This window comes from Thalassobacter sp. 16PALIMAR09, assembly GCF_000765485.1.
GTDB classification, from domain to species: Bacteria; Pseudomonadota; Alphaproteobacteria; order Rhodobacterales; family Rhodobacteraceae; genus Thalassobacter; species Thalassobacter stenotrophicus.
This window is the reverse complement of sequence record NZ_JHAK01000012.1, coordinates 1-41,866: the sequence shown is the minus strand read 5'-3', so window position 1 is coordinate 41,866 and position 41,866 is coordinate 1. Positions and strand designations below refer to the sequence as shown.

The 41,866-nt window shown below is 59.3% G+C and carries 45 protein-coding genes and 1 pseudogene; 41 read left to right on the top strand and 5 right to left on the bottom strand.

Features of this window, described 5'->3' with window-relative positions; all coding sequences use genetic code 11:
- Window positions 1-1,178 (bottom strand): tyrosine-type recombinase/integrase (locus tag PM04_RS17515; RefSeq protein WP_161785921.1); only part of this gene is annotated, 1,178 nt, incomplete at its 3' end.
- Between the two features lie 886 nt (window positions 1,179-2,064).
- Between PM04_RS17515 and PM04_RS16040 the strand changes: the two genes are divergently transcribed.
- The 5 genes from PM04_RS16040 to PM04_RS16020 are packed head-to-tail and all read left to right on the top strand — an operon-like array spanning window position 2,065 to window position 8,296.
- Window positions 2,065-3,108, top strand: a complete 1,044-nt coding sequence (locus PM04_RS16040; protein WP_038008730.1) for a DNA adenine methylase — start codon at window positions 2,065-2,067, stop codon at window positions 3,106-3,108.
- Complete coding sequence (locus tag PM04_RS16035; protein WP_038008727.1) at window positions 3,105-5,327, top strand: N-6 DNA methylase; 2,223 nt, start codon at window positions 3,105-3,107, stop codon at window positions 5,325-5,327. Before PM04_RS16040 ends, PM04_RS16035 begins: the two co-directional genes overlap by 4 nt.
- Window positions 5,324-5,890: a hypothetical protein gene (locus PM04_RS17510; RefSeq protein WP_052077321.1), complete on the top strand. Its 567-nt coding sequence runs from the start codon at window positions 5,324-5,326 to the stop codon at window positions 5,888-5,890. Before PM04_RS16035 ends, PM04_RS17510 begins: the two co-directional genes overlap by 4 nt.
- Window positions 5,883-7,001: an AAA family ATPase gene (locus PM04_RS16025; protein ID WP_052077320.1), complete on the top strand. Its 1,119-nt coding sequence runs from the start codon at window positions 5,883-5,885 to the stop codon at window positions 6,999-7,001. The genes PM04_RS17510 and PM04_RS16025 overlap by 8 nt, the downstream gene beginning before the upstream one ends.
- 5 nt (window positions 7,002-7,006) lie before the next feature.
- Entirely contained in the window at window positions 7,007-8,296 is a 1,290-nt protein-coding gene (locus PM04_RS16020; protein ID WP_052077319.1) for a hypothetical protein, read from the top strand.
- 89 nt (window positions 8,297-8,385) lie between these two features.
- Here the strand turns inward: PM04_RS16020 and PM04_RS16015 are convergent, their stop codons facing one another.
- The 3 genes from PM04_RS16015 to PM04_RS16005 are packed head-to-tail and all read right to left on the bottom strand — an operon-like array spanning window position 8,386 to window position 10,537.
- Window positions 8,386-8,781, bottom strand: coding sequence for a hypothetical protein (locus PM04_RS16015; protein ID WP_038008726.1), 396 nt, complete (start codon window positions 8,779-8,781; stop codon window positions 8,386-8,388).
- On the bottom strand, window positions 8,778-10,088 hold the full coding sequence (locus PM04_RS16010; RefSeq protein ID WP_038008724.1) for a recombinase family protein: 1,311 nt from the start codon (window positions 10,086-10,088) through the stop codon (window positions 8,778-8,780). Before PM04_RS16010 ends, PM04_RS16015 begins: the two co-directional genes overlap by 4 nt.
- The gene (locus PM04_RS16005; protein ID WP_038008722.1) at window positions 10,085-10,537 is read right to left on the bottom strand and encodes a DUF2924 domain-containing protein; all 453 of its coding nucleotides are present in this window, start codon (window positions 10,535-10,537) and stop codon (window positions 10,085-10,087) included. The genes PM04_RS16010 and PM04_RS16005 overlap by 4 nt, the downstream gene beginning before the upstream one ends.
- 395 nt (window positions 10,538-10,932) lie before the next feature.
- Between PM04_RS16005 and PM04_RS16000 the strand changes: the two genes are divergently transcribed.
- From PM04_RS16000 to PM04_RS15905, 19 genes and pseudogenes are all read left to right on the top strand, one after another.
- Entirely contained in the window at window positions 10,933-13,182 is a 2,250-nt protein-coding gene (locus PM04_RS16000) for a hypothetical protein (protein ID WP_038008720.1), read from the top strand.
- Between the two features lie 465 nt (window positions 13,183-13,647).
- On the top strand, window positions 13,648-14,334 hold the full coding sequence (locus PM04_RS15990) for an RNA polymerase sigma factor (RefSeq protein WP_235281464.1): 687 nt from the start codon (window positions 13,648-13,650) through the stop codon (window positions 14,332-14,334).
- Window positions 14,335-14,696: 362 nt separating this feature from the next.
- Window positions 14,697-15,035 carry a hypothetical protein gene (locus PM04_RS15985; RefSeq protein ID WP_052077318.1) on the top strand — a complete coding sequence of 113 codons (339 nt, stop codon included), beginning with the start codon at window positions 14,697-14,699 and terminating at the stop codon, window positions 15,033-15,035.
- Window positions 15,036-15,061: 26 nt separating this feature from the next.
- The gene (locus PM04_RS15980) at window positions 15,062-15,547 is read left to right on the top strand and encodes a hypothetical protein (protein ID WP_038008714.1); all 486 of its coding nucleotides are present in this window, start codon (window positions 15,062-15,064) and stop codon (window positions 15,545-15,547) included.
- A complete protein-coding gene (locus tag PM04_RS15975) occupies window positions 15,544-16,392 on the top strand; it encodes an ATP-binding protein (RefSeq protein ID WP_038008712.1) in 849 nt (282 codons plus the stop codon). Before PM04_RS15980 ends, PM04_RS15975 begins: the two co-directional genes overlap by 4 nt.
- A 5-nt stretch (window positions 16,393-16,397) precedes the next feature.
- Window positions 16,398-17,126: a hypothetical protein gene (locus tag PM04_RS15970; RefSeq protein ID WP_038008709.1), complete on the top strand. Its 729-nt coding sequence runs from the start codon at window positions 16,398-16,400 to the stop codon at window positions 17,124-17,126.
- Complete coding sequence (locus PM04_RS15965; RefSeq protein ID WP_235281463.1) at window positions 17,111-17,356, top strand: hypothetical protein; 246 nt, start codon at window positions 17,111-17,113, stop codon at window positions 17,354-17,356. The genes PM04_RS15970 and PM04_RS15965 overlap by 16 nt, the downstream gene beginning before the upstream one ends.
- A 164-nt stretch (window positions 17,357-17,520) precedes the next feature.
- A complete protein-coding gene (locus PM04_RS15960) occupies window positions 17,521-17,721 on the top strand; it encodes a DUF6511 domain-containing protein (RefSeq protein ID WP_235281461.1) in 201 nt (66 codons plus the stop codon).
- A gap of 14 nt (window positions 17,722-17,735) precedes the next feature.
- On the top strand, window positions 17,736-18,506 hold the full coding sequence (locus PM04_RS15955) for an isoleucyl-tRNA synthetase (RefSeq protein ID WP_038008707.1): 771 nt from the start codon (window positions 17,736-17,738) through the stop codon (window positions 18,504-18,506).
- Window positions 18,506-19,789 carry an ATP-dependent RecD-like DNA helicase gene (locus PM04_RS15950; RefSeq protein ID WP_038008704.1) on the top strand — a complete coding sequence of 428 codons (1,284 nt, stop codon included), beginning with the start codon at window positions 18,506-18,508 and terminating at the stop codon, window positions 19,787-19,789. The genes PM04_RS15955 and PM04_RS15950 overlap by 1 nt, the downstream gene beginning before the upstream one ends.
- A gap of 12 nt (window positions 19,790-19,801) precedes the next feature.
- A complete protein-coding gene (locus tag PM04_RS17505) occupies window positions 19,802-22,744 on the top strand; it encodes a toprim domain-containing protein (protein WP_200880370.1) in 2,943 nt (980 codons plus the stop codon).
- Between the two features lie 108 nt (window positions 22,745-22,852).
- Complete coding sequence (locus PM04_RS15940; RefSeq protein ID WP_038008702.1) at window positions 22,853-23,392, top strand: crossover junction endodeoxyribonuclease RuvC; 540 nt, start codon at window positions 22,853-22,855, stop codon at window positions 23,390-23,392.
- A gap of 5 nt (window positions 23,393-23,397) precedes the next feature.
- Entirely contained in the window at window positions 23,398-23,601 is a 204-nt protein-coding gene (locus PM04_RS15935; RefSeq protein ID WP_038008742.1) for a hypothetical protein, read from the top strand.
- Window positions 23,591-24,016: a DUF6362 family protein gene (locus PM04_RS15930; protein ID WP_038008701.1), complete on the top strand. Its 426-nt coding sequence runs from the start codon at window positions 23,591-23,593 to the stop codon at window positions 24,014-24,016. The genes PM04_RS15935 and PM04_RS15930 overlap by 11 nt, the downstream gene beginning before the upstream one ends.
- A gap of 297 nt (window positions 24,017-24,313) precedes the next feature.
- Window positions 24,314-25,027: a hypothetical protein gene (locus tag PM04_RS17940; RefSeq protein WP_152600863.1), complete on the top strand. Its 714-nt coding sequence runs from the start codon at window positions 24,314-24,316 to the stop codon at window positions 25,025-25,027.
- Window positions 25,028-25,068: 41 nt separating this feature from the next.
- Window positions 25,069-25,386, top strand: a pseudogene (locus PM04_RS18275) (DUF6362 family protein).
- Window positions 25,387-25,464: 78 nt separating this feature from the next.
- On the top strand, window positions 25,465-25,746 hold the full coding sequence (locus PM04_RS15915) for an HU family DNA-binding protein (RefSeq protein ID WP_038008696.1): 282 nt from the start codon (window positions 25,465-25,467) through the stop codon (window positions 25,744-25,746).
- 431 nt (window positions 25,747-26,177) lie between these two features.
- The gene (locus tag PM04_RS15910; RefSeq protein ID WP_052077317.1) at window positions 26,178-27,410 is read left to right on the top strand and encodes a DNA modification methylase; all 1,233 of its coding nucleotides are present in this window, start codon (window positions 26,178-26,180) and stop codon (window positions 27,408-27,410) included.
- Window positions 27,407-27,634, top strand: coding sequence for a hypothetical protein (locus tag PM04_RS15905; protein WP_038008692.1), 228 nt, complete (start codon window positions 27,407-27,409; stop codon window positions 27,632-27,634). The genes PM04_RS15910 and PM04_RS15905 overlap by 4 nt, the downstream gene beginning before the upstream one ends.
- Here the strand turns inward: PM04_RS15905 and PM04_RS15900 are convergent.
- Window positions 27,631-27,849: a hypothetical protein gene (locus tag PM04_RS15900; RefSeq protein WP_038008688.1), complete on the bottom strand. Its 219-nt coding sequence runs from the start codon at window positions 27,847-27,849 to the stop codon at window positions 27,631-27,633. The two genes, PM04_RS15905 and PM04_RS15900, sit on opposite strands and share 4 nt — an antisense overlap.
- 111 nt (window positions 27,850-27,960) lie before the next feature.
- On the opposite strand from PM04_RS15900, the gene PM04_RS15895 reads away from it, so the two are divergent.
- From PM04_RS15895 to PM04_RS15815, 17 genes are all read left to right on the top strand, one after another.
- Complete coding sequence (locus PM04_RS15895) at window positions 27,961-28,536, top strand: terminase small subunit, Nu1 (RefSeq protein ID WP_038008686.1); 576 nt, start codon at window positions 27,961-27,963, stop codon at window positions 28,534-28,536.
- Window positions 28,475-30,370 carry a phage terminase large subunit family protein gene (locus PM04_RS15890; RefSeq protein ID WP_235281459.1) on the top strand — a complete coding sequence of 632 codons (1,896 nt, stop codon included), beginning with the start codon at window positions 28,475-28,477 and terminating at the stop codon, window positions 30,368-30,370. The genes PM04_RS15895 and PM04_RS15890 overlap by 62 nt, the downstream gene beginning before the upstream one ends.
- 8 nt (window positions 30,371-30,378) lie before the next feature.
- Window positions 30,379-30,594 carry a phage head-tail joining protein gene (locus tag PM04_RS15885; protein ID WP_038008738.1) on the top strand — a complete coding sequence of 72 codons (216 nt, stop codon included), beginning with the start codon at window positions 30,379-30,381 and terminating at the stop codon, window positions 30,592-30,594.
- Window positions 30,595-30,605: 11 nt separating this feature from the next.
- The gene (locus PM04_RS15880; RefSeq protein WP_038008735.1) at window positions 30,606-32,105 is read left to right on the top strand and encodes a phage portal protein; all 1,500 of its coding nucleotides are present in this window, start codon (window positions 30,606-30,608) and stop codon (window positions 32,103-32,105) included.
- Between the two features lie 4 nt (window positions 32,106-32,109).
- Window positions 32,110-33,090 carry a head maturation protease, ClpP-related gene (locus tag PM04_RS17500; protein ID WP_052077315.1) on the top strand — a complete coding sequence of 327 codons (981 nt, stop codon included), beginning with the start codon at window positions 32,110-32,112 and terminating at the stop codon, window positions 33,088-33,090.
- 6 nt (window positions 33,091-33,096) lie between these two features.
- Window positions 33,097-33,468 carry a head decoration protein gene (locus PM04_RS15870; RefSeq protein ID WP_038008685.1) on the top strand — a complete coding sequence of 124 codons (372 nt, stop codon included), beginning with the start codon at window positions 33,097-33,099 and terminating at the stop codon, window positions 33,466-33,468.
- Window positions 33,469-33,492: 24 nt separating this feature from the next.
- Window positions 33,493-34,506, top strand: coding sequence for a major capsid protein (locus tag PM04_RS15865; RefSeq protein WP_038008682.1), 1,014 nt, complete (start codon window positions 33,493-33,495; stop codon window positions 34,504-34,506).
- The gene (locus tag PM04_RS15860; protein ID WP_038008681.1) at window positions 34,506-34,817 is read left to right on the top strand and encodes a hypothetical protein; all 312 of its coding nucleotides are present in this window, start codon (window positions 34,506-34,508) and stop codon (window positions 34,815-34,817) included. Before PM04_RS15865 ends, PM04_RS15860 begins: the two co-directional genes overlap by 1 nt.
- Window positions 34,814-35,443, top strand: a complete 630-nt coding sequence (locus PM04_RS15855) for a DUF6441 family protein (protein ID WP_038008678.1) — start codon at window positions 34,814-34,816, stop codon at window positions 35,441-35,443. Before PM04_RS15860 ends, PM04_RS15855 begins: the two co-directional genes overlap by 4 nt.
- Window positions 35,391-35,993, top strand: coding sequence for a GFA family protein (locus tag PM04_RS18430; RefSeq protein ID WP_369793325.1), 603 nt, complete (start codon window positions 35,391-35,393; stop codon window positions 35,991-35,993). Before PM04_RS15855 ends, PM04_RS18430 begins: the two co-directional genes overlap by 53 nt.
- 120 nt (window positions 35,994-36,113) lie before the next feature.
- On the top strand, window positions 36,114-36,533 hold the full coding sequence (locus PM04_RS15845; RefSeq protein ID WP_038008676.1) for a hypothetical protein: 420 nt from the start codon (window positions 36,114-36,116) through the stop codon (window positions 36,531-36,533).
- Window positions 36,534-36,558: 25 nt separating this feature from the next.
- Window positions 36,559-37,500: a phage tail tube protein gene (locus PM04_RS15840; RefSeq protein WP_038008674.1), complete on the top strand. Its 942-nt coding sequence runs from the start codon at window positions 36,559-36,561 to the stop codon at window positions 37,498-37,500.
- Window positions 37,500-37,865 carry a hypothetical protein gene (locus PM04_RS15835; RefSeq protein ID WP_038008673.1) on the top strand — a complete coding sequence of 122 codons (366 nt, stop codon included), beginning with the start codon at window positions 37,500-37,502 and terminating at the stop codon, window positions 37,863-37,865. The genes PM04_RS15840 and PM04_RS15835 overlap by 1 nt, the downstream gene beginning before the upstream one ends.
- A gap of 158 nt (window positions 37,866-38,023) precedes the next feature.
- Window positions 38,024-38,197 carry a hypothetical protein gene (locus PM04_RS18115; protein WP_200880376.1) on the top strand — a complete coding sequence of 58 codons (174 nt, stop codon included), beginning with the start codon at window positions 38,024-38,026 and terminating at the stop codon, window positions 38,195-38,197.
- Between the two features lie 48 nt (window positions 38,198-38,245).
- On the top strand, window positions 38,246-40,708 hold the full coding sequence (locus tag PM04_RS15825; RefSeq protein WP_038008669.1) for a phage tail tape measure C-terminal domain-containing protein: 2,463 nt from the start codon (window positions 38,246-38,248) through the stop codon (window positions 40,706-40,708).
- Between the two features lies 1 nt (window position 40,709).
- Complete coding sequence (locus tag PM04_RS15820; protein WP_038008667.1) at window positions 40,710-41,297, top strand: hypothetical protein; 588 nt, start codon at window positions 40,710-40,712, stop codon at window positions 41,295-41,297.
- The gene (locus PM04_RS15815) at window positions 41,297-41,857 is read left to right on the top strand and encodes a hypothetical protein (RefSeq protein ID WP_038008666.1); all 561 of its coding nucleotides are present in this window, start codon (window positions 41,297-41,299) and stop codon (window positions 41,855-41,857) included. The genes PM04_RS15820 and PM04_RS15815 overlap by 1 nt, the downstream gene beginning before the upstream one ends.
- The last annotated feature ends 9 nt before the right edge of the window (window positions 41,858-41,866 follow it).

Genomic DNA, 41,866 nt, shown 5'->3' with positions numbered 1-41,866 from the left:
TCTAACGCCAAGCCATCAGAGTAGTTTCCGAAGCTCTGACCTTCGACCTCATGCCCCATAAGCCTAGCTACGACAGTTACAGGTACGTTTGCGTTCTCAAGCTGTGTAGCAAAACCCTTTCTGAGCGAATGAAACACGTAGTCTGGTCCGTATCCGAGTGAGACCTTCAACCGTCCAAACCTCTTACCAATAGCATCAGACCTTGCCCCATACTTATTTAGCGTAAGACCCGGCAACAGATATCCGTCTGTACTGGTATTCACCAACCTTGCGACAGTTTGGGCTATGTGTGGATGTATCGGCACCGTCCTCCAACCCGCTTCTGTTTTGGCATCCACTATCTCAGTCTTATTGCTGTATACGTTCACCAATTTAAGGGAACACAACTCGTGAATACGACAGCCCGTATAGGCCCCCAACTTGATTAGGTCGCAAAGAGTGTCTTCCTCACACGCCCCAATTAAGCGGTGATAATCCCCCACCCTAAACGCTTTCCGCTGAGCCTGTATCGCCGCCTTGGTTCGCTTCTTTGGCTTAGGTGGAAGTACCTTTACGAAAGGGGATGGAAGATTAAGGCCTTTGTTGTTCTCTAGGTAATCCCAATAGACACTCGCTGGCGAGATCATCCGCCGTCTTGTCGCCAAAGACAGCCCCTGCTCCGTACCAAGCACCACATTCACCCACTCCCGAACCTTAGGCTTTGTCGCATCGTGGGCATACTGAAACTGGTTGACGAACAACATCAGGTCTCGCCGCTGCATGTCAGCAGTCTTGGGGGCTACATCCCTTGTCGAGAGAAACTCATCAACATGCTCTCTCAAAAGCAGGGTCTTTCCGTGTGCAACATTCACAGCATCAAGAAGCGTGGTGCCACCGCTACCGTCGTTCTCCTCACCCAGATATTCAGCGATAGCGACACCTTCTTGCACCGCCCGTATCACACCATCGGCTGTGCCTTCTTGATGCTGCCGTTGAAAGTCTTGCCTAACGAGAGCAATAGAAGCCAAGACCTCATCATCGCTGCCAATATCTAACCCTTTGGCAATGTCGACCTGCTTTTTCCACTCAACGATGATCGGCAGGACCTTCCTCTCAGCGACACTCAGAGACTCTGTTTGCAACGAGACCACAAACCTCGGCTTGCCAAAGTGATCCCGTAGCTTTTTGGGGATTTCCATCACCGCATACCACTGTCGTCTTCGCTTCTGAAGATACCTCGGCATTTCGCTTCTCACACGCCATTACCACACACGTTAACCACACACGTCAGGAAAAATTAGTCATTATATATATAATGAAACAAGGGGTGCAAGCGTTCGAGGGTTCGAATCCCTTCATCTCCGCCACTTGCCCCCGCGAAAGCGTTCTCCCGATCCGGCCGCGGCCGGATTTTTCCGTTGTTTTCGAGGGTTATGCACGAGGGGCTGTTCACCGGCCCCGGTGACGGGTAGCCCGGAAGCATTCTCTCGGGGCCGATATTCTCTTGACCTGATGACTGTGCCGTTTTGGTGCAGCGCTTGTAATGCGTTGACCATTAACGGATTTTCCGTGTGTCGAAATTGCACTTCGACGCCGGTCTCATTCAGTCAGATGGACCTGAAATCGGAACTCGTCGCGGCATTGCCTAAGGTGTTGCCCACGTGCGGAGATAGGACGCCCCCACGACCATTTATGGAAACCAGCAAGGGACTGCATCAAGATTACATTTGCCCTGGAAACATCCAGCTGACCGAGGGGACTTTCCCAACCCACTGGATCCTTGAGCAATCGCCTACTGTTTCGATGCTGCCTGCGCATCAGCAGGCAAGTTCAGGCTGGTTCTCTGCACTAGAAGCAGCATTGCATGTTCCATGCGCCTACAAGATATTGCTACAGCCCGCCTTTTCGTGCCATCTTGTCGGAGATTCACACGTCACTCCGCGAGGACTACGCAACCGTATTTTTTCAACCATTCGACCAAACCTTAATGCCTGAAAAGTTTGCAGGGGTTATACGCCAGACTTACTACCTCCGTTCATGCCCGGCATGACAATTAAAACGAACAAGGCAGGGAGAAACGCACACATGTCATTTCGGTATATTGGCTCCAAGGCGCGCATCGTGGAAGCCATCATTGAACATGTTGGTCAACCTGACGGAGGCGTGTTCGTGGATGCCTTCTCCGGAACTGGTGCCGTTGCGCAAGCCGCTTCTCGTGCTGGCTGGAAGGTGCACGTAAATGATCACTTGACGTCGTCGGCCATCATGTCATTCGCGCGGCTAAGTTCTCAAGCAGATATACCGTTTGTGGGTCTTTCCAGCTACCAAAACGCAATTGCAGCTCTTAATGATGCACCGCCCCGTCAGGGCTTTATTTGGGCTCAGTATAGCCCTGCCTCTTCTGATCATTGCGCAGTATCGCGGATGTATTTCACGGAAGAGAACGCGCAGAAGATCGATGGCATAAGGCATCAAATACGCCAATGGCATGAGCAAGGCGTCATTACCCTACATGAGCAGCAAGTTCTTATTGCTGATTTGATGCGCGCTGCAAATCGTATTGCCAATACGGCTGGAACCTACGGATGTTTCTTATCAAAATGGCAAAGACAATCCCTTGATCCTTTAATTGTTGAGCCAGCGAGTTTTCCCAAAAGCGCTCCAAGCGCAACTTTGGGTTCTCAGGACGTGGGTGAGCTACAATGCAAGCCAGAAGACACTGTCTATCTCGATCCGCCGTACACCAAACGTCAGTACGCGGCCTATTATCACATCCTTGAAACCATCGCCCTTGGAGATGAGCCCGAGGTCGAGGGTGTTTGTGGCATTCGGCCATGGCGCGAAAAAGCATCTGATTTTTGCTACAAAGGCAGAGCTGCCAAAGCCATTGAGCGCCTTGTCTCCAACCTTCCGGCGCGACGCATCTTTCTGTCCTACAGCACTGAAGGCCACGTTCCAATCGAGACACTCTCTGATAGCCTAGCATGTATCGGAGACGTCAGCCTTCACGCGCTCCAAAATATCGGTCGTTATCGCCCCAACAAGGCAGCAAGCAAGGCCGCCTCTGATGTTGGCGAACTGCTTTTCTGCATCGAAAAGACCAAACAAGCAAAGCGCGTGGCAGCATGAAACCATCAAGCACAGTTGAAGGTAAGCGCCTTGCCAAGGTTGATGCCTACATCACCAAATGGATCGCACACCATTCGGGAAATGACGATGAGCTGCGTTTCCAGCTGCTGGAAGCTGCATCGTCCCGGCTTGGTGGCTTCGCATTCGAAGGGTTTTGCGCACAATTCGGGATTAAGCCCTTGGTTGCGCCAGAGCGATTGCTCGATGACGCCAAAGGCCTTGTTCAGCTTTTGGATGATACGGGCATCCATCCATCCCTATGTTTAAGTGCGCTTGCGCGTGAGGCGCTAGACCATACCGAACAACGCAACAGCGGCGCATATCACACCGATTTTCGCCTTGCTTTGCATCTTGCCTACAGCGTGGAGACGCACCTCAAAGAAGGGGCCAAGGTTATTGATCCTGCCTGCGGCGCTGGAATACTGCTCACAGCCGTGTCCATTGCTGCTTGCGGGCCGGACCGAATTTTGGCGAGCGAATGGCTCAGGCACTCAGTTTATGCCGCTGATCTATCGCCGATGGCTTTGCGCGGCACGCGGCTTTCACTTGCATCGCTGACAGACGATCTGGACGCTATTTTTGCCATGTACGCACATTGGCGCGCGCAAGATAGCCTGCTTGCCCCAGACGCCGAATGGCTTGGACTAAGCCCCGACGGCTTTGACATTGTGATCGCAAACCCGCCTTGGGAAAAGGTCAAACTTACACGGCACGAATACATCAAAGCGAGCGGAGAAACCCGTGATTACGGCACCAGTTATAGTCTTCAGTCTCTTGCCGGGTACGATGCTGCCAAATCTCAGCGGGCTGCGATGGCCGGTTCCCTCATTGAGCGCTACCCCGTTTTGGCGAAAGGTGAACCTGATCTGTATGTCGCTTTCACTGAGCTTTTATATAAGCTCACACGAACTGGTGGGCACGGCACACTCCTTGTTCCAGCAGGATTGATACGCTCACTCAACACAGAAACACTCAGGCGCGCACTCGTAGAAGGCTGTGAGGATCTCACCTTCACGGTTTTAGAGAACCGGGCTCGGCATTTTGCTATCGACACCAGGTTTAAATTCTTGGTCGTGAATTACCGCCGCCGGACCGTCTCCAGCAAACCGCTGGCGGCCATTAGGGTCGGTCATGGCATCGCCGACAACGACCGCGTTATGGCTGCAGCACCAGTCCGCCTGCCTATCAAAGAACTTGACCGCCTGCGCTCCGATCTCACTGTTCCCGAGGTGCGCTCAGCCGCAGAATGGCGACTATTCAAAAAAATGCAGATGAAGGGATCGCTTCCATCGAAAGCAAATTCGCCATGGTATCCTGAATTTTGCCGCGAAATCGATATGACCCATGGCCGTCGTCACTTCGTCAAGCAACCACAAGATGGATGCTTGCCTGTCATAGAGGGCCGCATGGTGCAGCCGCACCGTTTGGGTTGTAAGGCATATTTCTCGGGTGAAGGACGCAGCGCTGTTTGGCACAACCTCGCTTTGGGCGAGAGCCGGATTGCTCCTCAATTCTGGCTGCCAATGAGCGCGGCTTCGGCACAAGCTACGGAGCGCTCACAGCGCATGCGCGCCGGTTTTTGCGACATTACTGGCCAAACCAACGAGCGCTCCATGATGGCAGCGTTAATCCCGCCGGGCGTTGTTTGTGGAAATAAGGTCCCGACGCTCACCTTCCCCAACGATCCATCTGAAGAACGGCTATTTCTGTGGCTTGCCATTGTAAACTCAATACCCTTCGACTGGCTTCTACGGCGGATTGTAACAACAACAGTGAATTACTTCGTTCTTCGCTCACTGCGCCTGCCAAACATTGACATCAAGTCTCTTCCTGCGCAGCGTCTCATTGGTATTGCACGCAAATTGCAGCAGCTCGATCAGACCGGAAATTCGAACGAAGAAACGCTCTGGCGCATGGGTGAGCTTCGCGCCGAGGCTGATGTTCTGGTCGCAAGAGCCTATAATTGTTCAGAGGACGATTTGCGGCTCATGCTCGACGATTTCCCCTTGTTAGATCGTGGTCAGACAGCTTTGCTAGGCGAGCTTTCCTCCACGATGACCAAAGATTTCTTGCTGTCAACTTGGCTAACAAAAGCCCGTGGAGACGACCAGCATAACGCCGAGCGCGTGAAGTCCGCTCGCCAGCTTGGAGCGATACCTTATGTCAGCTCCGAGTTTGCCAATAGTATCAAAGAAAAGTTCAATGAGGCGGTCAAGTGAGTAGTAGTGCGCAAGCCATTGAGCGGGTCCTTCTTCAAAATATCGAGGATGGCGACCGGCGCAAGTTTATAGCCAAGTCAAACGACGCTGCCAGCGGCGGCGGTGCTCGTGATCTCCGCTTCCGGCCAGAAACAGAGTTTTTTCCATTTTTTCGGCGTATGTTCCCGAACAAAACATTCAAAACACGAAAAGCAAAGGGTGTCGCGTCTCAAATAGAAGTACTGAGCGGCACAGTGATTTGGCAGGAACCGACCGGTGACAAAAGCGCCATGATGGAAATCTGGCCCTCGACCGATGCGCGCCCCAATGAATGCAGAATCGCGCGAATTTCCGAGTTCGCTCTTGATGGGTTGATACAAACAGACCCCAATGGCGGGCGCTCGGTGTTCATGATGTTTCAACAAGCCAATGGGGATATCCGCCTCTATTTCACAACAGAAACCAGCCTGCGCACGCAGAATTGGGACCCTAGAATCAAGAAATTTGCCCAAGATTGGTTTGCAGATGGGTGCAAATCTGCATTCCTCGATTTGATAACCAAAGGGCAGTACCCCCATGGCTGATGCGAACAACATTCTGGCGCTGCTAGAAGCCCGCCGCAACGTATTGCTTGCCGGACCGCCAGGTACGGGGAAGTCTATGCTGCTCAGCGAGGTTGCCAGTCTTTTTGAAGCAAAAGGCAATGCCAGCACGCCCACCTACCAGCCAAACGCACCGGTCCCCATCCCGCCGACACCGACGAGCACACTTCCGGGTAGCATTGGCAAGGCAACCAACCGAAAAGTCTTTCGCTGTGTTCTACACCAGTCCAGCAAATATCGTGATTTCCTGACTGGCATGATGCCCGATGTCAGAAGCGGCAAAGCGCCCGGTTCGTTCAGGATCACAGAAGGCATCCTCTACAAGGCAAGCGAATACGCCAAGCAAAAGGACAGCGCTGCACTGCTTATAATCGATGAAATTAACCGAGGCCCGACCGTTCAGGTCTTCGGCGGAGCCATCGTCGCCATAGAAGCAGACAAACGCCTTGCCGCCGACGGTAAAACAACACCAGCCACGCAGTTCTTTGATATAATTAATCCCGTTGATGGTGATCTGATCGAGTACGCGTTCCCGCCAACACTCTATATCCTCGGGGCTATGAATCAGGCCGACGTCTCGGTTGAGCCACTTGACGTCGCTTTTCTGAGGCGTTGGGCTCCGGTTAATCTGGAGCCTTCTTCCTCTGTGCTGCGCGCGCATTTTGGTGCCGCCTCTAGCCCCGTATCAACATTACCGCCGACGCCTGGCTCCGCAGGCGACGTGATAGAGGCAGCAATTCAGGCATTTGATGCCGTAAATACCAGGATTGCGCTTGGCCGTGGCCCGGAATTCAGGATTGGTCATGGCGTTCTGATGGGCAATAGTGCCAAGCTTTCAAGCGTATCCGAAGCCCTTCAGCATTTTCAGGCCGCTTGGGGGACAATCAAGAACCACATAGATGAATCATTTTTCGGGGATGTGCGCGGCACCGCAATCATCCTGAATGCAGACCGGGGCATTGCTGGAAACCCATATGTCCTTGAGGAAACATCCTTTGGCGATGCCCCCCGCGCAATGATAAACGGCCCTTTGAGTGTGGAAGCCTCAAAGCTCTACGATCTGTTCGTTTCCCTGTCACAAAAGGCTGTCTGAGTGTTATGCGCCCGTGGCAGCGCTTCACAGCAATCGAATACGCCAAGCCATCCGCATTGCATGAAGAAATCGCACGACGTAGCAACGTTTCTGTTGCCACAGCGCGCGAGCTTTTGCTCCGAGCTGGAGATCGCGTTCGGGGCACGCTCGGGCTGGAAAGCGTTCCACTGTCTTTCAATGCCGACCGCCTCCAGTTTCAAAACGTGGCAGGCCTGCTTGTCTTAGCCTCAGGTATAGAACTTGAAATTGCTCCGAAATTTCTTGGCAGCGCGCCCGGATGGCGCGAGGATTTCTTTTTGTTGGCCATGCTTTCCCACCATGGCCGACTACTCGATAATGAAGGTCTCAGATCATCTGCGCAGGCGAATTCTGATCTAGCCTCCTTGATCGGTCGCTCGCTTATAGAGATGTACTGGAAAAACCAGCGCCGACCTTTGCGCACCTATCGACGTTTGCACCACGAAGATTTTGCACTCGAAGGAGATTTCGATCCGGAGGATTTATCGGTGCCATCGGAAGAGGGCTTCCCACAATCCGTGACGTCGTTCACACGGGAGAACCCTTACAACGCGATCATCAGGGCCGCAGCAGCTGGACTAGCGCCGGTCGTGCCCGAAGTTGAAACACGGTTGCGCCTTGAGCGTCTTGCACAACATCTACCCCATCAGCCAAGACCGTCCCGTCTTCAGGATCGAAGACTGCCGAGCCGCTCTAAAGCTTGGCAGCCTACATTCGATCTTTCGCTCGATATTTTGCGTGGTTTGGGAGGCGCTTATGATCCGAAAAACGCGCTTGCTCCAGGCTATATTATGCAAACGTGGCAAGTTTGGGAGCAACTGATTTCATTATCTTTACGCAATGCCTTTTCACCCAAAAACGTCCAACTCCAATCGTCAAACAAGCTGGGAACCAGAACGCAAGATGGGGTTATCAGAGCTCTAAACGTTTTTCCTGATGCTATCGTGTCCATAGTCGGTACGGCTGGAGACCGCCGGATCATCGTAGATGCTAAATACAAAGGACATGCGGATCGCTCATCCAAGTCGATCTCGAATGCAGACATCTATGAATCGCTTGCTTTTGCGCGTGCGACGGGAATTTCCGAGGTCGCTCTTGTGTATCCAAGGCCAGTGGAAGGGGCTTTATCCTCAAGTGACGAGGTTGGGTACGCCGCAGAATTTGCCCGAGCCGTTGCAGACGGCGTTCAAATCCGAGCCATCGAGCTCGGTGTTTGTGGCATTTCAGGCCGCCGTGGTTTGGGGCGCTTCTCTGAAGCGCTTGCAAAGATTCTTTAGTTTTTCGACTCACCCCTTAGATGTCTTCAGGGCTACCGCAAGAAAGAGCCTGTAGTCTCCAGCCCTGAAGCCATTCCATACCGGCATCACTATCCTTGTGCTCTAGAGCGCAGCCATGGCTGCGCCACCCATTCCACTGGAAACGGCGCCAGAAAGTCTGCCAGCTTCGCGTCTGGCGGTTGCTGCGCTTCGACGATTGCCTCGACGATGTCTGGCGCGAGCAGCGTCAACCGCATGACGCGCGTCATGTAGGACGGTGCAATCCCCTCGCGCTCCGCCAGTTCGGCAATGGTGGCGAAGTCGCCCGACTCAAGCAGCTGCTTCCAGCGAAACGCCCGCGCCAGTGCCTTGACCAAAGTGTTGTCCATCTTGCGTTGGCTTGATGCCCCATCCGGCAGCTGCATTTCCTTTCGCCCGCCGCGCTTTACGACGCGGAACGGGACGTAGAGTGTCACGGTTTCGGGGATCGGTGCGCCGCGTTTCATGCGGCCGCCTCGATGCCGCCTGTAAGCATCTCGCGCGCGAGGCCATTGAGGCCGTCGACGCGTAGCCGGACCTGTAGCCCGTCCGTGCCGATGTCGGCGCGCTCGATCAGCAGCGCCGCAATGCGTGCCTGCTCGGCAGGAAAGAGCTCGTCCCAGAGCGGATCAAGACGGGTCAGTGCGTCACGGGCATCGGCCTCGGTGATCTCGCCGTCTTTTGCGCGTGCCGCTTTCCAAGTGCCCGCTACGATTTCGGGTTGGCGGAACACGGTGCGCAGTTGATCGATAACGGCTGCTTCTATCTCGCCAGCGGGAACACGGCCGATCTCGCAGGTTCCGGCACCGTGTTTCAGAATGGTCTGGCTGACATAGTAGCGATAGAGTTTGCCGCCCTTGCGCGTGTGGGTCGGGGAGAAGGCTGCGCCGTCCGGCCCATACAGAAGCCCTTTGAGAAGCGCGGGCGTATCGGCGCGGGTGCGGGCCGCTCGCTTGCGGGGACTCTCCTGCAGAATGGCGTGGACGCGGTCCCACGTCTCGCGGTCGATGATCGCGTCGTGCTCGCCGGGGTAGCTCTCGCCCTTGTGCACCGCCTCGCCGATGTAGGCGCGGTTGTTGAGCATCCGATAGAGGTACTTCTTGTCGATCCGGTTGCCGCGCGGCGTCCGGATGCCGCGCGTACCGACCTCTCGCGCCAGTTCCGTGCAGGACCCAATCTCGAGGAAGCGTTCAAAGATCCAGCAGACGTGCGCGGCGGCTTCTTCGTCGATCACCAGCTTCCTGTTCTCGACGCAGTAGCCGTAGGGTGGCACCCCGCCCATCCACATGCCCTTTTTCCGGCTGGCGGCGACCTTGTCGCGGATGCGCTCGGCGGTCACCTCGCGTTCGAACTGGGCGAACGAGAGCAGGATGTTCAGCGTCAGCCGGCCCATGGAGGTGGTCGTGTTGAAAGACTGCGTTACCGAGACGAAGGTCACATGGTTGCGGTCGAACACCTCGACGAGCTTGGCGAAGTCGGCGAGCGAGCGGCTGAGGCGGTCGATCTTGTAGACCACGACCACGTCGACCAGCCCGTCCTCGATATCCTCCAGCAGCCGCTTCAGGCCGGGCCGGTCGAGCGTCCCGCCGGAAATGCCACCGTCGTCATATTGGTCGCGGACCAGCACCCAGCCCTCGGAACGCTGGCTGGCAATATAGGCCTCGCAGGCTTCACGCTGGGCGTGGAGCGAGTTGAACTCCTGCTCCAGCCCTTCCTCGGAGGATTTCCGGGTGTAGACAGCGCAACGCAGCTTCCTGACGATTGGTTTGGTCATGCGCCCCTCCGGTGGTTTTTCAGGCCAAAGAACACCCAACCGTTCCAGCGCGTGCCGGTGATCGCGCGGGCAATGGCCGACAGCGATTTGTAAGGGCGGCCCTGCCAGTCGAAACCGTCGGCGGTGACGGTGACGACATGCTCGACGCCCTGCCATTCGCGGATCAACCTCGTCCCGACGATGGGTGTCAGATCGGCGCGGATGCGGCTCTTTTTGCGATCACCGCCATCGAGTTGTTCGCCAAGGGCCTCCAGCCTTTTCACTGTTTCCGGCTTCAGGCCGCCATAGGCCAGCTCCTGGATACGGTACGCCAGTCGGCTTTCGAGATAGCGGCGATTGAACGGCGGCGGATCGCTGTCGAACAACTCACGCCATTGTTTCTTCAAGTCTGGCGTCGATGTCGTTTTGAGCGCGGCCAAGCGGGCGGGAATAGGATCTTGTTTGGTCATGCATTTCTCCGATGAGTTGGAGTTGCATGACGCCATTCGTCGGCCGGATAGTGTAGGCTACTTTCTCCAATTTTGTCAGATACTTCCGCCCGATCACGCATCCGCAAACGAACCAACCCGAGAGCCAGCAGGCCGCATAGCTCGGCGCGGCGTTCTGTGGGCGTCATCTGGTCGGGTGGCAGAGGGTTGGGTCGTTTCATGTTGCTTGCAACCTTGATTGATGGTTTCGTTTCCTATCAAAAGCCATCCCGAAGCCCCTTTTGGGACATGCCGTACCCTGAGCTTAGCAATGAGTGCGAACAAGTAGTGAACATACCCTATTGCGAAAGAAAGCTTCGTCAACGATGATCAAAGGCTAAAGCTGGAAGAGAGCAAGCAATCGTTGAGGTAATTTTATGGCGCGCAAATCAATTTCGATTGGTCCAGATATTCTTGCATTGATCGAAGATGCACGCATTGACCTTGCCAGAGCGGCCCTTGCCCTCCGAGAGGGTGACAATGAGCCTGATTTCGCCCTGCCGGATGCCCCTTCTGATCTGACCGATGACGAGGTCGCCGAAGCGTTTCGGCTGGATCTGACACAAACCTTGTCAAAATTTGATCACGATGAACTGCGACCGGCAGAGCAGCGATCACGTAGAATGCGGGCCCTCGCATCGGGAAAGGGCGTGGCCTCTCTCAAGACGATTATCAAGCAGCAACTCAATTATGCGCAGTCGCAGGAGTTCGACCGCCAGCCAGACCAGCTCTGCCGAAGCATCTGGACCTACCTTAATGCACGCGAAACGTTCGAGGACGCGGAAAGCTTTCATTTTGCTCGACAATTTCGTGACCACGGAAAACTTTATGACGCCTTCGAAGTCGAGCTTGAAAATCATTCGGCCCTCGATGCATGGGCCATCGACGAGGTGGCAATGGCATTCAAGATCAAGGAGTTGCTTGAACTGAAGCCCGAGATTTCCTGCACTGTGAAGGCGCTCGATCTGCCGGCAACAGAAACACACCCCGCGTCCATCATGCTGATCGTCCGGCATGGCGGGCCGCTGTCGAGCGTTTTTGACCATCGACGCGACGGACTCAGGGGAACAATCTATTATCGCCCTCCAAACGAGGCGACGCTCATTTACACGCCGTCAATCCGCCAGATTGAAGTCTGCGCAGACAGCCCCGTTGTGCGCCAGACGGTCTGCGACTCGTTCGCCGAAGTTGCCCTCGCCCACGACATCTCTCAAAAACCATTGACCTGGAAACGCTACAATCTTGCGCGGTTTCGTACCTCGCTTCGTCTTCAGCCGCCAGAAATCGATAGCTATGAATTTGCCTTTGCCCGCGTCGTGGAGGCCGAAATCCGGCTAGGGATCTGGCGGCGCAAGCTGCAACTGAAAGTCGCCGTCGATGACGATATTGAAGAGGTGGCGGACCAATATCTCGGGGCCAGAAACATATTCCGCCGTGCCGAAGCCTTCAGTCGGATTGCCATTGCTGTCGTCTACAACCGGGTCGGCGATGATAAGGTGCGGACGCTCAATCTCACGATCTCCGGCACCAAGAGTTGTAACCTGCAAAGCAAGACGGACCCCGAAGAACGGGCCCTCGGATTTGCACTTTTGAAAGAATGGGGGATTCTTAGCGCTTTCCGGCAGATCGCTCCCGATGACCTTCAGACAATTTTCCCCCAATTGGTGCAACTCCATGACCGTGTTGAAGATGAGGTCAGCGGTGGATATTTGCTGGAACTTGGGCTCGACGCCAGTCGCCTGATCGAGGGCGGGCTGCTTGAGCGCCGCGACCGTCAGGATGTCGTCCTGATCGATGACGACGATATCGACGGGGAAGGCACCGTGAAACCGTCAGCAACAGAGGGCATGGTCAACACTATGGGTCCGTTCGGCGAGGACACAGGCAGGCGACCATCATCAGATATCGAGATGTTCGCGATTAACGGCCAATGGCTTCACGAGACCCTTCATCGGCTGATAAAACCGCTCTTGAGCAAGCGAACAGCCCAGATCCTCGACCCGGACCTGACCTTGCTCGGCGCAATGCAGGTGGATGGTGTCGAGGTGCCCGTCTATTTTGCCCGGCGCCTGAATGACCCGAAAACTGCCCAAAGGCTGGACCTGGCCTTGCGTGCGCGGAACACAGCTGGCGTTGGCATCATTCTCGCGGCGAGTGAGGGAATGCCATCGCATCTCGGCTCCAACGTGGTTGTGCCACTTCTATCTCATCTGGCATCGGCGAACGAGGAGATCTTGTTCGCCCGCGACGGCATCGAACTGGCATTTCGCAACAACCTTTCGCTCGCACGCGGGGGCGTGTCACCGCGGGTTGTCCGGACAGGTGCGCAGTCTGGCACCCTGTTCATTCCGGGCAAGGAGCCGCTGCACCTCACCGGGAACGATCAACTTACAATCTTCGAACGCCTTGTTGTCGCCGCCGGGAAAGGCAGTCCCGATATTCAGGTCAAAGCGCTGATGGAAGGCTTCGAATCCAGAAGCCCCCAACAAACGTTCCGGAAGAATACATGGGACAGCATTCGGAACGTCTATATCGGCAAGGGTGCCAAGAATGGTTACTGGCGCCTATTGCTCGCCGGGCAACCGACCGAAGAGGTCTCAGATGCCCTGGTCGAAAGGCCCGTCTAACGTCAGTCTAACATGCGCCGGGAGACGGTCTAACAAACCACTGATTATTGGAAAGGCTCACTCAGTCAGAGGAGCATTCCAATGCCGACAATCACACGCACACGTTCGACTTCCCAAACGAGCCGCACTGGCGCCGCGGATACCGCCCCGAACTTTTCCAATCCTGAATGGCGCTGCACGCGCTGTGAAAAGCTGCTCGGCGTCTGCCGGGACGGCCGCATGCACCTGCGTTTTGCACGGGGCCACGAGTATTTCGTCGGCTTTCCGGTCGTGGCCACCTGTCGGGGCTGCGGCACGCTGAACCAGGCGCAATCACCTGCGGGCTAAGGCGCGCATTTCTTCACCATTTTCCTGAAATCGCAGAGACGCATGACGTCCTGACCTGGCTTTGAGAAGGCGCTGGACGCCTGGCCGCAAGGCAGGCGTCCAATGTCTATTTCGTGGCACGAGATCCGTGATCACCTCATGCATTCTTCATCTACTCTTAACTTTCAACGCAACTTCGATGCAATTCGACGCAGCAGCGGGTCGATCGGTAGCTTCAGTGATCCGGCCGCATTGCTGGACGCGTTGCACGTCGGTGGCCGTGCGCCGGACCAGAAAAACCGGTTGTTGGTCGCGCTGGTCGGGGTTGCGCAATCTGGTGGCGAGACCGCCGATTGCGCCCTGACATTGCTGCTGCTGGGACTCTGGCCTGGGCTTGATGCCATCCGCCGCCGATCAATCCGGCGTAGGATCGGATGCCCCGATGAGGTCGCGTCCGACATTCTGGCGCGCACCACCGAGGCAGTCCGCGGGCTCGATCTGGTTCGCGTCAACTGGATTGCGGCCACAGTGCTGCGCAACGTCGAGCGCGACATGATCCGCGTCCGGCAGCGTGATCTGGCGCGGGAAAGCCTCAGCTGCGTCATCGAGCCCGACGACGTTCCAGCTGAACATGGGGGGTGTTGGCCCACGGCCGAAGACGCACATTTCGGTGACGATCTGCACAAGCTGATTGGAACGGACGCAGCTTTGGTGATCCGTGTGGCCATCGACGGTTTCACACAAGCCGAAGCGGCGGCGGATCTGGGCATCCCGATGGAGGCGGCACGCAAGCGCTACCAGCGCGCCCTCCTGCGCATTCGCGAAGCTTTTCAGAAAAATGTTTGAACCCTTGTCCCATACCCGCGCCGCAGGCGGCTTTTTATCAGTAATCGGCCCGGAAGCGGGCATCTCCACCGAAAAGGACGAGCCATGCAAGATGACAATCACACAACTGAATTGGTCCGTGTACCCGGGCTCTACCGCTCTTGGGAATTGCCGCAGGTGCTTAGGCTTCATGAAGCGTTTCAGATTGAATCTGCTGGTGCGCATGAGGACGAGACACCGCTACTGGCGATCTACTCATCAGACCAGAACCAGTTTGAACGGGTTCTTGCAGAGCTTTGGTCTCCCAGTCCTGCCGATCGCCCATACCCCCTCGGGACAGTTTCGGAATCCCGAGAGCAGAAGCAAGCGAGGAGACCAGCAACATGACCACAGCAACCATCACCACAATCCAACCGAAAGGTTCGCTTACGGAAATCCAGTTTTGCGCTTGGGTGGCACAAGCCATGCCCGGCGATCGATTGGAATACCATCGCGGGTTTCTGGTGATCGATACTTTCCCGGGGCTTTCCAAGCTTGGAGACAACGAGCGAAACGAACTGCGCCTGTTGGGATCACGGGCGTTTTGGACGGAGTCCCAAGGCCTCGTCCATCTCGTCCAGGAACGATTGGCGGCGGACTGCTTTGCTTACCTTGCCATCGCGCGGCCCAAGCTCCTGTCCGGTCGGCCCGCAACCCATGTGCAGCTGCTGTCAGCTGCCTGATGCCATTCACCCCGAAAGGAGACCTAATGACTTACCCTGAAAACACCCCGAGCGTGAACGACATGCTGAACATGCCCACCGGCGAGCTAGCGCAGATGCCGGTCGAATTACTGGCGGGCTTGCAGGCTGAACTGGCGCACGCAACCACGCAGCTGAAGGCCGCCACGGCGCGGTTCAGCACCGCTCTGGATGTGCGCTACGCCACCCGCGCCGCTGAGGCCCGCCGCGCCTGCGCCAAAGACACCGGAACAGTTCGACTGGCCGATGGCGATTACACCGTGGTGGCTGATCTGCCCAAGCGCGTCGACTGGGATCAGGCAAAACTGGCGCAGATTGCAGCCAACATCGCCGATAGTGGCGAGAACGCGGCTGAGTTCATCGACACCAAGCTGACCGTCTCGGAGCGCAAATACGGTGCGCTGCCGGAAGCCTGGCGGAAGGGGTTTGAGCCCGCCCGTACGGTGAAGGTGGGCACGCTGAAGGTCTCCCTTATTAAGGGAGACGCGGCATGACCCTCCGCATTCTCTCAGCCGATGAACGTCTCGCCGAGGCAAAGGGCAAAACCACTCTTGCAATATTCGGTCAAAGTGGTGGCGGCAAAACAACCTTACTGACCACCATGCCAGAGGACAGGACTGTCTGCCTCGACTTTGAGGCGGGTCTCAAGTCAGTCCAGAATTGGCGCGGCGACAGCTTGCCTATCCGCCGCTTCGCTGATGCCGTGGATATTGCGTGCCTGATTGGTGGTGCCAACCCGGCAGCGCAGCCTGATGAGCATTTCTCAGAGGCCCATTACAACCATTTGCGTGGGCAACATCCCGAGTTGGCTGCACGGCTCGACGCAAAGAGCATCGTGTTTGTCGATAGCATCACCGATCTGACGCGACAGGCTATGGCCTGGGCCAAGACCCGGCCCGAGGCGCTGTCGGAACGGACTGGCAAGCCAGACACCCGCGGCGCTTATGGACTGCTGGCGCGCGAGGTCATTGGCTTGCTGAAGCATCTTCAACACGCGCCGGGGAAAACGGTGATCTTTGTTGGCATCCTCGAGAAGGTCGTCGACGACATGAACCGGGTGACGTTCCAGCCTCAGATGGAAGGCGGCAAGGTGGCACGAGAGCTGCCCGGCATCGTCGATCAGGTGATGACGCTCGGCCTCTTCAGCCCCGACACCGGCCCGGACGGCACCACCACATGGCGCCACGATCCCGACAAGGGGGAAGTCCGGCGTCTCGTGTGTCGTTCTGGCAATCCTTGGGGCCTGCCGGCCAAGGACCGCTCAGGCCGTCTCGACCTGAGCGAGCCCGCCGACCTCGGCGCGCTGCTCACCAAAATCAACCACATCCAGAAAGGATAATCCTCATGAGCTTTGATATGAATGATGTCGCGCCACAGCAATCTGGTGACCTAATCCCGGACGGCACCTTTGCCAAGGTGACTATGTCTATCCGCAAAGGCGGCACTGACGGCACGAGCGAGGTGGATCGCGGGCTGCTGAAACCCTCCAACCAGCCGGGCAGCGATGTGCTGATGGTCGATGCCGAGTTCACCGTGGCCGAGGGCCCGTTTGCCCGGCGCAAGTTTTGGCAAAATTTCACAGTGCAGGGCGGCAAGCTTGACGAGCAAGGCCAATCAATCGGTTGGAAAATCGCCAAAAGCCAGTTTCGGGCGATGATCGATAGCGCGTTGGGGCTAAACCCCGAGGACATGAGCGATGCTGCGAAGGCCAAGCGTGTGTTGCGCGGCCTCGCCGATCTCGATGGCATCACCTTTGTCGCCAAGATCCAGATCGAGCCAAACCGGAACCCGGCTTACAAGGACGCCAACAAGCTCGAACATGTGGTCCTGCCCACAGCGCCTGAATGGCAGAAAGTGATGGCATGTGAGATGGTCTCGGCGCAGCCCTCGAACCGTCCACGCCCGGCAGCAGCTGCGCCGGTGTCAGCGGCACCTGCCTGGGGGCAATCACAGCCGGCTTCAGCCAGCGCCACATCCGCATGGTCGTCTGGGTCAGGTCAACCCGGTGGTCAAACCGCAGAACCTGCTGACACAGCCAAAACTGCAGGTGGCCCGGCGTGGCTCAACCCATGAGCCCGGATGAATGGCAAGCGCATGTCACCACGGAATCGGCCCTTGCAATGGGGCGTTGGTTGGAAGCGCGGGGACGGCTCGACCGCCCCATCGCCAGCCTCACGCGAAAGGACCTCGAATGCATGGCGTCGAACGCGATCAGCCGGTTCATTGTTCTGGCCTCGGAGCGGCGAACACAAGCGCCCGAGCCAAAGGAACGCGCAGCACTCGACCTTCTGCTTATGGGGTGAGCCGCGGTGAGCTTGGCCGGCGCGTGCCCTGCGCGCTCTGCGGCCGGCAAGCCAGGGGCTTCGGCTACTGCCACCTGCTGAAATGGGACCGCCATCCCCATCACCGATTTTGTTCGATGGCCTGCCTCACGGTGGGCAGCGCCATCGCTCGGAGGAATTTTGGAATGATCGACAAGACTGACATGGAAACGCGCGCAATCCGCGAGGCGCGTCGCGATCTCGCCGAGGCGCTGACGGAGATAGGCTTGATGCCGGCCTTCTTTGATCGCCCGGCCGAGGACATCGACCGCCTGATCGAAGCCTGCGTGGACGGGTTCCAAGCATCCATGCAACGCCAGTCCGATGCTGGCGACGTGCCTTTTTAGGGAGGGATTTGAACATGATCGATCTCAACCACAATTCTGGGTTTGTCTACGGACGCAGTGGCAATGAAACCGCGCCGCTTGGCTCTCGGATCAACGGGCGCATCGACGCAGCACTTGTCGCCGAGCGCGACACGCAGCGCGCGCGCGACTATCTCGGTGCCAGCCGGATCGGCGAACCCTGCGCGCGGCGCCTGGTGTATGAATTCACCAAAACGCCAGTTGATCCGGGCAAGGATTTCGAGGGGCGCACGCTGCGCATCTTCGAGGCGGGTCACATATTTGAGGAACTGGCGATCCGCTGGTTGCGGGCGGCCGGGTTCGATCTGCGGACGGAAAAGCGCGATGGCGGCCAATTCGGCTTCGAGACAGCAGGCGGGCGCATCCGTGGCCATGTTGATGGGATCATCGTTGGTGGCCCCAACGTTGAAATTTCCTGGCCGGTGCTTTGGGAAAACAAGGCACTGAAGGCATCAAGCTGGAATGACACGGCCAAGAAGGGCGTGCGGGCTTCCAAGCCCGTCTATTACGGACAGCTACAGATCTACATGGCCTATATGGGCCTGGAAGCGGCGATCTTTACCGCGCTGAACAAGGATACCTGCGAACTTTATCATGAGCATGTGCCGCTTGACGCCGCTGCCGCGCAGGCGCTCTCGGACAAGGCGGTGGACGTTCTGCGCGCTGCAGATGCAGGTGATTTGCTGCCGCGCGTTGCCGCCCATGCCGATTTCTTCCTCTGCCGGTTCTGCCCCTTCGCAGCACGATGCTGGCAGGAGGAGCAGTGATGAGCATCACGATTACCGCGTCTCAATCGAAAGCCATCGCTGAAATCCGGGACTGGTATCTCAATCGCCGCCATCTGCAGCAGGTCCTGCGCATGTTCGGGTATGCCGGTACTGGAAAAACCACAATCACAAACCTCGCTATTGAGGCCCTCGGCCTTGAGCCCATGACGCCTGGGGGCTTGGGTGGCGTGCTCTTTGCCGCCTTCACTGGCAAGGCTGTTCTGGTCATGACGCGCAATGGCACATCTGCGCAAACCATTCACAGCCTGATTTATCGCAATTCTGAAGCCTCGCCCGAAGAAATCGCGCGTGTGAGCGAGGAACTGGCAGCGCTTGAGCGCGACCTCCCCCGGATGGGGTCGAGCGAACGGGCCTTTGCCCAAGCGCAGATTGCGCAGCTGAAACTCAGGCTCGACCGCATCCATGAGCCACAATTCGTGCTGAACCCGCAATCCGACCTGCGTGACGCAGATCTGCTTGTGCTCGACGAGGTGTCGATGGTCGGCAAGAAGATGGCAGAGGACCTGTTGGTCTTTGGCAAGCCGATCCTGGTGCTGGGGGATCCGGGGCAATTGCCGCCGGTCAAAGACGAGGGGTTCTTTGTCAAAGGTGAGCCAGACGTCATGCTGACGGAAATCCATCGTCAGGCGGCAAATAGCCCCATTCTGAGGCTGGCAACTATGGCACGCCGTGGCGAGTCCATTCCCTTTGGCGCCTTCGATGACAATGTCTGGAAAATGTCACGCCATGACGTAGCACCGGCGCAGCTTCTCCACGGTGGTCAGGTGATCTGCGGGAGGAACGCGACGCGGCGCAGGCTCAACACAGCTATGAAATCTGCTGCAGGCTTTTCCGCCGATTATCCCACCGGTACAGGCGAAAAGATCATCTGCCTGCGCAATCGCCACGATCTGGGTCTGATCAACGGCATGTTCATGACGCTCAGCGAAGTGCGGCCACATCCGCATAATCCGCGCGCATTCCGCGCCGTGATCAAGACCGAAGACGGTGTTGCGATTGGCGGTGCGCAGGATTTCTGGCGCGGTGAATACGATGACCACGTCGTCTTCGACCCGAACCGTAATCGCCATGAATGGGCAACGCGCCGTGGTCTCATCGAGAGCAGCTGGGGCTACGCCATAACCTGCCACAAGGCGCAAGGAAGCCAATACCCCACCGTGGTCGTTGTGGATGACGGCTTTGGTCACTCTGCCGAGGTGCGCAACCAGTGGCTCTACACATCCATTACCCGAGCCGAGCGCGGCCTCCTGATCCTTGCCTGAAGGAGGCCAAACATGACAGCCACCATGATTGATTTCAACGATGCCATACCGTTGCGGCCACAGGCAGATCGCTATGACCTGGACCTGATTGTACAGCGTCTGCGCGAGACGGCCGAGACTTGGGTTCCGCAGCTGTTCCCGAACGGCAAGCGCGTCGGCGATGAGTGGCGGTTGGCTAATATTCGCGGTGATGCGCCGCGCAACACCGGCTCCTGCGTCATCACCCTGCGCGGGCTGCATGCCGGAGACTGGATTGACTTTGACGGCAATGAGGGTGGCGGGCCGATCAGTGCCATTGAAGCGGCCACGGGTCTGACCGGGCGTGAACTTATCGTCGAAGCAGCAGACACGGCTGGCGTTCTCCCGGGGGCGCCCGCTCGTCAAGCACCCATATCCAAACCAGCGCCAAAACGGGACGCAGCGCAGGATATCACCCATATTCTGTCCCACGCGGTGCCGATCGCGCAGACGCCTGCGGCACAATATCTGCAAGGGCGTGGCTTGGCATTGCCGATGGACAGCGACCTGCTGTTCCATGACGATCTGACCCATTGGGAAACCAAGACCGGCTTTGCAGCACTTCTTGGGCAAGTGCGAGATCGCAGCGGTGACGTGATCGGGTTGCACCGTACTTACCTTGTTCAGGACGCGGACGAGGTGCGCAAGGCGGACGTGTCCAAGCCAAAGATGATGATGGGACGCATCGCAGGCGGGGCCGTGCGCCTCGCGCCGATTGGCAAAGATGGGCGGGTTGCGCTTTGCGAAGGCATCGAAACCGGTCTTGCGGTCATGACGGCCTGCCCCGACCTCCCGGTCTGGGCGACGCTCTCCACCTCGGGGCTTGAACAGTTGGAACTGCCGCCAGCGGGGCAGCGCGTGCTGATCTTGGCCGATCACGATGCATCCGGTGCGGGATTGCGTGCCGCTGAGGCCAGCGCTCGACGGCTGCGCGCCCAAGGCCGGGATGTCGCCATCGCGCTACCGCCCGTGGAGGGTGAGGACTTTAACGACATGCTGCTTCGGGCCGGTTCGTCGGCCGTGGTGTGTTTGATCGAGGCAACGGAACAGGAGGTTGATGCCGACGCTGTGCTGCAAATTGGCCAGCACCGGCCGCTCAATTATCAGGGAAGCAGCGGAGACATCCCCGTCCTGCGCGCCGATGAGGGCGATCTGAGCCGTGCGGTCTCGCAGGTCTGGAGCCTCGTCATGGCCTCGAACCGCACGCCCTGGGTCTTCCGCTTCGCTGGGCAGCCGACCTGGGTGGTGCCGGATGATGAAGGCCGACCCGTCGCCACCATCCTTAATGAAGAGCGCTTGCGCCACATGCTGGCACGCCTCGCCCGATGGGTCCGCGAAAACGCCAAGGGAGAATTGTTGCCCGCGCCGCCGCCATTGGCCACGGTCAAATCCGTGCTCGCAACGCCGGACCCCGCGCTGCCGGTGCTCACAGGCATCGTGAACACGCCTGTCTTCGGCCGTAGTGGCACGTTGATCACAGATCCCGGCTACCACCCTGATGCCCGGCTGCTCTATGTGCCAGCACCAGGCTTCACCGTGCCGGATGTCCCTAAGCGTCCGACAGAGGCGGATATTGCGGCAGCGCGCGAGCTGATCTGCGACGACCTCTTTGGCGACTTCCCATTCACCGGTGAAGCAGAACGCGCCCATGTCGTGTCGTTGCTGCTTCTGGGCTTTCTGCGCGCTATGATAGACGGACCCACGCCGCTGCACCTGATTGAGAAGCCCACACCTGGCACTGGCGCGACGCTGATGGTTGACGCTGTCGCCACGATCCTGACCGGCACAGGGGCCAGCGTCATGACGGAGGGCCGCGATGACGAGGAGTGGCGCAAGCGCGTTACCGCCAAGCTTCGCCAGATCCCCTCGATGATCCTGATCGACAACCTGCGTGCCAAGCTTGACAGCTCTGCCGTGGCCGCAGCCCTCACAGCACCTTTTTGGGAAGACCGCGTGCTCGGGGTCTCGGAAATGACCCGGCTGCCGATCCGCTGCCTCTGGATCGCGACCGGCAACAACCCCGAATTTTCCAACGAAATGGCCCGCCGCCTAGTGCGCATACGGCTCGATGCGAATGTCGAGCGCCCCTGGCAGCGCGGTGGGTTCCGCCACCCTGATCTCATGGTCTGGATCCGCGCCAACCGTGCACGCATCGTGGCGGCCTGCTTGACACTGTGTCAGGCGTGGATCGCCGTTGGCAAGCCGCGTGGCACAAAGACCATCGGCTCCTATGAGAACTGGGCGCAGGTGATTGGTGGCGTTCTGGAGACGGTTGGCATCCCGGGCTTCCTTGGAAACCTCGAGGACATGATGGCCGACTCCGATAGCGAGGGGGCGGGCTGGAGCGCCTTCATCGCCGCCTGGTGGGACAGGTTCGGGACAGCGCCTGTTGGGGCCGCAGACTTGTTCGATGTTGCGACATTCTGTGACCCGGCACCGCCAATGAGCGGTGGGACAGAGCGTGCCCAGAAAACAGCCTTTGGGATATCGATTTCGCGCATGCGGGATCGGGTATTCCGGCTGGAAACACGCGCGGTTCGCGTTCGCAAAGCTGGCATTTCGCACAAGACAACTCGGTGGCAACTCGAGTTTTGTGAGCCTCAGACGCCATCAAAAATGGCAAATCAACCTGAGGTTGGGGGACCTCTGTCCTCAAAGGGGGACCTCGAAAATGGAGGTACCCCTAGCCAACCTGTTGAAAACATTGGCCGAGGGGGACTTGGGGGACCTGGGGGACCTATTCCGACCCCTTCACACATGCGCATGCGCGCACACGCGCACGATAAGGAGGAGCTGGAAAAAGGTCCCCCAGGTCCCCCAGGTCCCCAAAACTATGAAAAAACAGAGCCTTATGGAGGGGGACCTCTGGGGGGACCTCAAAATGAAGGTCCCCCGAGGTCCCCATGCCCCGATTGGCTAAAGGAGCTCGACCCATGAGCCGCCTAAGCCATCAACCTATCCATCCGACGACGGCGGCCGGTACCTCCAAGCACATGACCGCCGTCGTCTTCCACCCGAGCAGCCAACTAGAAAAGGAGATCACTCATGGCTGAAACGACTCTCGCTGACGTCAATCTCAGCGCAACCCCGAAAACGCCCCTGCAGCATGCACAGGGCCAACGCACGATCCTTGCCCTCGATCTTGGGACCACTACCGGCTGGGCCATTCGTGGCTATGACGGCCTGATCACCAGCGGCACGGCTAGCTTTAAGCCAGGTCGCTACGATGGGGGTGGCATGCGCTATCTGCGCTTCACCAACTGGCTGACAGAACTCGACAGATTGTCAGGCCCGATTGCTACGATCTGGTTCGAGGAAGTCCGCCGCCATGCGGGAACTGACGCGGCTCACGTCTACGGCGGGCTGTTGGCGGTTCTCACCAGCTGGGCGGAGTTGCGTGGCGTGCCGTATCAGGGGGTGCCGCTGGGCACGATCAAGCGCAACGCCACCGGCCACGGCAATGCGAACAAACAGGCCATGATCGATGCCGCCCGCAAGCGCGGTTTCAGCCCGGCTGACGACAACGAGGCAGACGCTATCGCGATCTTGCTCTGGGCGATTGAGACGCGGGGAGGGCTGGCCTGATGGGTATGCGCTTCACTCCCAAGGGTTATGGCGGCAATCGCCGTGACCCTGATCAAGTCAAGCGCGATGGCTGGCATGAGCAGCACATGCTTGCGGTCTCGCTCGACGATCATCGGCTCACGTGGCCGGAACGTGAACTGGTTCGCCAGCTGGGCGAGAAACTTTATGGCAAGCTGCCAGCAGTGAGGGAGGTGCGCCATGGCCGATGAATGGACACGGGCAATGGTGGCGGACCGGCTGGATCTAGCTGCAGACGTGATGCGCTCCATGCCGCCGGTCCGCCCACAGGGTTACGTCAGCTCTTGGCCGGAATACGTCTCAACATTCGCCGATCAGGTCGAGCAGGAGCCGCGGATGAAAAAGCCGCTGCCATCGCCGCGGATGATCACGCAGGCCGACGAGGCGATGCTGTGGCTACGCTGGGTGGACAAGGACATCGGCCAGATCCTCTGGGCCCGCGCCAACCGCAAGGCCTGGAAGGGGATCTGCTGGGCGCATGGGGTCAGCAGGGCCACGGCGAACCGGCGATATGAGTATGGTTTGGCCGTGATCGTTTGGAAATTGAACGGCAGAACCGTCCCGCGCAAACGGTCGATGCAGTTCGTTATTCAGCGGACCGCTTGAGTGATCGGGGCGGCGGTAAATACGGCCACCCTGTCAACCTCTTTCGTTCGCGTGAGACACTTTTCGGTGAGACACCGCAAGCTGTGACAGATCTCGATTGAGAGGCTAAAAAAAGGATATGCTCGAAGTTGTGCGCGTGGGAGAAATGTCCTTGGTTATAGCGAGGCAACATAAGTAGCCTGATATCCTCTTCGTTTTGGTGCATTTGACACGCTTGAGACAACTAGTGACGTTGACCAAGCTTATGATGAGTGCGAAAAATCGATTGGGGAAAGCTGAAACTCTGGAGGTGACGCCGTGACCTCTAAAGACATATTATCAACTACCGAGGCAGCACGTCGCCTGTCATTTAAGCGCGGTTATGCTCGCGAGGCTGTATCAGTCGCGCGCAAAAAACCGGCCAATGTTCGCGATATTATGTTAAAAATTAGGGAGATCCGCCCCAGTCTTAAAGCCCGTATACGATTGGCCAAGCAGATCAAGAAAATGCCAGGCGTTATTACTGGTTCATATTCATCATCTGGGGCCGTCCGAGCCGTGTACCGAGAAGTCGTCGCAATGCAGACCCAGCATGAAGAACAGGAGCTTTTTGCAGAAGATGTGCTCTTATATTCTGCCGTCTTTGCTGAAAGCACGCGTACGAAACGTAGTCTGCACATTGCAAGGATCAGCTTGAATTATCATGCGATTGAACGGCTGATTGAACGAAGCGATTGTGAAATTGGCCCAGGCTTTCTTGAGCTGATCGATCAAGAGGCGAACCATATTCTCAAGGAACTGGCGCGTGATGTGACCATTACGCACAATGAAGACGAATTCATACGATCGAGCTACTGTGGCGTTTGGGCAGGAAGCATTGATGTCTCAAGGCCTGACCCTGAATGGTTCGCCTTTGAACAAGACCCCAAAGCTCCGATCTTTTCTGTCCGGACATTTCTCAGTCCCGATGAAATGCATCCGTACGTTTGGATGAAATGGAACGACGGGGTCGCGGCTAAACCTGCTGAATAATCAACCCCACAGACCGGTCTGCTTGAAAAAACTCCTGGACCCTGCGAAAGCTGCCTCCGGTGAAGGCGCGCGGCTATTTCAACGCTTGGCCGGACTTTGCACGATCTAAAAAGGAAATCGCCGCCATGGAGGCAGAGCCCATGCGGGTCTGGCCTTCCGCCTCAGCCATCACCCGTCTAGAGTAAACGTTTGATTGGATGCTGTGGATCGATGAGGCCGAACGCAAGTTGATCTGGTCGCGTGCCGGTCGCACGCCTTGGAAACAGATCTGCTGGGACTTGGGATGTGACCGTACCACGGCATGGCGTAAGCATAAGATCGCGTTGACGAAAATTGCGGCACGGCTGAATGCTGATTGACATAAACCAATCGGGCAGGTTTCATATTGCCTGCCCGTATGTCCAAAACGCAAGGCGACCGGCGCAAAAGGGGGAATGATGATCAAAAGCGAATTAGTTGCGAGGATTGCGGCAGAAAACCCTCACTTGAAAGACGTTGACGCACAAAAAGTCGTCTCCAAAATTATTGAGACGATCAGCGAGGGCCTTGAACGGGGCGATCGTGTCGAGCTGCGCGGGTTTGGTACATTTAGTGTCCGTCACCGGCAAGGTGGCCGACGTCGCAACCCAAGTACCGGTGAGATTGTTTATATCGAAGCGAAGTCAGTGCCATTCTTCAAGACAGGCAGAGGGCTGCACAGGCGCTTAAACTTTGCGTAAGCCCAAACGTGTTGCAACACTTTTGTTTTCGACAGCTGCAACAAGATCATGCTACACGAAGTATAAGATGGGGAGAGTGCGTCGCATAGACGTCTCTCCCCGTTTTTGTTTTTGGATTTAAGTGCTTTGAGACAGCGCAAATGGTATCCGAATTCCCGCAAAACTGTCTCCGCTCAAAATGTTACACTGTGTAACGCATTGAAATTGAACGGGTCCCTTCTGTTTGCAACCGTATACGGGGGAGCAAGGTGCTGCGCTTTCCTAGTGACACCCTGTAAAATACCCGTTTCGTTTCGGTTTGCGCACTGACCCAATGAAACAAGGGGGTTGAGCGGCCCCTGCCCCGCTCTGAACCGAAATGGCATGCCGACCCCATTTCGCTTTCTCGCACTAGATCCGTTGCGCGCCTCACCGATCCCAAGGATATGATCATGGACGTTTTAGACCTGCCGCTTGAGCAGATCATTCCCTATGCGCGCAACCCGCGGAACAACGCTGAGGCCATCGCCACGGTCGCGGCCTCGATCCAGGAGTTTGGCTGGCGACAGCCCATCGTTGTCGACGAGGCGATGGTGGTGTTGGCGGGGCACACGCGGCTGGAAGCAGCTCGCAAGCTCGGCTTCAAGTCCGCGCCGGTGCATGTGGCCAAAGGGTTGACAGCGTCTCAGGCGCGGGCCTTCCGGATCATGGATAACCGCTCCAGTGAAAACGCCGAGTGGGACAAGGACCTTCTGAACCTCGAACTGGCGGATTTGCTGGATGCAAAGTTTGACTTAGGCCTGACAGGCTTCACTGACGACGAGTTGAAGGCCCTGATGAACAGTCTTGAAGACGGCACTAGCCCGCAGGAGGGTGAGGACGACATTCCCGATACTCCGGAGGACCCGATCAGCCGCCCTGGCGATCTCTGGATCCTTGGCAATCACAGGCTGCTCTGCGGTGACAGCACGGTGGCCACCGATATCGAGCGGCTACTTGGAACGGTGAAACCACTGCTGATGGTGACAGATCCACCCTACGGGGTGGAATATGATCCGGGCTGGCGGAACCATGCGGGTGCTGCCAAGACCAAGCGCACTGGCAAGGTGCTGAATGACGACCGCGCGGATTGGCGCGAGGCCTGGGCCTTGTTCCCCGGCGACGTCGTCTACGTTTGGCACGGTGCGCTGCATGCAGCAGAAGTTGCCGAAAGCCTAGAGGCTGCGGGCTTCAATATCCGATCGCAGATCATCTGGGCAAAAGAGCGGCTTGTGCTGAGCCGCGGCGACTACCACTGGCAGCATGAGCCCGCGTGGTATGCTGTTAAGAAAACTGGAAAAGGCCATTGGGCGGGCGATCGCAAACAGACAACACTGTGGCAAATCCCAAGCAAGGATCAGGATGCCAAGACGGTGCACGGGACGCAAAAGCCTGTCGAATGCATGCGCCGCCCGATCCTTAACAACTCCAGCCCTGGCCAGGCTGTCTACGAGCCGTTCATGGGATCAGGCACCACGCTGATCGCGGCTGAGACAACGGGGCGCGTGTGCTACGGTATCGAGCTGAATCCGGTCTATGTAGATGTCGCGGTCGAGCGGTGGCAGCGGTTCACCGGTCAGCAGGCGGTGCTTGAAGGTAGCGATATCACTTTCGATGCGCTGAAGGCTGAGCGCGAGGCCGCATGAAACAGTCTCGCCTCATGTCACTGATTGAAGCGATCACCAATGTGATCGTCGGCTACGGCGTTGCGGTTGGGACGCAGATCCTGATCTTCCCGATTTTTGGGCTCCGAACAACGATCGGAGAAAATCTCGCGATGGGTGGTATATTCACGATCGTCAGCCTGTTTCGCTCGTTCGTGCTACGACGGCTCTTCGAGGCTCTCCGAGTTGCCGAGCAGAACCTTTAGATCAGACCGAGACCTTTTAAACAGTTGGCCGTATCCATCAATTGATGGGTCGGGACCTCAACCGTGATGGTGAAGCTGTCGGCAAATGTTCTGCCGTAAACGCCCCCATCGTCCATCAGCGCTCTGTCGATTTCGTCAAGAACGAGGCAGATGCGGCTGCGATCAAACTGCTCTGGCAGGTTTCGGATGGGGAGCCGAATGTTGGTGGTATCCATGAGGATTTTTTTCCGAGTGTTATTTGCCGGATCAGCTTCGCTCTGATGGGTATTTTTATCCAGTAAATTCGGCTTAATTACATATGGTTAACAGCCGTTTGAGGTCTGCTTATGTCCACTGCAACCCAACCTATTGGCGTCATAGCCAAGCTTCTTGACCTGACCGAGCGACGGGTGCAGCAGCTGAGCCGGGAGGGAGTGATCCCCAAGGCAGACCGCGGACAGTATGCTTTGATCGGGTCGGTCCGTGGCTATGTCCATTACCTGCGCGATCAAGCAATTAAGGCGCAGGCCGGTGCGCCTGATTATGCGGCCGAACGGGCGCGGTTTGTCCGAGCCCGGGCGGATCTCGCCGAAATGGAGGCCGAAGAAAAACGCCGATCATTGATCGCAGCAGATGAAATTGAGGGCGCTTGGATTGCAGTGCTCACCCTTCTGAGAACTCGGATTCTCGCCCTGCCGGACCGGTTGGCGCCACAGATTGTTGACCAATCCACCGTCGGAGAGACCCGTAACTTGATCCGCACGGCGATCCGCGAGGTGCTCGATGATCTCGCAGAGCCAGACATTGAATTCGAAACTGACCCTGAGATTGAGGGGATCGCCGATCCTGCAGCGGACGGTGGTGAAGGCCCTGTCGGTTCTAAAGCCACCGCCGGATCTGACGATCAGCGATTGGGCGGATAAGAACCGTCGGCTGAGCTCTGAGGCCAGCGCCGAGCCGGGTCAGTGGCGCACGTGCCGCGCGGAATACCAGCGGGGTATCATGGATGCGATCTCGGATCCGGCCGCAGAAACCGTTGTGATCATGTCGAGCAGTCAAATTGGGAAATCGGAGTCGATCTTGAATATGGTCGGCTATCATATTGACCATGACCCGGCCCCAATCATGGTAGTGATGCCGACGGAGCGTGACGCGGAAACCTGGTCGAAGGACCGCTTCTCGCCGATGGCGCGGGATACGCCGTGTTTGCAGAATAAGATAGCAAACCCCAAGTCGCGGGACGGCAACAACAAGATCCTGCACAAACGGTTTCCGGGTGGGCATCTGACCATTGTCGGCGCCAACGCACCCTCAGGGCTCGCGAGCCGGCCGATCCGGCTGCTGCTCTGTGACGAAGTTGATCGCTACCCATTCAGCGCAGGCGCCGAGGGCGATCCGGTCAACCTTGCAAGAAAACGAACGGTGACGTTCTGGAATCGCAAGATTGTGCTGGTCTCAACGCCAACAAACAAAGGCGCGAGCCGGATTGAGGCGGCGTTTGAGGAAAGCGACCAGCGACGGTTCTGGGTCCCCTGCCCCGACTGCGGATCAGAACAGCTGCTGATCTGGAGCCAAGTCCGCTGGGACAAGACAGAAGAAGGACACCATTCGCCCGATACGGCCCGCTACCACTGCGCCGAATGCGATGCCGCGTGGAAAGATGAAACCCGTTGGGCTGCCATCTCAAAGGGACGCTGGATTGCAGATCAGCCCTTTGCGGGCACGGCAGGCTTTCACCTGAACGAGATCTACTCGCCTTGGGTGCGGCTTGAGGCGATGGCCAAGGCGTTTCTGTCTGCGCGCGCTGGTGGGGATGAGACGATGAAGACCTTCGTCAACACCTCGCTCGGCGAGACCTGGATGGAAAGCGGCGAGGCGCCGGACTGGCAGCGGCTGCAGGGTCTGAAGGAAGATTGGCGCGCTGGCACGGTGCCTGCGGGTGGGCTGTTCCTGACTGCGGGCGCCGACGTGCAGAAGGACCGGATTGAGGTTGATGTCTGGGCTTGGGGGCACGACTTGCAAAGCTGGCTGATTGATCACATCGTCATTGACGGCGGACCGGGCGATCAGGCTTGTTGGCAGAAGTTGTCCGACTTGCTTGGCCAGACATGGCAGCACGTAAGCGGCACCCCGATGACCATTGCACGTTTGGCGATCGACACAGGTTATGAAACGGCCGCTGTCTATGCCTGGGCACGTCAGGCGGGCTTTGGCCAAGTGGCACCGATCAAGGGCCTTGAGGGCTTCAACCGTGCCAGCCCGGTGACGGGTCCGACTTTTGTCGATGCTACTATCGGCGGCAAGCGTCTGCGCCGCGGGGCGCGGCTTTGGTCGATCGCAACATCGACCTTCAAGGCCGAGACATATCGCTTCCTGCGGCTCGATCCGCCGGAAGTCACCAGTCCGGCAGATGGAGAAAAGTTTCCTCCCGGCTTTCTCCATCTGCCGGGCTGGGTCGATGCCGAATGGCTGAAGCAATTAACAGCGGAGCAGCTGGTCACGGTCAAGAACAAGCGCGGGTTCGCCAAACTTGAGTGGCAGAAGCTGCGGGAACGCAATGAGGCGCTTGATTGCCGGGTTTATGCACGCGCCGCCGCTTGGATCCTCGGTGCCGACCGCTGGTCGGACGCTCGGTGGGAAGAATTGGCGGCGCAGTTTGTGGTCGCTGATGCCAAGGGCGCCACCTCTGCCGGTGGCACACAATCTGTACGCAAGGCACAGGGGCGCCGCGTTGCGCGTTCAACATACATGGGATGAGTTTGGGCATGGCGGATCTGACGACACTGAAACTCCGCCGGGAGGCCCTGACTTCGCAGCGCGCCTCAGGCGTCGCGCGGGTCAGCTATGACGGCAAAACCGTGGATTACCGCAGCGTGGCCGAGATCGACCGCGCCATTGAGGCCCTAGACCGTGAAATTGCGGCGGCTGAGGGGCGGCGGATCGTGCGGCAGGTACGCGTGACGACGACCAAGGGGCTCTGACAGAAATGGGGATGTTCGACTTGTTCCGCCGGCCCAAGCCAGGTGGCTCTGAGGCCATGCGCGCACGGCTGGAAGGGGCTATGGCCAAGCGACGGCTCCGGGGCTGGAACCCGCCCTTGGAAAACATCAACGCGCTGGTCGCCTCCGGTGGCCCGCGGCTGTTGGCGCGCTCGCGGGAAATGGTAGTGACCAATGGTTACGCGGCCAATGCCTGCGAGGCATTTGCGGCAAATCTGGTCGGCGACGGGCTTAAACCATCGTCTCTCATCACGGACGCCGATCTGCGTGATCAGATCCAGCAGCTTTGGCTCGCCTGGACCGATGAGGCGGATGCCGATGGGCTGACGGATTTCTACGGCCTGCAGGCCATGGTCGCCCGCGAGATGTTCGTGGCGGGCGAATGTTTCGTGCGCCTGCGTCCCCGCCGAGCGGAGGACGGGCTGATGGTGCCGTTGCAATTGCAGCTTCTGCAATCAGAAATGCTGCCGTTTGAGAAGATCGAGACAGACCCGAACGGAAACCGTATCCGCTGTGGGATCGAATTCGACCTGATCGGGCGGCGGGTGGCTTATCACTTCCGCCGCAGGCACCCGGGTGACAGCACGGATCAACGCGTCGCGGTGCCCGACACGGTGCGCGTTCCTGCCGAAGAGGTGCTGCACATCTACCGACCGATTGATGCGGGCCAGATCCGGGGCCTCCCGCATGTGGCGCCTGCCATGGTCCGGCTGTTCCTTCTGGACCAATATGACGACGCGGAACTCGACCGCAAAAAGACCGCGGCGATGTTCGCGGGGTTTATCACCAAGACCGCACCGGAAGACCCGATGATGGGTGAAGGGGCGGCCGATCTCGATGGGGCCGCCATCGCCAGCCTTGAACCCGGCACCATGCAGGTTCTGCTGCCAGGCGAGGATGTGAAGTTCTCGAGCCCAGCCGATGTCGGCGGGGGCTATGAGGCGTTCCAGTACCGCACGCTGCTCGCGGTTTCGGCCTCTCTGGGGCTGCCCTATCATCTGGTCACCGGCGACGTTCGGCAGGCGAACTATTCGAGCTTGCGGGCCGAACTGGTCGAGTTCCGGCGGCGTATAGGCCAGTTGCAGCATGGGGTCATGGCCCATCAGCTTTGCCGCCCCATCTGGCGGCGCTGGCTGGAGACGGCTGTGCTCTCGGGCGCGCTGGATGCTGATCCGGTTGTCGCGCGACCTGTGCAATGGATCCCGCCGCGTTGGGATTGGGTCGATCCGCTCAAAGACATCCAGGCGCAGGTTCTTGCGATGGAGGCGGGGCTGACGTCTCGGCGCAAGGTGGTCGAGGCCACGGGATATGACATCGAAGAGGTCGATCGCGAGAATGCCTCTGACGCGAAACGCGCGGCAGACTTGGGTCTGACCTATCGCGCTAGCCCCGGCGAGACGCAGGGCGCGCGCGCCACACCAACGGGTCTCCCAGACCCGAATACCCCCAACGAGGACGGCAGCGGGTCGTCCACGACACCGCAGCAGGAGTAACCCCATGAAATCCTGGTACACAATCCGTGCCCGCGCGTCGGGCGCGGAAGTGCTGATCTATGATGAAATCGGCGCTTACGGCGTAACGGCGAAAGGCTTTCTGGCAGAGTTGGGTGCATTGCCTGACGATGCCGCCATCGATCTGCGCCTCAACAGTCCCGGCGGATCGGTCTTTGACGCCGTTGCCATCTACAACGCACTGAAGCGGCACGCGGGCGACATCACCGTTTGGATCGATGGTATTGCAGCCTCAGCGGCGAGCTACATCGCCATGGCAGGTGACACGGTCGTCATGCCGGAAAACGCCTTCCTGATGATCCATGATCCCAGCGGCTTGGTTATGGGCACGGCCGAAGACATGCGCGCCACGGCCGAGGCGCTCGACAAGGTGAAGGGCAGCCTGATCCAGGGCTATGCCGCGAAATCAGGCAAAGCCGACGACGAAATCGCCACCCTGATGGCGGCAGAGACCTGGCTCGATGCCAAGGAAGCGCTTGATCTTGGCTTTATCGACCGCATTGCCGAGCCCGTGAAACTTGCCGCCTCCTTTGATGTGGCGCGCTTCCGCAACGCGCCGCCGGAAGTGGTGGAAGCGGCAAGTGAACCAGACGAGCCTGCGGCCCAGGAGCCACAGTCCGAGGGTGTTGCAGACGCCAACACCCAGCCTGACCCCGAACAATCGACTGCGGAAGCGCAAACCGAGGCCGAAAGTGAAGCCACAATGGCGGCCGCCGCGATGGTCCGCGCCGAGGCAATCGCCCATGCACGTGCCGTGATCGATCTCTGTCGCCTTGCAGGCCAGCCGCAGATGGCAGGCCGCTTCCTCGAAGAAGATGTGGGTCTCGACGAGGTCCGCAATCGACTTCTTTCGGCCAAGGCCGAAGCCACCCGCGACATCACCGCCTCCCATGCCCAGCCCGGGCGTGCGGCCACCACCCAATCCTGGGGCGATGTGATCGCCCGAACCTTCAAGACGAAAGGCTAACGCATCATGACGACGCTCACTGAAGGCAAACACGCGGGCGGCTTCCTCGTCTGGGAAGTCCTGCGCGATTACACCCGCGAAACCGTTACCATCGCTTCTGGCGCTGGAAAGCTCTCGCCCGGCACTGTGCTCGGCAAGATCACCACGGGCGGAAAATACACCGTGCTGACCCCGGGTGCTTCAAATGGCAGCCAGAATGCCGCCGGCATTCTCTGGGCCGCAGTCGATGCCACGGATGCCGATGCGCCTGGCGTCGTGATCCTGCGCGGCCCCACGCTTGTGAACCAGCATGAGATCGTCTGGCCCGAGGGCGCGACCGAGGCGCAGATCACCGCGGCCACCACGGCGCTTGCCACAATCGGCATCATCCTGCGCTGAGCCTGAGAGAGAAAGGACATCCCCATGGCAACCATGGACATCTTCGAGGGCGACGCCTTCAGCATCATCGAGCTCACCCGAGCTCTGGAAAACATCCCCTTCAAACCGGCGATCCTGTCTGGCTCTGGCCTTTTTGGGTCGCGCGGCGTGCGCCAACGCACCGTCATGATCGAAAGCCGCGATGGCACGCTGTCGCTGATCCCGTTCTCGGAACGCGGCTCGGCATATGAGCAGCAGGTGCCGGAACGGCGTGACATGCGAGCCTTCGTCTGCCGCCAGTTCAAGAAACAGGACGTGCTCTGGGCCGCCGAGATCCAAGGCATCCGCGAATTCAGATCGGAAACGGCGGTGCAGCAGGTGCAAACTGAGGTGGCCCGCAAGATGGCGCGGCTTCGGAATGACGCTGAAGCCACGTTTGAATTCCACCTCTTCAACGGCATCCAAGGCGTGGTGAAGGACCCCAAGGACGGGGCCACGGTGATCAACTACTTCACCGAGTTCGGCATCACACCGGCCGCGGAGGTCGACTTCGATCTCGACAATGCAACCCCCGCCTCGGGCGCTCTGCGCAAACGCTGCCAGGCGATGATTGAGAGTGTCGAGGACAGTCTGGGCGGCTTGGCCGCTGGTCAGGTGCAGTTGCGTGCCGAATGCGGCTCGGCATTTTTCGCCGATCTGGTTGCCCACAAGGAGGTGCGCGAGACCTATCTCAACACCGCTGCCGCGGCAGATCTGCGCGGCCGCGTGGGGGAAGAGGTCAGCTTCGGCGGCATCACCTTCCGTCGCTATCGGGGCGGGCTTGGCTTCGGCGTGCCGACTGACAAGGCGTATTTCTATCCCGAGGGGGTCGAGGGGCTCTTCGAGATCTACTACGCCCCGGCCGACACGTTCGAGACGGTGAACACTCTCGGCCTGCCGCTCTATGCGCGGATGATCCCGGATCGTGACCGTGACGAATGGGTGCGCCTCGAGATCGAAAGCAACCCGCTGCCGATCTGCACCCGCCCGCAGGTGCTGCGCTCGGCCAAGCGGACCTGATGAGCGCCTTTGCTAATGCTCTTGATGTCTTGTTCCTCGATGCCAATCTCTCGGTCGAGATTTGGCATCGGGACAGCGAAGGGCAGTTCACGCGCGCCCGCGGCATTCTGCGCCGCCCTGACGAGATCACCGAGTTTGGTGCGGCGCGGCTTCTTTCGGACACCACCCGGATCGATGTTCGGGTGGCGGATATCCCAGACCCTCGGCCTCAGGAGCAGATCCTGATCGGCGAGGAAACCTTCCTGATCCAGGGCGAACCGCAGCGTGACCGTGAGCGGCTGATCTGGACGATTGAGCTGACCCCTGCATGAAGCTTGGCCTCGACATCACACCGGACCTCGTTGCCGTGATGGCAGCCGAGATCAAGGCGGGCGAAAAGGCCGTCAGCGCCGCGATGCGCGAAGCTGGCACGGATCTGAAGTCCGCTTGGCGCGGGCAGATCACGCATGCGGGTCTGGGGAGACGGCTTGCGAACTCGATCCGGAGCCAGACCTATCCCAAATCTGGCGAAAGCCTGAAAGCAGCAGCGCTTGTTTGGTCGAAGGCGCCGGTCATTGTTGGCGCTCATGACACTGGACTATTGATCCGGTCCAAGGATGGGTTCTGGCTAGCGATCCCCACGCCTGCTGCCGGTCGTGGCCTGCGCGGTGGCAGGATCACCCCAGGCGAATGGGAACGGCGACGTGGTCTGAGGTTGCGGTTTGTGTATCGACACCGGGGGACAAGCCTGCTCGTCGCCGATGGGCGGTTGAACAACCGCGGGCTCGGCGTGGTATCGCGCTCGAAGACCGGGCGCGGACGGGCCACGGTGCCGATCTTCCTTCTGGTGCCGCAGGTGAAGCTGGCGAAACGGCTCGATTTGGCGCGCGACGCAGAGCGCGCGCATGACAGCTTGCCGGGGCGGATCGTGGCGGACTGGCTGGGGGGAAGGTTGTGACATCGGCTATGCGGACAAACCTGCCCTTGGCTCCCAATGGTCCAAGGAGCGCTCTCCCAACACAGCCTCGCAGGACCTTAATGGTGTTGCGAAATTGGTTCTCCTTCCTAAGATACACGAGGGAGGAATACTTGTGTTGCCAGAACAGTTCACCGGTGGCTGCGCGTGCGGAGCAATCCGATACAGGTCCGAAGGTATTGCCCGATACATGGGGAATTGCCATTGCCGTGATTGCCAGCAGGCTACTGGAAGTGCATATTTTCCGGCTGTCCTGGTGAAACAGGCAGATTTCAAGCTCGAAAAAGGGGACCCAAAGTGGTTCGAGCGCCGAGCAGATCGCGGCCATGCGATGCTTCGCGGCTTTTGTTCTGACTGTGGGTCACCGCTGTTCCTGATCAACAAGGCAAGTGAGGGGGCTATGATCCTGTTCGCAGGGAGCCTGGATGATCCGAGCTGGTACGCGCCAAGTCGTGACATTTACGTTAACAGCGCACAGCCGTGGGATAAGATGGACCCCAATCTCCCGAAAGCAGATGGAATGCCTGCCTGATTTTGCCAATGTCGCTGTTTTTGTCGACATCAGTCGTCAGCTGACATTCGCGCAGGGCGCAGCATCCAGAGCTTGGTTTCGAAATGGACCTTCTCCGCACCTGCACGATAGCAAACACCCATGCCCACCTTTCGCGAAACCATACTCGCCGCGCTGTACGCGCGGCTTTCGTCGTCGCCCGCAACCGCCCTGCGTGGCGAGGTGCTGCCCGAACGCGTGCCTGCCGATGGCCTACTGATCCTGCGCGACGGTGATCCGGGGGAACCCGAGGTGACCATGTCGCCGCTCGCTTACCATTACCAGCATCGCGCTGAGATCGAGGCGGTCGTGCAAGGCGCCGCCCGCGACGCGGCCTTCGACACGCTGTCCGCCAGTATTGGGAAAGCGCTCGCTGACGACCGAACGCTCGGTGGCCTTTGCGATTGGATTGAGGCGGAAGCGCCGCAGCCTGTCGATCTGCCTGTTGAGGGCGCGGCGAGCCTGAAGGCGGCCGTGATCCCGGTGGTGCTGCACTATTCAACGGCTGACCCGCTCAGCTGACCCCAAACATCTGAGGAGTTGAAACATGGCACGAGCCCAAGGAGCGCGGGCGCAAATGGCGCTTGCGTTCGAGACGACCTATGGCACGCCGCCCGTGAGCGGCTTTACCAAGATGCCTTTTGCAAGCACGACGCTAGGGGCAGAGCAGCCGCTGCAGACCTCAGAACTCTTAGGCTATGGCCGTGATCCGCAGGCCCCGATCAAGGATGCGGTGACGGCGGATGGGGATGTGGTGATCCCGATCGATGCCGAGGCCTTCGGCTTCTGGCTGAAGGCTGCTTTTGGCGCGCCCGTAACCACGGGCACCGAGGTACCTTACAGCCACGAATTCCGCTCCGGAAACTGGTCGCTGCCGAGTTTCTCGATTGAAACGGGCATGCCGGAGGTGCCGCGCTTTGCGATGTATTCTGGCTGTATGGTGGACAGTCTCAACTGGCAAATGGCGCGCTCTGGGTTGCTGACGGCCACCGCAAGCGTTGTTGCACAAGGCGAGGAAATCGCCGCGAGTACGTCCACTGGAACGCCTGCCGGTATCGCGCTGAAACGCTTCGGACATTTCAATGGGGCCATCACGCGGAACGGCGCCAACATCGGTAACGTTGTCTCTGCCGACCTTACCTATGCCAACAATCTCGACCGTATTGAGACGATCCGGGCCGACGGCAAGATCGACGGAGCAGACCCGTCTATCGCGGCGCTTACCGGCAATGTCGTCGTGCGCTTTGCTGACCAGACGCTCGTGACCCAGGCGATCAACGGCGAGGCCTGCGAGTTGGAGTTCTCCTACACACTGCCGACGGGCGCGAACCTGACCGTCACCGCGCATGCCGTCTATCTCCCCCGACCCCGGATCGAGATCTCCGGCCCACAAGGCGTGCAGGCCACCTTCGACTGGCAGGCGGCCAGCGATCCCGTTGTGGGTCGTATGTGCACCGTCACCCTGACCAACGACCGCGAGGTTTACTGATGCTGCGCTTGAACCTCTCCACCGAACCCCGGTGGCTCGACCTCGGCCATGGCGTGCGGCTGCTGGTGGAGCCGCTGACCACCGCCATCATGTTGGCAGCACGGAGCGATCCGACGATTATCGCCGCGGCGGCGGTTGAGGGCGAAGCGGCCCATTCCAACGACGATCTCGCCCGGATCGTCGCAAAGGCCGTGGCGCGCATCGTTGTAAAAGACTGGGAGGGCGTTGGGGACGAGGACGGCAAACTGCTGCCTCTGACGCCAGAGGGCATCGATGCCCTGCTTGAACTTTGGCCGATCTTCGAGGCTTTCCAGGCAAAATACATCGCAGGTGCCCTCATTCTGGACGCGGAAAAAAACGCCTGACCGCTCTCGCCGACTGGGAGTTCGGCGGGGGCGGTGAGTACTGCGCCGCATGCCCCTCTGTGTGCGCAGAATGCCCACGCACACTCCATCAACCCCGAACCATCGAGGGCTGGCAGATCTGGGATCTGGTTCAGCGCCTAGGCGGACAGGTGCGCGTCGTGGGCGGCATGAGTGGCGGCGCTGTCCTCGGCTGGGACATGGGTGCGGCCCTGCAACTCGGCGCAGCCCTCGGGCTCTCGCCACTCATCATCGCGGAACTCCTGCCGCCCATTGAGGCGGTGATGGTGCGCAAGATCAACGAAACCCTGCAGGCCGGATCAGGCCTGACCTGACCTCGTTTCCATCCGGAACGAGGTGTGACCCACCAAGGAAATGGTGAGATGGCAGAGAAACGTGTCAGCGTCCGGCTTTCCGCGACCGGCGGCCGTCAGGTACGTGCCGAGCTGGAAGGTGTCGGTGAGGCCGGCTTGCGCGGCTTTGGCCGTCTCAGCCGAGAGATGGACCAGGCCAATGCGCGCATGGCCGCCTTTGCGCGGCGCGCGCGGATCGCGGCGACAGCGGCGGCCACAGCGCTTGCTGCGGCCGTTGGCTCGATGACCCGCTCGACAGTGGCTGCCGCCAATGAGATCGGCCAGCTCTCCCAGGTGGCCAATGCGAGCCCGGAGGTCTTCCAGCGCTGGTCGGCCGCCTCGGCCACGGTGGGGATCGAGCAGGAGAAGCTCGCGCAGATCCTGCAGGATGTGAATGACCGGGTGGGGGATTTCCTGCAAACAGGCGGCGGGCCCATGGCCGACTTCTTCGAGAACATCGCGCCCCGAGTGGGCGTGACAGCCGATCAGTTCGCCCGGCTCTCGGGTCCGGAGGCGCTGCAGCTCTATGTCGATAGCCTTGAGCGCGCTGGCGTCAGCCAACAGGAGATGACCTTCTATCTCGAGGCTATGGCCTCGGATGCCACGCGGCTCATTCCGCTCCTGCAAAATGGTGGTTCGGAAATGACCCGGCTTGGCGCGCAGGCTCAGGCATTGGGCGCGGTACTGGACGCAGATGCCATCGCGGCGATGCGCCGGTCGGAACTGGCGCTAGTCAGCATCGGGCAGGTCTTTACCGGGGTGCGCAACCAGATCGCGGTTGCGCTGGCGCCCACGCTGGAGGCAGTGGCCAATGCGTTTGTCGCCCTTGCGTCCAGCACCAGCCCCATTAGCCGAGCCTTCGACGCGGTATTGGCCAACCTTGATCGGCTGGCGATCTATGCAGGGACCTTCGCCACCTTCCTCGCCGGACGCTGGGTGGCCGCCATGGCCGCCGCGGCGATCTCTGTCCGAGGCCTCGCCACCACGCTCGTTGTGCTGAAGGGCGCACTGATCCGCACTGGCATTGGCGCGTTGATCGTGGGCGCGGGTGAGTTGGTCTACTGGTTCACCCGGCTCATGGAGGGCGCGGGCGGCTTTGGCGACGCCATGGGGCTTTTAAAGGATGTGGCGGTCGAGGTTTGGGAGCGGATCCGAATGGGCGCCTCCGCGGCGGGTGCGCGCGCCACGGCGATGTTCTTCGACCTCAAGGCGGATGCGGCCGCTGGCATGGCTTCGGCCATTGAAAGCGTGGTGGCTTTCGGCAACGCCACGGCAAACACATTCGAGGGGGCGCTTGCGGCCGTGCGCGCCATCTGGGGCCGCTTGCCGAGCGTGATCGGCGAGATGGTCTATGCCGCGGCCAATCGGATGATCGACGGGATTGAGGCGATGCTGAACGGCGTCATCCGCCGGGTCGATGCCTTTACCGGCAGCATTCGGGATGCGCTCGCGGCTGTCGGGATCGAGACGGCCTTTGGTCAGATCGGCGAGATCAGCCTCGGCGATTTGGAAAACCCCTTTGCGGGATCTGCGGCTGACGCCGGCACGGCCGCGGCTGAGGCGTTCCGGCGGGCATTTGAGGACAATCCAATCACGGTCCCCGACTTTGGCCTCAATGATGCCGCTTCTGAGGCCCTGGCCACCGCGAATACCTACCGTCAGATCGCCACTGATCTTGCCAATGGCGCAATGTCCCCACTGACATCTTGGAACGCACTTCGGGATGCGGTGGCGGGGACCGGTGAAGACGGTGCGGCAGCTCTGGATGAGGCCACGGCCTCTGCAGATCGTCTGTCGGATGCCATGGGGCGTGCCGGTGGCGCGGCAGGAAGTGCCGGAGAACGGATCGCCACCGGGTGGCGTGCAGTGTCCGAATCCCTTCAGGCCTATGCCACAGAGGCCTTGAACTGGGGCAAAGGGCTTGGCGAAACCTTGACCGGCGCCTTCAGGGGTGCGGAAAGCGCGTTTCGGAGTTTTGTCGAAACCGGCAAATTCGACTTCAAAAGCCTCGTGCGCTCGATCCTGGCGGACCTTGCAGTTCTGTCCTTCAAGCGCGCGGTGCTGGGGCCGCTGGCCAATGCGCTCTCTGGCATCTTCGGCGGCGGGTCGCTCGCAGCGTCTGTCTCGCATGCCGGCGGCATCGTGGGGCTCTCAGGTCATATTCGGCAGGTGCCAGCCATGGCCTTCGCTGGCGCGCCTCGGATGCATTCCGGTGGGACCGTGGGGCCGGTTGGCTCCTGGGCGGGCCTTCGACCAGACGAAGTTCCGACGATCCTGCAACGTGGAGAACGGGTGCTCAACCGGCGCGAGGCAGCTGACTATGGCCGAGGCGGCAGCATTGGCGCGGGCGTCACCGTCAATATCGACGCGCGCGGGGCGCAGATGGGCGTGGCCGAGCAGATCGACGCGCGCCTTCGGGCGGCCATCCCGGAAATCGCCCGCATCGCGAAGGAAAGCGTGGCCGATGGGCGACGCCGGGGTCAGGTAATCTGAAATGGCCATTCCTGTCTTGCCGTTGACGCTCGTCACCTCGCTCGAGCGGCGCCTGGTCACGTCTGTGGCCGAGGCACGCTCGCCCTTTACCGGCACGTCGCAGATCCAAGATTGGGGTGCGTCGTGGTGGGAATACCAGATCGAGATGGCGGTGACCCAAGGGGCCAAGGCCCGGAGGCTTTCGGCCTTCTTCACCGCCCTTGGTGGAGTGCGCGGCCGGTTCCTCTTCCCCGATCCCTCGATCGAGGTGCCGTTGGCGGCTGGAAATCCCTATGTCACCGAGGCGCAGGTTGCGGGAGCCTTCACCCTGAGCACGGCGGGATGGGGACTTGGTCTGCGCGCCGGTGACTTCTTCCAGCTGGGCAGTGATGCGACCACGAGGCTTTACCAGTTGACGGCGGATGTGACGCCTTTCGGCAGTGAGGCAACGCTCGCCTTCGTGCCGCCGCTTCGGGCCTCAATCCCGGTCGGCACGCTCCTCGGCCTTGAGACCCCGTCGGTCCTGTTGCGCCTGACGGCCCCGGTTCCCTCGGTCATCGGCCGTGCGGATCAGCACCGCTTCACGATCTCAGCCCGGGAGGCCCTTTGATGAGCCGCGAACTTACCGTCGCTTTTGCAACCGCGCTGGCTGATCAAAACCTCAGGCCGGTCATCTTCTTCGAGGGCCAGTTCACCACGGGCTGGGTGCGTATTTGGTCGGGGCTGGGAGAGGTGAGTTGGAATGGGCAAACGTGGGCTGGGGCTGGGTCGCTACTCGGCCTCGGGGCGATTGACGAAACCGGAGAGGTCGTGGCCGGCGGCACGGCGGTATCGCTTTCCGGCGTGCCGCTGGATCTCGTGCAGATGGCGATCGATGAAGCGCGTCAGGGCCTGCCGGGCCGCATCTGGCTGGGGCTTCTGGCCGAGAATGGCAGCATCATCGCCGATCCGGTTCAGGCCTTTTCGGGACGGCTTGATGTGCCAGAAATCAAGGATGACGCCGACACCTGCACGATCACTATCAGTTATGAGAGCCGTCTGATCGATCTCACCGTGGCGCGGACCTGGCGCTACACCCATGAAAGCCAGCAGGTCTTGTTCTCCGGCGATCTCGGTTTTGAGTACGTCACAGCGATCCAGGATCGCGAAATTACCTGGGGGCGCGGATGATGCTCCCCC

What these genes read in the sequence shown, in the direction of transcription:
- PM04_RS16040 (WP_038008730.1), top strand. Translation starts at nt 2,065, where the DNA reads ATGTCATTTCGGTATATTGGCTCCAAGGCGCGCATCGTGGAAGCCATC.
- PM04_RS16035 (WP_038008727.1), top strand. Translation starts at nt 3,105, where the DNA reads ATGAAACCATCAAGCACAGTTGAAGGTAAGCGCCTTGCCAAGGTTGAT.
- PM04_RS16025 (WP_052077320.1), top strand. Translation starts at nt 5,883, where the DNA reads ATGGCTGATGCGAACAACATTCTGGCGCTGCTAGAAGCCCGCCGCAAC.
- PM04_RS16020 (WP_052077319.1), top strand. Translation starts at nt 7,007, where the DNA reads ATGCGCCCGTGGCAGCGCTTCACAGCAATCGAATACGCCAAGCCATCC.
- PM04_RS16015 (WP_038008726.1), bottom strand. Translation starts at nt 8,781, where the DNA reads ATGAAACGCGGCGCACCGATCCCCGAAACCGTGACACTCTACGTCCCG.
- PM04_RS16010 (WP_038008724.1), bottom strand. Translation starts at nt 10,088, where the DNA reads ATGACCAAACCAATCGTCAGGAAGCTGCGTTGCGCTGTCTACACCCGG.
- PM04_RS16005 (WP_038008722.1), bottom strand. Translation starts at nt 10,537, where the DNA reads ATGACCAAACAAGATCCTATTCCCGCCCGCTTGGCCGCGCTCAAAACG.
- PM04_RS16000 (WP_038008720.1), top strand. Translation starts at nt 10,933, where the DNA reads ATGGCGCGCAAATCAATTTCGATTGGTCCAGATATTCTTGCATTGATC.
- PM04_RS15990 (WP_235281464.1), top strand. Translation starts at nt 13,648, where the DNA reads ATGCATTCTTCATCTACTCTTAACTTTCAACGCAACTTCGATGCAATT.
- PM04_RS15985 (WP_052077318.1), top strand. Translation starts at nt 14,697, where the DNA reads ATGACCACAGCAACCATCACCACAATCCAACCGAAAGGTTCGCTTACG.
- PM04_RS15980 (WP_038008714.1), top strand. Translation starts at nt 15,062, where the DNA reads ATGACTTACCCTGAAAACACCCCGAGCGTGAACGACATGCTGAACATG.
- PM04_RS15975 (WP_038008712.1), top strand. Translation starts at nt 15,544, where the DNA reads ATGACCCTCCGCATTCTCTCAGCCGATGAACGTCTCGCCGAGGCAAAG.
- PM04_RS15970 (WP_038008709.1), top strand. Translation starts at nt 16,398, where the DNA reads ATGAGCTTTGATATGAATGATGTCGCGCCACAGCAATCTGGTGACCTA.
- PM04_RS15960 (WP_235281461.1), top strand. Translation starts at nt 17,521, where the DNA reads ATGATCGACAAGACTGACATGGAAACGCGCGCAATCCGCGAGGCGCGT.
- PM04_RS15955 (WP_038008707.1), top strand. Translation starts at nt 17,736, where the DNA reads ATGATCGATCTCAACCACAATTCTGGGTTTGTCTACGGACGCAGTGGC.
- PM04_RS15950 (WP_038008704.1), top strand. Translation starts at nt 18,506, where the DNA reads ATGAGCATCACGATTACCGCGTCTCAATCGAAAGCCATCGCTGAAATC.
- PM04_RS17505 (WP_200880370.1), top strand. Translation starts at nt 19,802, where the DNA reads ATGACAGCCACCATGATTGATTTCAACGATGCCATACCGTTGCGGCCA.
- PM04_RS15940 (WP_038008702.1), top strand. Translation starts at nt 22,853, where the DNA reads ATGGCTGAAACGACTCTCGCTGACGTCAATCTCAGCGCAACCCCGAAA.
- PM04_RS15935 (WP_038008742.1), top strand. Translation starts at nt 23,398, where the DNA reads ATGCGCTTCACTCCCAAGGGTTATGGCGGCAATCGCCGTGACCCTGAT.
- PM04_RS15930 (WP_038008701.1), top strand. Translation starts at nt 23,591, where the DNA reads ATGGCCGATGAATGGACACGGGCAATGGTGGCGGACCGGCTGGATCTA.
- PM04_RS15915 (WP_038008696.1), top strand. Translation starts at nt 25,465, where the DNA reads ATGATCAAAAGCGAATTAGTTGCGAGGATTGCGGCAGAAAACCCTCAC.
- PM04_RS15910 (WP_052077317.1), top strand. Translation starts at nt 26,178, where the DNA reads ATGGACGTTTTAGACCTGCCGCTTGAGCAGATCATTCCCTATGCGCGC.
- PM04_RS15905 (WP_038008692.1), top strand. Translation starts at nt 27,407, where the DNA reads ATGAAACAGTCTCGCCTCATGTCACTGATTGAAGCGATCACCAATGTG.
- PM04_RS15900 (WP_038008688.1), bottom strand. Translation starts at nt 27,849, where the DNA reads ATGGATACCACCAACATTCGGCTCCCCATCCGAAACCTGCCAGAGCAG.
- PM04_RS15895 (WP_038008686.1), top strand. Translation starts at nt 27,961, where the DNA reads ATGTCCACTGCAACCCAACCTATTGGCGTCATAGCCAAGCTTCTTGAC.
- PM04_RS15885 (WP_038008738.1), top strand. Translation starts at nt 30,379, where the DNA reads ATGGCGGATCTGACGACACTGAAACTCCGCCGGGAGGCCCTGACTTCG.
- PM04_RS15880 (WP_038008735.1), top strand. Translation starts at nt 30,606, where the DNA reads ATGTTCGACTTGTTCCGCCGGCCCAAGCCAGGTGGCTCTGAGGCCATG.
- PM04_RS17500 (WP_052077315.1), top strand. Translation starts at nt 32,110, where the DNA reads ATGAAATCCTGGTACACAATCCGTGCCCGCGCGTCGGGCGCGGAAGTG.
- PM04_RS15870 (WP_038008685.1), top strand. Translation starts at nt 33,097, where the DNA reads ATGACGACGCTCACTGAAGGCAAACACGCGGGCGGCTTCCTCGTCTGG.
- PM04_RS15865 (WP_038008682.1), top strand. Translation starts at nt 33,493, where the DNA reads ATGGCAACCATGGACATCTTCGAGGGCGACGCCTTCAGCATCATCGAG.
- PM04_RS15860 (WP_038008681.1), top strand. Translation starts at nt 34,506, where the DNA reads ATGAGCGCCTTTGCTAATGCTCTTGATGTCTTGTTCCTCGATGCCAAT.
- PM04_RS15855 (WP_038008678.1), top strand. Translation starts at nt 34,814, where the DNA reads ATGAAGCTTGGCCTCGACATCACACCGGACCTCGTTGCCGTGATGGCA.
- PM04_RS18430 (WP_369793325.1), top strand. Translation starts at nt 35,391, where the DNA reads ATGACAGCTTGCCGGGGCGGATCGTGGCGGACTGGCTGGGGGGAAGGT.
- PM04_RS15845 (WP_038008676.1), top strand. Translation starts at nt 36,114, where the DNA reads ATGCCCACCTTTCGCGAAACCATACTCGCCGCGCTGTACGCGCGGCTT.
- PM04_RS15840 (WP_038008674.1), top strand. Translation starts at nt 36,559, where the DNA reads ATGGCACGAGCCCAAGGAGCGCGGGCGCAAATGGCGCTTGCGTTCGAG.
- PM04_RS15835 (WP_038008673.1), top strand. Translation starts at nt 37,500, where the DNA reads ATGCTGCGCTTGAACCTCTCCACCGAACCCCGGTGGCTCGACCTCGGC.
- PM04_RS15825 (WP_038008669.1), top strand. Translation starts at nt 38,246, where the DNA reads ATGGCAGAGAAACGTGTCAGCGTCCGGCTTTCCGCGACCGGCGGCCGT.
- PM04_RS15820 (WP_038008667.1), top strand. Translation starts at nt 40,710, where the DNA reads ATGGCCATTCCTGTCTTGCCGTTGACGCTCGTCACCTCGCTCGAGCGG.
- PM04_RS15815 (WP_038008666.1), top strand. Translation starts at nt 41,297, where the DNA reads ATGAGCCGCGAACTTACCGTCGCTTTTGCAACCGCGCTGGCTGATCAA.